The organism is Paraburkholderia sp. FT54, from assembly GCF_031585635.1.
In the GTDB taxonomy this organism is placed as follows: Bacteria; Pseudomonadota; Gammaproteobacteria; order Burkholderiales; family Burkholderiaceae; genus Paraburkholderia.
In genome coordinates this window covers 285,169-342,497 of the sequence record NZ_CP134195.1, presented here as the reverse complement: position 1 = coordinate 342,497, position 57,329 = coordinate 285,169, and the positions used below count along the sequence as shown (strand labels likewise).

Genomic DNA, 57,329 nt, shown 5'->3' with positions numbered 1-57,329 from the left:
CGGTCCGTGCCGATGCCTTCGATCTTCGCGCCCATCGAGACCAGCAGATGCGCGAGGTCACCCACTTCCGGCTCACGCGCCGCGTTTTCGATGACGGTTTCGCCTTCGGCCAGCACGGCTGCCATCAGCAGGTTTTCGGTGCCGGTCACGGTGATCATGTCGGTGACGATACGCGCGCCCTTCAGACGCTTCGCGCGGGCTTCGATGAAGCCGTGCTCGATCGTGATCTCGGCGCCCATGGCCTGCAGGCCCTTGATGTGCTGATCCACCGGACGCGCGCCGATCGCGCAGCCGCCCGGCAGCGAGACACGCGCGTGACCGAAGCGCGCGACCAGCGGGCCGAGCACGAGGATCGACGCGCGCATGGTCTTCACCATTTCGTACGGCGCGACGAGGTTATCGACCTTCGACGCGTTCAGCGACACACGACCGGCGCCGCTTTCGATCTGCACGCCCATCTGGCCGAGCAGCTTGAGCATCGTGCGCACGTCCTGCAAATCGGGCACGTTTTCCAGATGCACCGGCTCCGCGCTGAGCAGACTCGCGCACAGAATGGGCAACGCCGCATTCTTCGCACCCGAGACGACGACTTCACCCGACAGCGGGTAGCCACCTTCAATGACGAGTTTATCCATGCCTGTCAGTTCCTGATTGACCCGGACTTCGGCCGGGGCTGCTTTGACCGTGTTCGACGCGCCGCTACCCGCGTCGCGCCCTTCTTGTGTAATTCGCACTAAATTTCCAGATTACGCGTTCTGCCATTCGGCGGGCGTCAGCGTCTTCATGCTGAGCGCGTGGATTTCTTCGCGCATGCGGTCGCCGAGCGCCGCATACACGAGTTGATGGCGCTGGATCAGACGCTTGCCTTCGAAGCTCGGCGAAACGATGGTCGCAAAGAAATGCTGGCCGTCGCCTTCGACTTCGAGATGCTGGCAGGCAAGCCCAGCGGCGATGTATTGCTTGACCTGTTCGGGAGTCGGCAACATGAGAGAAGCTCCTGATCAGTGGCGCAGTTTGTAGCCGGAAGCGAGCATGCGCATCGCCACCACGGCCAGCACCACAAAGAAACCGGCAACGATCGCGAGGCTCACGAGCGGATTGACATCCGACATCCCGAAGAAACCGTAGCGAAAGCCGTCGATCATGTAGAAAAAGGGATTGAGCCGCGACACTTCGCGCCACACCGGCGGCAGCGTATGTGTGGAGTAGAACACGCCCGAGAGGAACGTGAGCGGCATGATCAGAAAGTTTTGAAATGCGGCAAGCTGATCGAATTTGTCTGCCCAGATGCCGGCGATCAAACCGAGCGTGCCGAGAATCGCCGCGCCGAAAATCGCGAACAGAATGATGTAGAGCGGCGCGCTGAAGCTGACCGGCACGAACCAGATCGTCACGATAAATACGCCGAAGCCGACCGCCAGCCCGCGCGCCACGGCCGCGAGCACATAGGCGGCGAACATCTCGTAGTGCGACAACGGCGGCAGCAGGACGAACACCAGATTGCCGGTGATCTTGGACTGGATCAGCGACGACGAACTGTTTGCAAAGGCATTTTGCAACACGCTCATCATCACGAGACCCGGAATCAGAAAACTCGTGTATTCGACGCCCGGATAAACCTGCACGTGACCGCGCAGGGCATGGCCGAAAATCGTCAGATACAGCAGCGCGGTGATGACCGGCGCCAGCACCGTCTGGAACGCCACCTTCCAGAAACGCAGAAGCTCTTTGTAAAACAGCGTACGGAAACCGCTCATGCAAGCCCCTCGATCACTTCCGGACCGTTCATCACCTGAACGAACACATCTTCGAGGTCGGCTTTGCGGACCTCGATTTCTTCGAATGTGCAGCCCGCTGCGCGGCACTGCGCGAGAATTGTTTCAACCTCGTCGTAGCTCGTTAGACGAAGCAGATGCTGGCGGCCATTGCCGTTGCCCGTGCCGCTGTCCACTTCGAGCGGACGCAGATCGGCCGGCAAGACGCCTTGTGAGAAACGCAGGAACAATTGCATGCCGGCAAAGCGTTGCAGCAGTGTGCTGGTGCGCTCGAGCGCCACGACTTCGCCGCGCCGCAGCATCGCGATGCGGTCGCACAGCGATTCGGCTTCTTCCAGATAGTGCGTGGTCAGCACGATGGTGTGGCCTTCGCGGTTCAGGCGCGCAATGAATTTCCACAGCGTTTGCCGCAATTCGACGTCGACGCCCGCGGTCGGTTCGTCGAGCACGATCACCGGCGGGCGGTGCACCAGCGCCTGCGCGACCAGCACGCGGCGCTTCATGCCACCCGACAGCGCGCGCATGTTGGCGTCGGCTTTGTCGGTGAGGTCGAGATTGGCCATGATCTCGTCGATCCACGCGTCGTTGTTGCGCAGCCCGTAGTAGCCGGACTGGAGGCGCAAGGTTTCGCGGACCGTGAAGAATGGGTCGAACACGAGTTCCTGCGGCACCACGCCGAGTGCGCGACGCGCGTCGCGGAAATCGCTGACGACGTCGTGGCCGCGCACTGCGATGCGGCCTTCGTCGGCGCGTGCGAGCCCGGCAAGAATGCTGATGAGCGTCGTCTTGCCCGCGCCGTTCGGACCAAGCAGTCCGAAGAACTCACCTTCTTCAACTGTAAGGCTGACGCCCTTGAGCGCCTGCAAATCCTTGTAGCGCTTCTTGACGTTACGAATTTCTATGGCTGACATGACTGTGGGCCGCGTGTGTCGCGGCGCCTAAAGGAGCCCTGAGGGGGCGCACAAATGCTGGAAGGAACGGAATTGGGGCCGGTTATGCGCCCCAAAAAACGTTTGATTATAGGGCAAAAATCTGTGGCCCTATCTCGGTAGGAGGTGTTGGAGGTGACGCTTCAGAGCGTCAATGTCGCGCCGAAAGGAGGGTATCGACGCCGTAAGCTTGTGCAAGACTGGCGAGACCAGCCGGCAGATTGACGATCTCGAACGCGGCGCCGCGTGCCTGGGCGGCGCGCTGCCACGCCAGCAGCACTGCCAGCGCGGACGAATCGAACTGCGCGAGCGGCGCGCAGTCCACGCCGGTCGCGCCCGCCGCGATACGTTGCAAACCCGCCGCGAGCGCGGCATTCGCGCTCGCGTGGGTCAGCGTCGCGCTGCTCTCGAAGCGGCTGGCGACGGGGCTCAGCACTTCGCTCACGACTGCTTGCCCGCGGCGAGTTGCTGGTTGCGCTGTGTGAGGAACTGGATCAGTCCGTCCACGCCCTTCTGCTGAATCTGCTCGTTGAACTGCTGCTGGTACGCCTGGATCAGCCATGCGCCGAGCACGTTGATGTCATAGACGCGCCAGCCCTGCGGCGTCTTGTACAGACGGTAGTCGAGTTCGATCGGCGAGCCGTTGTTCATCACCACCGAGCGCACCACGGTGTCGGTGTCGTCCGGGTTCATGCGGAACGGCTTGTACTGGATCTGCTGATCGCGCACCTGAGCCAGCGCGCCCGCGTACGTACGGATCAGCAGCATCTTGAACTGCTCCACCACCGCGTTTTGCTGCTCCGGCGTAGCGGTACGCCAGTTGCGGCCCATCGCCAGTTGCGTGGTACGGCGGAAATCCATATACGGCAGAATTTTTTCGTTGACCAGCTTGGTGATGTGCGAGATGTCGCCTTGCTGGATCGACTTGTCTGCACGAATTGCGTCGATCACCTGCTGGGTGACCGTCTTGATCATGCCGTCGGGCGAATTGGTGTCGACCGTTTGTGCCGATGCGCCGACACTGGCAAACGAGAACAGCGCGGCGAACAGCGGAATCAGGAAGAATTTTTTCATTTGGAGCCTTGCCTTAAAAATAGTGCAACCGTTTGAACCGACATTAGCACGCGAGTTCAGCAGCAATCCATGCGCAAACTGCGAGAGTCGTATCGATCTGTTACGGCCGCACGATCAATGCAATTTGAATGACGGAAAGTTGAAACGCGAGGGCGGAACCAGCTGACCGGCCGGGATCTGCGTCGTTTCCGGGCCGCCGTTCAGGTCGAGCGGCGGTGTTTCGGAACTGCCCGAAGCGGCCTCAGGCGCGGCAGCGGTGCCCGACGCCGCCTGCGGCGGCGTTGCCGCGGTCGCACCGGAAGCCGGCGCCGCCTTCGCGGCAGCAGCACCCTGCGTGCCCGCCGCGCCGGTCGCACCGGCCGTGCCGGTCACGGCGCCTGCCGGCGCACCCGCCGCGCCGCTGTCGACGTCGTCGTACTTCGGCAGCGGCGCTTCGTCGCCGTAGTTGGGCAGCGTCGCCGACTGCTTGCCATCCGACAGCAGATACTGACGGCGTTGCAAATACGCGCTACGCACGAACGAATATTTGTCGAGCGCGGCGCCTTCCAGCACATCACTCGCGTTCAGCAGATTCGCGCGCGTGTTGACGATATTCAGGCCGTACAGCGCCCAGCTCAGACCATCCGGATGAATATAGCTGAGCGGATTCACATAGTAATTGCCGATCGAGCCGACCGCGTCGCGCACGGTGCTCGGCCCGAACAACGGCAGCACGAGGTACGGGCCCGCCGGCACGCCGTAGTGGCCGAGCGTGAGGCCCAGGTCGTTGTCGTGCTTGGGCAGCTTGGCGAGCGTCGCCACGTCGAACAGACCGCCGACGCCGAACACCGTGTTGATCACGATCCGCATGATGTCTTCGACACCGTCGGTGATCTTCAATTGCAACAGATTATTCGCCGCGATGTAGACGTCGCCGATGTTCGAAAAGAAGTTCGTCACGCTGTCGCGCACCGGCTGCGGCGTGATGAATACGTAGCCCTTCGCGACCGGCTTGAGCGCGTATTGGTCGAGCTTGTCGTTGACGGTGAAGATGGTGCGGTTCAAACCTTCGAGCGGGTCGCCCTTGGTCGGCGTCTGCACCGTCGAACAGCCGGCGAGCAGCGCTGCGGCTACCGCCAGCTTACCGAGCTGGAAGGCGCGCGCGCCGCTGGTGCGTGTGATCTGCATTCTTGTTCTCCTTATTGCCCGGCCGCGCCGGAGGCGGGCAGGCTCGGCGCCGCCGGCGCAGTCACGGGCGCGGACGCGCCAGGCTTGGACGCACCCGAATCCGCGGCCTTGCTATACAGAAACTGTCCGATGAGGTTTTCCAGCACGATCGCCGATTGCGTCATGGAGATGGTGTCGCCCGCCTTGAGCATTTCGCTGTCGCCGCCGGGTTCGAGCCCGATGTATTGCTCGCCGAGCAGACCCGAGGTCAGGATCTTCGCCGAAGTGTCTTTCGGAAACTGGTACTGCTTGTCGAGGTCGATGGTGACGACGGCCTGGTACGAATTGCTGTCGAAGCCGATCGAATCGACGCGGCCAACCGTCACGCCCGCGCTCTTCACGGGTGCGCGCGCCTTCAGTCCGCCGATATTGTCAAACTTGAGCTTGACGGGATAGGTTGCCTGGAACGACAACGAGCTCATGTTGCCGGCCTTCAGCGCGAGAAACAGCAACGCCACGAAACCCAACACCACGAACAGGCCGACCCAGAAGTCGAGAGCAGCAGTCTTTTTCATCGTCATCCCAAAGTGAATCCGCCACGCCGCCGATACGCCCCGCCGCGCGCGTCCGGTGACGCGCCGCCGACGGAAAACGTGCAGCGCAGTCTTAGCTGAACATCAGTGCGGTCAGCAGAAAATCGAGGCCGAGCACCGCAAGCGACGCGTACACGACCGTCTTGGTCGTGGCGCGCGACACGCCTTCCGGCGTCGGCTTGGCTTCATAGCCTTGAAACAGCGCAACGAAGGTCACCGCGAGGCCGAACACCACGCTCTTGACGACCCCGGCGCCGACGTCGCGCCAGACATCGACTCCGCCTTGCATTTGCGACCAGAACGCGCCGGCGTCGACGCCGATCAGCAGCACGCCCACCACATACCCGCCGAACACGCCGACCGCGCTGAAAATCGCGGCGAGGATCGGCATCGAAATGATGCCCGCCCACAGTCGCGGCGCAACCACCACCTTGACCGGGTCGACGGCCATCATTTCCATCGCGGTGAGTTGCTCGCCCGCCTTCATCAAGCCGATCTCGGCGGTCAGCGAGGTGCCGGCGCGCCCGGCGAACAGCAGCGCGGTGACCACCGGGCCGAGTTCGCGCACGAGCGACAGCGCGACCAGCAGGCCGAGCGCCTGTTCGGAGCCGTACCGGTTCAGCGTGTAGTAGCCCTGCAGGCCGAGCACGAAGCCGACGAACAGACCCGACACGGCAATGATCACCAGCGAATAGTTACCTACGAAGTGGATCTGCTTCGTGACAAGACGTGGACGGCGCAACAACGGGAAAAACTCAAGCAGCAGCCGGAAGAAAAAACGCGTGGCGTAGCCGGCCGTGCCCAGCCCGTCGATCACCGAGCGGCCGATCGCGCTGATCATGACTGACCTCCGCCGATGCCGAAGTCCGCCGCGAGCGGCGTCTTGCTGGGGTAGTGAAATTTGAAGGGGCCGTCCGGCGCGCCGTCGATGAACTGGCGCACGGTGGGATCGGTCGACGCGCGCAGTTCGGCGGGCGTGCCTTCGGCGTGAACCCCGCCATTGGCGAGGAAGTAGACGTAATCGGCGATCGCGAACGATTCCGGCACGTCGTGCGTGACGAGGATCGAGGTGGCGCCGAGCGCCTGATTCAACGCGCGAATCAGGTTCGCGGTGATGCCGAGCGAGATCGGATCGAGGCCGGCGAACGGCTCGTCGTACATCATCAGTTCAGGATCCAGTGCGATGGCGCGCGCCAGCGCCACACGCCGCGCCATGCCGCCCGAAATCTCCGACGGCGCCAGGTCACGCGCGCCGCGCAGGCCAACCGCGTTGAGCTTCATCAACACGAGGTCGCGGATCAGTTCTTCGGGGAGGTCGGTGTGCTCGCGCAGCGCGAAGGCGACGTTTTCGAACACGGACATGTCGGTGAACAGCGCGCCGAACTGAAACAGCATGCCCATCTTGCGGCGCAGCGCGTACAGGCCGTCGCGCGTTTGCTGGCCGACGTCCTGGCCCTGGAACAGGATCTGGCCGCGCTGTGCGCGCACCAAGCCGCCGATCAGACGCAACACCGTGGTCTTGCCGCAGCCCGACCCACCCATGACCGCGACCACCTGGCCGCGCTGGAAGCGCAGATTCAGGTTCGACAGGACGAGCCGGTCGCCATAACCGAAGTCGACGTCGCGCAGCTCGAGTAAGGTCTCGGGAGAGGAAGACACGAAACGGACAGTCCTTTTACACGGAAGGCGAATTATAGGGCCATCGTGCAAAAGTTGCCTTGAGGCTGCCCCGTCCCTTGACTAAACGTGACGATTATTGCGTAAACGCTTGTTGCAGTGCAGAAACGGCGGCAGCGGGATCCATCGCTTCCGTCACCGCCCGCACCACAGCCGCGCAACCGACGCCCGTCGCCAGCACGTCGGGCAGCACTTGCAGATCGATCCCGCCGATCGCCACCAGCGGCACGACGCCGTCGAGCAGTCGCACGTAGCGGGCTAGCCGCCTGAGACCTTGCGGCGCGGTCGGCATGACCTTGGTGGTGGTCGGAAACACCGCGCCCAGTGCAATGTAGCTCGGCCGGAAATGCAGCGCTTTCAGAATCTCATAGAAACCGTGGGTCGACAGCCCGAGCCGGACGCCTCCCGCCGCGAGCGCGGCGAGGTCAGCCGTATGCACGTCTTCCTGACCGAGGTGGACGCCGTACGCGCCGGCTTCGAGCGCGGCTTGCCAGTGGTCGTTGATGAACACCTGGGCGTCGTGCTCACGGCCGGCAGCCACGCAGCGGGCGATTTCGCGCTTCAGTTCATCGGCGGGTTCGGCCGATTTGCGGCGCAACTGCACCGTCTTCACGCCGAAGCCCACCACTCGCTCGACCCATTCCGCCGTCGGCAGCACCGGATAGAGGCCCAGCCGGTCCGGGCAGCGCGCGAACGCCTGCGCGGGCGCATCGGGCAAGCCGGCGAGGCGCGGGAAATGGCCGAGGTCCGCGGGAAAGGCGTCGTCGGCGCGGGTTTCGTCGCCGTCGCGCCAGGCCAGAGCCAGCACCAGCGCGTCATGCGGGCCGAAACCGCAGTCGAGGAACGCCGCCAGCGCGGCAATCCAGTCTTCCGCCAGATGGCCTTCCAGGCGGTATTTTTCGCCGCCCAGATGCAGCGTGGCCTTGTCCTCGGCGGCTTCGATCACGCCGGCGCCCCGCACCAGCCAGCGCGCCACCTGCTCGCCATGCTGCTGCGCGTCGGCGATCACGATCAGGTCGCCGCCGTTCGGTTCGTCCGGCGCGGTCAGGCAGATACGCCATGGCGCATGCGTCGGCGGCCAGTCACCCAACCGGGCGCGGATGCGCTCGGCGGCTTCGGTGAGTTCATCGGCGGGCGGCCAGAACAGGTCGCGGTCCTTCAAGGTCAACGTCTGCGTCATGCGGCGCTCCCGTCTTGATGCCAGAACGGCATGCCGACCACCGGCGTGCTCGCGTGCGCGCTTTCGCGCTCGGCCATCGGCCCCGCCAGAAAAGCCTGGCGGCCCGCTTCGACACCCAGCGCGAAGGCACGCGCCATCGCATCGGGGTGGGTGGCCTGCGAAACGGCCGTGTTCAGCAGCACGCCGTCGAAACCCCATTCCATCACCTGCGCCGCGTGCGACGGCACGCCGAGTCCGGCGTCGACGATCAGGGGCACGTCCGGCAGCCGTTCGCGCAACACGCGCAGGCCGTACGGATTGATCACGCCCTTGCCGGTGCCGATCGGCGCGCCCCACGGCATCAGCGCTTCACAGCCGGCGTCCAGCAGACGGCGGCCGATCACCAGGTCTTCGGTGCAATACGGCAGCACCTTGAAGCCGTCCTTGACGAGTTGCGCGGCCGCTTCGATCAGGCCGACCGGGTCGGGCTGCAACGTGTAGTCGTCGCCGATCAGTTCGAGCTTGATCCACTCGGTGTCGAAGATTTCGCGCGCCATGTGCGCGGTCGTCACCGCCTCGCCAACGGTCAGGCAGCCGGCCGTGTTCGGCAGGAGCGGCACGCCGTGGCGCTTGAGCAGGTCGAAGAAACCGGTTTCCGCGCCGCCTTCGTTCATCTGCCGGCGCAGCGCGACGGTCACCATGCCGGGCCGCGCGGCGTCGATGGAATCGGACAGCGATTGCAGCGACGGATAGCGCGAGGTGCCGAGCAGCACGCGGCTCGCGAAGGTCTGGCCGTACAGCGTGAGCGCGTCGGCGGTCTGGGGGGAAGTCATTGGCATAGTCCTGTTTGTCTCCGGCAATCCGGCGTTGCGGCAATGCGTGGCGGGCGCTCAGCCGCCGGCCACGGGTTGCACGACATCGAGCTTGTCGCCCGCCCGCAGCGCGCGCGCCGCATGCTGGGTGCGCGCCACGAAGTCGCCGTTCAGCGCCACCGCGAACGGCGGACGCGCGCCGAACGCGGTGAGCGCGTCGGCGACAGTCGCGCCTTCGGGCAACGACAACGGCTTCTGATTGATATGAATGTCCATGGTGTTCGAATACGTTTCAGTCGATGGCGAAAGCGGTATGGCGTGCAGCGATAGATCGCGCAACGCTCATGCCGGCTCCCGCGCGGAATCCAGTTGAAAGAGCTCGCTCCAGCGCGCATCGCGCTGCCAGTCGGCGAAAGCATCGGCGTCGCCGATGCGGCCGTCGAGCAGCGCCGCGGCGAAGCGCACGGCTTCGTCGGCGACTTCGGGCACGATCATGTAGCCGTGCCGGTACAGGCCGTTCACGCGCAGTGTCTGCGCGCCGTCCCACAGCAAGGCCGGACGGTGGTCCGGCAAAGTTGGGCGGCACTGCGAATTCAGTTCGAGAATGCGTGCCTCGCCGAAGCCGGGATGCACGGAAAAGGCCGCGCTCAGCAGTTCGAGCGCCGAGCGCACGCTGACCGGCGACATGTCCTCGCCTTCCACTTCGGTGGCGCCGATCACGTAGAGATCGTCCTGCTTCGGCGCGATGTAGAGCGGGTAGCGCGGATGCAGCAGCCGCACCGGCCGCGTCAGTTTGATACCGGGCGCATGCACGCGCGCGACTTCGCCACGAATGCCGCGCAACGTGGGCAGCACGGGCTTCGCGCCGAGACCGCGGCAGTCGATCGTGATGCGGGCGGGCGGCAGCGCGCGATCGTCGATAGCAGTGTTCCAGTGCGTTTCGACACCGCGTTGCGCGAGGCCCGCGGCCAGCGCGGTGAGCACCTGGCGGTTATCCAGTTGCCCTTCACGCGGCAACAGCCAACCCTGATTGAAGCGTCCCGCCAAAGCAGGCTCGGCGGCGCCTAGCTGCGCGCCCGCGAGCGTGACGAAACCGCCGTCCAGCAACTCAGCCGGTGCATTCGAGCGCACCCGGCGCTCGAACAGCGGTGCTTCGGTGCGGTCGGCGTGATGCCAGACGACCAGCGTGCCATTGCGCTGAAAGAACACCGGCTCGGGCAACTCGGCCAGTACTTGCGGCCACGTATCGAGCGAACTCGCGCCGAGGCGCGTGATCAGCAACTCGGCGCTGGCGGCTTCCGCGAGCGGCGCCAGCATGGCTGCGGCGACCCACGCGGCGGATTGCGAACCGGCCGCATCGCCACGATCATAAAGCGCCACGCGATGCCCCTGACCAGCGAGACCCCACGCCACAAGCCGCCCGCACAGGCCACCGCCGAGCACGGCGAAATCGGGTTGTGCAGGACGCGTCATCGCGCACACTCCGTTTCAGGATGGCAAGCAAAGTTAAAGCAGCACGGCGCGCCAACGACGGCGGCGTGACGAAGAGCAAGACACATATCTGAAGAATAGGCGGTCATCGAGTCCTTTCCGTACGGCCAACAAAACGCACGTACCCAGGACGAAACCGGCGGGTGAGGCCGGCCGGGCAATGCGCGTTCCAATGACGGACGCCGCCCGGCGGGGAATGGAAGACTGGCTGCTTCCGGAAACTTCCCGCGCCGGTATTACCCGGATCGGGTGCAAAGGGTGTCTCTCAGCCTCGCCGCTGCGCCATGAAAATCATGCCGCCTGTGCGCGAAGCACCCCTGTTTCGTCGAAGGTCATTAGACCATAAAAGGCGCGGCGCCCGCAAACCAGCGGCTGGCCGCGTCGCGTGATTTGATCCGGCACCATCTTTCGCTTTATGGATGCGGCCAAAGGCGGCGCTCTGGCACAATGCCAGCACAGGATGCCGCGCGAACGCGGCGCGGGCGGCACGCCGTCGCGCCATGTTCGCAACGGCACGGGCGCAGGGCCTCGCGGCGCAAATTAATTTTCGCTTAAGGGCTGCACGCCAGAATCTGACGCTCGCCCGGGCGTGCGTTGGTCGAGCACGACGCCCGGGCATGTACCGCAAACCCGCCGCAGGGCAGCCCGCCGACGGGCCTGCCTCAATGGGTCAGCCCCGAATGGGGCAGCACTACTTCAGGATGCTCATGACACCGAATACCTCTGCCAGCCCCGTGCTGCCGCCGGACGAAAAAGTCTCCGCCTGGAGTCTGATCAAACCCTATTGGGTCTCCGAAGAACGAAACACGGCCTGGGGCCTGCTCGTCGCGATCATCGTGATGAATCTGCTCGTCGTGTGGATCAACGTGCGCCTGAACCGCTGGAGCGCCGACTTCTACAACGCACTGCAAACCAAGAACGTGCATGACTTCCCCCACCTGCTAATGGTGTTCTCGGGGCTCGCGTTCGGCTTCATCATTCTCGCGGTGTACGGCCGTTACCTGCGCCAGATGCTCGGCTTCCGCTGGCGCCAGTGGCTGACCACGCGCTATCTGAACGAGTGGCTGAAGGACAGCGCGTTCTACCGGATCGAACGCGACCGCCTCGCCGACAACCCCGACCAGCGGATCAGCGACGACCTGCAATCATTCGCCACCAGCACCCTCTCGCTGACGCTCGACCTGCTGTCCACCGTCGTCACGCTGGTGTCGTTCATCACGATCCTGTGGTCGCTCGCCGGCGCGTTGACCATCTCGCTCGGCGGCATGCCGATCGAGATTCCCGGCTACATGGTGTGGGCCGCGGCGCTCTACGCCGTGGTCGGTTCGCTGATCATCCAGAAAGTCGGCCATCCGCTCGTGCCGATCAACTACCAGGCGCAGAAAGTCGAGGCGGATTTCCGTTTCGGCCTGATCCGCCTGCGTGAAAACGCCGAGCAGATCGCTTTCTACAACGGCATGGACACCGAGAAGAAGAATGCGCACTCGCTGTTCGGCCGCATCCGCGACAACTGGTGGCAGGTGATGAAGTACACCAAGCGGCTCACCTTCGTGCTGAGCTTCTATGGCCAGATCGCGATCATCTTCCCGCTGGTGGTCGCCGCACCGCGTTACTTCGCCGGCGCCTTCACGTTCGGCGTGCTGATGCAGATCTCCAGCGCATTCGGCACCGTCAGCGATTCGTTCTCGTGGTTCATCAACAGTTACGGCACCTTGGTCGAATGGCGCGCCACCGTGAACCGGTTGCGTGAATTCAAGCGTGTCGTGCACGCGCCGCGTCTGAAGGAATCGGTCTCGCCGGCTACCGCGCATGGCGGCATCAATCTGCATTTCGTCGACGAGGACAAGCTCTCCACCGACGGCCTCAAACTCGCCCTGCCCAACGGCAACCCGTTGTCGCGCATTCGCGATGTCGCGATTGCGCCGGGCTCGCGCTGGCTGGTACGCGGCCCGTCGGGTTCGGGCAAGAGCACGCTGATGCGCGCCCTCGCCGGCTTGTGGCCGTTCGGCGACGGCTCGATCGACGCCCCGGTCAACGCGCGCATGATGTTCATCCCGCAGGTCAGCTATATGCCGATCGGCACGCTCAAAGCGGCGCTCGCCTACCCGTCGCCCGTCGACACCTACACGGACGACGAATGCCGCGAAGCGCTCGTCGTTTGCCATCTGTCGGAATACGCGGACCGTCTGCAGGAATCGGGACACTGGACCCGCATTCTCTCGCCGGGCGAGCAACAGCGCCTCGCCGCCGCGCGCGTGCTGCTGCACAAGCCGGACTATCTGTTCCTCGACGAAGCGACCAGCGCGCTCGACGCGGAAAACGAGGCACGTCTCTATCGTCTCTTCACTGAGCGACTGCCGAAGGCCGCGATTGTGAGCGTCGCGCATCGCGAGTCGCTGGCTGCGTTCCACGACGAAACGCTCGAGGTGGAGCGCTCGGGCGAAGCGGTCGCGGCATGAGCAGCATGAGCGACGTGGACGCGCTGAACGACGCCGGCAGCGCCGGATTCGAGCGCGTCGTGCTGATCACCGGCGCGGGTTCCGGCATCGGCGCCGCGCTGGCCCGGCGCATCGCCGCGCCACGCTCGGCCTTGATGTTGCACGCACGCGGCGCCGATCAGGAAGCGCGTGAACGGCTCGCGCAAGTCGCCGTCGATTGCAGCGCAAACGGCGCACGCTGCGCAACGGTGTTCGGCGATCTTGCCGAACGCGGCGCCGCGGAACATGTGATCCATCAAACGCTGGCGAGCTTCGGTGCACTCGATCAACTCGTCGCCAACGCCGGGCACGCGCAGCGCCAAACGCTGAATGCGCTCGATCCCGACGCGCTCGGCGCAGCCTTCGCCGCGATGCCAGCCGCGTTCGCAGCGCTCGTCAAACGCGCGACGCCCGCGCTGGAAACCTCCAGGCGCGGCCGCGTAGTCGCGCTCAGTTCGTTCGTCGCGCACCGCTATCGCGCGGACGCGCCGTTTGCCGCGACGGCTGCGGCGAAAGCGGCGCTCGAGTCGCTGGCGAAAACCGCGGCCACCGAACTTGCGCCGCACGGCGTGACGGTCAATTGTGTGGCGCCCGGCTATACCCGTAAAGATCGCGGGCCGAGTGTCGATAATGCACAGGTGTGGACTCGCGCCGCCGAAGCGACGCCGCTCGGCCATGTCGCCGAACCCGCGGATGTCGCCGCGCTTATCGCGTTCCTGCTTTCCGACGAAGCGCGTCATATCACCGGCCAGGTGATTCATGTAGACGGTGGTCTCACGCTTGGTTGAGTGACTGGCGAACCGCGCCACACCGGCCGTACCGGCCACGGGCGCGGTTGTTCAGCCGCAACACTCGCTCACGCCGCACCGCTTCACCCAGCCACGCCAGATCGCAACGGCCCGCGCCGCATCCCTTCGTGGTCCCAGGCAATACACCGCAACATCCCGAAACACGCGAGAACAGTTCGAAAGCATTTGCGAAGCGGGCAAGCTGTTCCGCGCTTTGGAAATGCCTCCCAGCGGCGACGATAGCCGTGCGGGCCGCAAAACGTCCTGCCCACGTCATTCACCGCTACTGGATACTCCGCCCATGTCATTCGATCGCCGCTCCCATCCTTTGACCCAGCGCCTCGCGCTGGCTCTCGGCACCGCGCTGCTCGTCACGAGCGCCGCGCATGCAGCACAAGCGACCCAGGCTAACCTGGCCAACGAGCCGGCCGACGTTTGCCCCGCGCTCAAACACATCGTCGACGCCGCTGATTTCCGGCAATTGCCGACTCTGGCCGCAGCGCAACTGCCGGGCATCTCGACCGCCGACGACTGCCACGCCACCACGCACGCGTACGATTGTCACTGGCACGCGCATTGGCAAGCCGACGGCGTCGTCAACGATCCGCTCGAGGAATTCGGCGCCGATATCGCTGCCTGCTTCCCGAACGTCGTGCACGACGTCAACACACCGGCGCGCCAGCATTTCATCGTCACCACCGCCGGGCGTCGCGTGAGCGTCACGGCAAGCGTGCAAGGGCAAACCGAACTCCGCCTGCGCGTCACGCGCTAATCGGGAACGTGATCGCAGCTATCCGCTGTGATTCGCTGTAATTCACCGCATCCACTGACTCGCGACCGGGCACCGCCTCATGATCTTCATGCCGAGCATGCGCGCTTATGCTTTCACGCGGGCCCCACGGGCCGCGTGGGTCACGTTGCGGCGTCCTTGCGCGTGGCTCGCCGTTTCCGCTGTGCTGGCGGTCGGCCTGAATGGCTGCGCATGGACGCTGATCCAGGCCGCCGACGCCACCGGCTCCGTGATTCAGGCGGGCTACGCGATCGCCGCGAATTATTCGACGCCGACTTTCGTCAATGGCCGGCCGGCCGACGTGCACAACGTCTGCATCGAAGTGAACCAGAACGTGTCGGTCGGCGATTTCGTGCCGGCGCTGCAACTCGCGCTCGACCGGCGCGGCATTCGTTCGGACGTCTACAATCCGGGCACCTCGCCGGCCGGCTGCGAGGCGCGCCTCGTCTACAACGCCGCAATCGATTACGGCCGTCGCTCGTTCAGCGACGAAACGATCCAGTATCTGTCGATCATCGACCTGACGCTGATTCAGAACGGCCGCATTCTCGTGACGGCCCGCTATCAGACCGGCGGCCTGAACACCGACCGTTTCTCTTCGGCGTCGACCAAGCTCAATGGCCTGATCGAGCGGATGGTGGCCAATCGAACCGACTTTGCGCGCCGGCCGCTGCAGACCATTCAGACCTCCCAGGCGAACTAGCGGCGCGGGCTGCCTGCTTTCTCTTACACGAGAAAGGATTCGAAAGCGTTACGCCCTTTGCTGCGCACGCGCCGTTCTCTAAGATGACCTGAATGAACCAATCCATTCTCGTCGTCGACGACGACCCCGTCGTACGTGAGCTCGTCAGCGGCTATCTGCAAGGGCGCGGCTTCAAGGTGGACACGCTCGAGCACGGCATGGCGCTGCAGCGTCGCTTGCAGGACGAACGTCCTGCCCTGATCGTGCTCGACATCATGATGCCGGAGCTCGACGGCATCAGCGCGCTGCGCGCCCTGCGGGTGGCCGGCGACGACATTCCCGTGATTCTGCTGACCGCGCGCTCCGATCCGATCGACCGCGTGATCGGCCTCGAACTCGGCGCGGACGATTATCTCGGCAAACCCTTCGAACCGAGCGAACTGGTCGCGCGGATTCGCACCGTACTGCGCCGTCGCGGCACGATTGCGCCGAGCGCACCGGAGCAGCGCGCGCCGTACCGCTTCGGCCGTTTCGAAGTGAATTTTCCGGCGCGCGAACTACGCCGTGACGGCGAGCGCATCACGTTGCGTTCAAGTGAATTCGCCATGCTCAAGGTCTTCGTCGGCCACGCGATGACCGTACTCACGCGCGCGCAGTTGCTGGAGAAACTGCACGGCAATAGCGAGCCGCATCGCAATCGCAGCCTGGATGTGTCGATCTGGCGTTTGCGCCGGCTGATCGAAGTGGATCCGTCCGAGCCGCGCTATGTGCAAACCGTGTGGGGACGCGGCTACGTGTTCGTGCCGGACGGTGAAATCGGCGCAGCGGAACGCAGCGCGTAACGCGTGCATGAAGTGCGATGGATATCCCGCTTCATGCCTCTCCTGCGTCCCAGCTATGCAACGCGTCGCCGGCTCAGAACGTCAGCACGCTCATGAACATTCTCTGCAGCCAGCCCATCGTCGTGGAGTCGGACACCATGCCCACGCCGGCCTGTTCGATGCGCGCGTTCGCGACCTTGCTCGACGCCACGTAGTTGCCCGCTTCGATATCCTTGGGGTTGACGATGCCCGACAGTCGAAGCCGGTCGCGGTTGCCGCTCATCGCAATCACCTTCTCGCCCGACACCACGAGGTTGCCAGTCGACATCGTGCCGATCACGGTGACAGCCAGCGTGCCGCTCATGCCGCTCACGTCGGTGAGACTGCCCTGTCCTTTGTATTCGGTGCTCGCCGAGCCGATGTTGAACAGTCGCGCGAGCCGCGCGGCGGCGTTGGTGGATTGATCGGCGGCGGCGGCGGTAATGCTGCTCGAACGGCTCGCTGCGGCGGTCGCGCTGTTGTTGCCGCTATACGATTCCGAAAGACGGATCGTCAGCACGTCGCCGATATGTTGGGCGCGCGGTGTTTCGTACAGCAGCAGCGGCGTGCCGGCCTGATAGATCGCGCCTTGTGTGTTGACGTTCAGCGGCGCCGAGGCGAGCGGCGGCGCCATCGGCGTATCGACGATCGAGTTTTGCTGGTGGCTCGCGCATGCCGCAAGGCAAGCGGCCGCACCCAGTGCGACAGTCAGACGTAGCGCAGTCATGCATGCTCCTTGTTCGAAACGGCCCCCACGGGCACAGTCATGGGCGCGCTCATTGGGCCACTCATTGGGCCACTCATTGGCCACACTCAGTGCCGCTCATCAGCCCGCCTCCGCGCCGCTTGCCTGCCATTGCCGCACGACCGACTTCACCCACGCATCCGAGCCCTTCAGCAGATAGGTGAGCGTGCCGTTGCGCGTGCCCGGCAGAAAGCACAACGTGATCGAACTCACCGCGTTTTCCCAGACATACGTGGGCATCGCGCCTGTCGCCGACGCGTTCCGCGTCGCGAGACGCGGCGGCCCATAGCGGTCCGCGAGCGCGTCGCGCAAGTCCTCGGCGGTGATCTCGTCGATCACGAAAGAAATCTCGTATAGATGCAGCGCGCTTTGCCCGTCCACGCGCGCAAAACGCAGCACGTGCTCCAGCGCGGGCGCACCATCGACCACCGCTTGCGACACCGCCCAGCCGTTGTCCGCGCGATGCGCCCAGCGGCAGGCCACCGTCAGACTGTCGTGCGACTTGAGCCGCATGCCGAGCGCGCCCGCCTGCACATCCGTTTCGCAGACCGGCACGCTGCCGGGCGGCGTCGCCCGCACGGTCGAGCCTGCGCGGAATTCGTCGAGCGTGATGCCGAGCGCCACGCCACGGAACGCGAACGGCGCGTCTTGCGAGCGCCGCCGCGCATCGGTGGCTGAGTCCTTCGACGCGGCGCTCGCCGCGCTGGCGTCGCGCGCGGGCGGTTGCGCTTGAGCGCTCGACGCGAACACGCCGCCCAGCAACGCCAGCCCGCAGGCAATCCGTTTGAGTGTCATGATTCAGTCGATCGCGGATGAACACATATCGAACGGCGAGGCCGCGGCATGGCCGACGACCGGGATGATTTTCAGCGTGGCCGAAGTCAGCCGGCACGGTAGCGCGGCAACGGCGCAGCCACCCAAAGGCAGCAGCGCCGCGCCGAGCGTCAACCACGCGACGACACGCATGAAGCGGTGAAGAATTCTCGGGGTCGACACATGGGCCTCGATACGTCAGGCTGTCGTGTTGACGTGATGCCCGACGAGCCCGGCGGGCAGCGACGGCTGCGCCTGAGTGGCGGACTCCCGTGCCGGCGTGGCGGCGCCCGGGTTGTTGGCGGTTGCAGGCCTTTCTGCCGGCGGCGTCGGCGCCAGAGAAGAAAAGCGGGTGGAAGAGAGATTGCTGTGAACGGTCATGATAAGCCTCGCATGGCGCTAGGTTTCGATTTCACGCCGCCTGCCGTAGGCCCAAGGCGTTAGGCTGTTTTCGGCATGCGGCGCAACGTACTGCACGACGAATCATCTCGCCCGCCACGCAGTACCGATGCATGAAGGAAAGCGCGCTTTCCGGCGGTTCTTACCACCCGTTCCTATGCGTTGCGGCCAGTTCCAAATAGGCGCAAATTGTTTCTTCGGAGGGAGGTTGGCGGTGCGAAACGAATTCGGCACCGCTCGCGCACGGCGCGAGGCAGGGCGCCGCTGAAATATGCCGGGAGCCTTGCGTGACGGGCCTGACAAGCGAGTCGCCCAAGGCGGCGCGGCATGACGTAAGCATTGGTAAGAAAACAGTCGGCCGCGCGTCATGCGCGCCAGTCTAAAATTTCGCCATGAATCCACAGGTCCTCATCGTCGACGACGATCCGGTCGTACGCGATCTACTTTGCAAGTTTCTGCAATCGAACGGCTTCGACGCGTCCGTGCTGCACGACGGCACGCATCTCCAGCGCCGGCTCGAACGCGAACGGCCGTCCGTCGTCGTGCTCGACATCATGATGCCGAACACCGACGGCTTGCGCGCGCTTACCGCGCTGCGCGCCGCCGGCGACGACATTCCGGTGATCTTCGTGACGGCGCGCGGCACGGTGGCCGACCGCATCGTCGGGCTCTCGCTCGGCGCCGACGACTACCTGACCAAGCCGTTCGATCCGCGCGAATTGCTCGCCCGCATCCATACGGTGCTGCGCCGGCGCGGACCGTCCACCACGAGCGCGCCGGAAGCCCGCAAGCCGTATCGCTTCGGCCCGTTCGAGCTCGACTTCGCCACGCGTTCGCTGTGCCGCGACAGCTCGAAGCTGCCGTTGCGCGACAGTGAGTTCGCGCTCCTGAAAATCTTCGTCAACAATCCGTACAAGGTCCTGTCGCGCGTGCTGATTCACGATCTCGTGCATCGCGACAATCTCGCCTTCCGCGACCGCAGCCTCGACGTGCCGATCTGGCGCCTGCGCCGCGTGATCGAAGACGACCCGTCGAATCCCTGCTACGTGCAGACGGTGCGCGGCAAAGGCTACGTCTTCGTGCCCGACGCCGACGGCACGCCCTTCGCCGACGAGGCCGCCTCAAGCGCATGAAAAATCCGCTGAACACGCTGTTCGGCAGAATGGCGTTACTCTCGGCGGCGGTGTTGTTCGCAATTCAGGCCGGCTGGTTCGTGCTGGTGGTGATGCAGCCGCCGCGTCATGAAATCGACGGCTTCGCGCGCGGCATCTTGTTGGTGCTGCAGGCCGTCAACGGCGAGCCGATGAAAGGCGCCGCGCTCGCGCCCGCCATGCGCGTGCATCTCGTGCCCACCTGGAACATGCCGGCGAGCGTGCATCTGCACAAGCCGACGCAGCGTCCGCTGGAAGAACTGAGCCGGCATTTGCGCGAGAACCTGCCGCCCGGCACGCAGATCGCCGTCGACGATCTGCGCCCGCCGCAGCTATGGGTGCTGTTTCCCGGCAAGTCGAACTGGGTCGTGGTGCCGGTCGACGTGCCGCCGCGCCCGCGCTTTCTGATCGAATCGATTTCGATGCTGCTCGCCGCGTTGATCCTCTCGCTGTTCGCGGTCTGGCAGATGCAGCGGCCGCTTTCGCGCGTCGCCGACGCCGCGCGCGCGTTCGGCTCGGGCGGCCGTCCGGAACCGGTGACGGTGCAAGGCCCGCGCGAACTGCGCGATCTGATCGGTTCGTTCAACGACATGATGCGGCGCCTGAACGAAGCCGGCGACGACCAGGCCGTGATGCTGGCCGGCGTCGCGCACGATCTGAAGGCGCCGCTCACGCGCCTGAAGTTGCGCGCGAGCGTGCTGGTCGCGGAAAACGAACGCGCCGGTCTGATCCGCGATGTCGACTCGCTCACCAACATCGTCCAGCAGTTTCTCGAATTCGCGGGCCAGTCCGCCGACGCCGGGCCGCCGGTCGAAGTCGACGACTTCTTGCAGGAACAGTTCTCCGCCAGCGACAGCACCGAAACACCGCTCTTCACGCTCGATCTGCGCGCCGGTTCGTCGTTCAAGCTTCCGCGCACGCTGCTCGACCGGCTGGTCACGAACCTCGTCGATAACGCGCTCGAACACGGCGCGCCGCCGGTGGACATCAGCACTGCGCGCAGCGACGGCCAGTGGGTGATCAGCGTGCGTGACCACGGCCCCGGTATTCCCGACGAGCGCATCGCGGCTGCGATGAAGCCGTTCGTGCGGCTCGACGCCGCACGTGGCGGCGAAGGCCATTGCGGCCTCGGCCTTGCGATCGTCCCACGACTCGCACACGATCGCGGCGGGCGCTGCCACGTGCGCAATCACGCACAGGGCGGTTTGGAAGTGCGGATCGAATTGCCGGTTGCACCGGCGCTGACATGAGAGAAGCTGGCCGGGCTCAGGCTCGCGCTTACGCGCCCTTACCGGATGAACTATCGCAAGCGCGGCGGCTTTATAGTCGCTCCCGGCAACCTCGATGCCGCCCTTCTCCGTCCGCCCACTCATTTGGGGCGGACTTTTTTTTGCCCGCTTTTGTCCCCGCATTGAACGCGCGGCTCGCGGCGTTGACGGCTCAGACCACGAGGCGGCTGTGCAAGGTGTCGATGATCGTCTGCGAGACGCCGAGGCCCTGCGTCAGATAGCTCACCATCGTGCCGTAGCTCGCCTGCACCTGGTCGAACCCGGCCTGCAGATAGTTTTCCTGAACGTTCATCAACGGCACTTCGGCCGACACGGCGGCATCGCCGTCCTGCGCGCGCAGCGCATCGGTTTGCGCATTGATCGACGGCGCCAGATAGACGTTGCTCAGCAAATAGTCCTGCATGATGACGTCGAGCGGAACGTTCGCAATGCTGAGCAGAAGCGCCGAGACCCAGCCCGCGCGGTCCTTGCCCGCGTTGGAGTGAAAGAGTTGCGCGCCGGGTCCGTCGGCGAGCCTCGTCAGCAGCGCGCCATAGGCGGCGCGCTGGGCGGCGCCGGTGACGTAGCCGCGCGCCTGCGCCTCCATGTACACGACGGCGGCGGCCGCCGAGTCGAAAGCCGGCGGGACGAAGTCCGTGATGCCGAGCACATTGAGCGTCTGGGTAGTCGCGCCACCCGGCAAGATATCGGCGGTGCGCGCGATTTCACCGGGCGTGCGCAGATCGTAGACCGAGGCAATGCCGAGCCGGTCGATCGTGGCCTGGTCGGCGGCGTTGAGCGTCAAGGCGTTCGCGCGATAGAACGCGCCACGGCGCATCTGTTTGCCGTCGACGGTCGGATAACCCGCGGCCGCTCCCGCCAGATCGCGGAAGTTGTCGACCGACGCAAGGCGCGGCGTGGCCGGCTGATCGGAGCTGAGGTCGCCGCCGCCGCACGCGGACAGCAGCGAACTGCCGATGCCGGAGACCAGCAGAACGCTGGCCGAGCGCATCAGAAAGGTCCGGCGCGATGCCAGCGGCGCCTGGCCTGAAGGCTGGCTTGCCCGCGGGAACTTGCTCGCGGAGCGACGGGATGGCGAGCAGGTTTTTGCGGTAGCGGGCATTCGGCGTGGCTGGCGCTTGCGTGAGTGGATGAGTCGCAGCAGCGGCGCTGCGAGCGCAGTTTAACCATGCTCCATATCGTTTGGGTTACACGGTAGTAGTTGGTAAGGAAAAACACCTTCGCGCGCGTCGCCCCAACAGCGCTATCGCCAGCCTGGCCCCGGCGTTGGCCTCTCCTTCGCCTGATTTCCGCGGCGTTTCATCTGTTATCGGCTTCTTACCGCTGCCTGCCATTTTTGACCACTACTGGCCCCACGACGCCCCCTCCCCGTAGAATACAAACACCCCACATTCGAGCCGACAGCAGGCCAACAAGTCCTGGAGACCACAACAAAACATGCCTTCTCTCCAATGGTTCACCGAACTGACACAACGCGAACGCCGCACCCTGTACGCCGGCTTTGGCGGCTACGCAGTCGATGCCTTCGACTTCATGATTTACTCCTTCCTCATTCCGACGCTGATCGCGACATGGGGCATGACCAAAAGCGAAGCCGGCATGATCGCCACCAGTTCGCTGATCTCGTCGGCGGTGGGCGGCTGGCTTGCCGGCATTCTCGCCGACCGCTATGGGCGCATTCGCGTACTGCAGTGGACCATCGCCACGTTCGCGCTCTTCACGTTTCTGTCCGGCTTCACGCACTCGTTCTGGCAGCTGCTCACCACGCGCACGCTGCAGGGCATCGGCTTCGGCGGTGAATGGTCGGTGGTGACGATCATGATGGCCGAGACCATTCGCTCACCTCAGCATCGCGCGAAAGCGGTGGGCACCGTGCAAAGCAGCTGGTCGTTCGGCTGGGCGGCTGCGGCGATCATTTACTGGGCTTTCTTCGCGCTGCTGCCGGAACAATACGCATGGCGCGCCTGCTTCTGGATCGGGCTGCTGCCCGCGGCATGGATCATCTACATTCGCCGCAACGTGAGCGATCCGGATATCTTTCTCGAAACGCGCCGGGCCCGCGAGAGCGGTTTCGACACCTCGCATTTCATGCAGATCTTCTCGGCCGCTCACCTCAAAACCACCTTGCTCGGCAGCGCGCTGTGCACCGGCATGCTCGGCGGCTATTACGCGATCACCACCTGGCTGCCGACCTATCTGAAGACCGTGCGGCATCTGTCGGTGTTCAACACCAGTGGTTATCTGATCGTGCTGATCGTCGGCTCGTTCACCGGGTATATCGTCGGCGCGATTCTATGCGACAGGATCGGCCGGCGCGCGTCGTTCGTGCTGTTCGCGATCGGCTCTTTCGTGCTCGGCATGTTCTACACCATGCTGCCGATTACCGACGGCATGATGCTCGCGCTCGGCTTTCCGCTCGGCATCGTGGTGCAAGGGATTTTCGCGGGCGTGGGCGCGTATCTGTCGGAGCTCTACCCCAACGCCATACGCGGCTCCGGGCAAGGGTTCTGCTATAACCTCGGGCGCGGACTCGGCTCGTTCTTTCCGATTCTGGTGGGTACACTGTCGCAAACCATGACGCTGGTGAAGGCGATGGGTATCGTGGCCGGCTCGGGCTATCTGCTCGTGATCGTCGCCGCGCTGTGTCTGCCCGAAACCAAGGGCAAGGTACTCGGCGCGACTCGCCCTGCCACTTGAATCCGCAGTACACATACATGAAAACGATTGTTCTGGGCGGCGGCGTCATCGGCGTCGCCACGGCCTTTTACCTGCGCCAGCAGGGCTGTGAAGTCACCGTGATCGAGCGCGAGCCGGATGTCGCGCTCTCCACCAGTTTCGGCAACGCGGGCGTGATCGCGCCGGGCTATGTGACGCCCTGGGCCGCGCCCGGCATGCCGGCGAAGATTCTCAAGTACCTGTTCAAACCGGCCTCGCCGCTGATCTTTCGCCCGACCTTCGATCCGGCTCAGTGGCGCTGGATCGCGCGCTGGCTGCACGAATGCGATCTCGAACGGTTTCGCGTCAACAAGCAGCGCATGCAGCGCATTGCTTATTACAGCCGCGACTGTCTGCACGAATTCCGCGGCCGCCATCCATTCGACTACGGCCGCAGCCAGGGCTATCTGCAGTTGTTCCGCAGCGAGTACGACGTCGAACTCGCGCAGCCGGCGCTCGCCGTGCTGCGCGATGCCGGCATCGCGCATCGGGAAGTCAGCGCGGCGCAGTGCGTCGAGATCGAGCCGGGCTTGCGCTGGGCGCGTCAGGCGCCGCTCTCGGGTCTCTATCTCCCCGACGACGAAGCCGGCGATTGCGCGCGCTTCACCCGCGAACTGCGCGCAATCTGCGAGCGCAACGGCGTGCGCTTTCGTTTCGACACGCGCGTCACGTCGCTCGATGTGCAAGGCGGCGCGCTGCGCGCGGTGCGGATCGAGAGCGAACGCGGCGCCGAGACGTTGTACGCGGATGCCGTGGTGGTGGCGCTGGGCATCGACAGTGCGGCGCTGCTCGCGCGGCTCGACGTGAAGGTGCCGCTTTATCCGGTGAAAGGCTATTCGGCGACCCTGCCCGTCACCGATGAAGAAAAAGCGCCGCTTGCCGCGCTGATGGACGAATCGCTGAAAACGGCGATCACCCGTTTCGGCAACAACCTGCGCGTGGCCGGCACCGCGGAACTGGGTAATCGCCAGACCACCTTGCGCGAACAAGCCCTGCAAACGCTGATGAAAGTGCTGAGCGACTGGTTCCCACATGCGGCCAATCCCACGTCCGCGCATTTCTGGGTAGGCCGCCGTCCCATGACGCCCGACGGCGCGCCGCTGCTCGGTCCGTCCGGCGTGGAGAAACTGTGGTTGAACCTCGGGCACGGTTCGACGGGGTGGGCGATGTCGATGGGTTCGGGGCGCGTGGTCGCGGACCTGATCACGCACCGCAAGCCGGAGATCGATCTCGATGGACTGACGTTGGCGCGGTATCGCAAGTCGCGGACGTAGGAACACACAAGGCGCTGCGTCGCGTTGAAACTAGAAAGCCGGGTCGCCCTCTCAGGTGCCCGGCTTTGTTTTTTTACCGCGTGGATGCGCCGCTGACGCGGCACATTGTCGTCTCCACCTCTTCCTGCAAGCAGTAGCCGGTTTCCGCGCCTCAGCGCGAAAACCGGCCGGAGACGTTAACGCGGCAGTTCCGAATGACCCATCAGGAACGCGTCGACCGAGCGCGCGCACTGACGGCCTTCGCGAATCGCCCACACCACGAGCGATTGACCGCGACGCATGTCGCCGGCGGTGAACACCTTGTCCACCGACGTGTAATACGCCTTGTCGCCTTCGGTCGACGCCCGCACGTTGCCGCGATTGTCCTTGTCGACGCCGAACGCTTCGAGCACCGGCGACACCGGCTGCGTGAAGCCCATCGCGAGCAGCACCAGATCGGCCTTCATTTCGAATTCGGAGCCCGGCACTTCCTGCATCTTGCCGTCCTTCCATTCGACGCGCGCCGCGATCAGCTTCTCGACCTTGCCGTTCTTGCCTTCCAGGCGCTTGGTCGCGACCGCCCAATCACGCGAGCAGCCCTCGTCATGCGACGACGACGTGCGCAGCTTGATCGGCCAGTAAGGCCACACGAGCGGCTTGTTCTCTTCTTCCGGCGGCTGCGGCAGCAATTCGAATTGCGTGACGCTCTTCGCGCCATGACGATTCGACGTGCCCACGCAGTCCGAACCCGTATCGCCGCCGCCGATCACGACGACATGCTTGCCCTTCGCGAGCAGCTGGTTCGCGACCTTGTCGCCCGCATTGACCTTGTTCTGTTGCGGCAGGAATTCCATCGCGTAGTGGATGCCTTCCAGCTCACGGCCCGGCACCGGCAGATCGCGCGGCGTTTCCGAACCGCCCGCGATCACGACCGCGTCGAACTGCTCTTTCAGTTCGGCCGGCGTGATGGTTTCTTTCGCCGTGTTGCCGATATGCGCCGGCAGCGAATCCGCCTTACCGATGAACACGCCCGCGCGGAACGTCACGCCCTCGGCTTCCATCTGGCGCATGCGGCGATCGATCAGCCACTTCTCCAGCTTGAAGTCGGGAATGCCATAACGCAGCAAACCACCAATGCGATCGTTCTTTTCGTACACGGTGACATCGTGCCCCGCGCGCGCGAGTTGCTGCGCGACGGCCAAACCAGCGGGGCCGGAACCGACCACGGCGACCTTCTTGCCGGTCTTGTGCTTCGGCGGCTGCGGTGCAACCCAGCCTTCGGCCCATGCCTTGTCGATGATCGCGTGCTCGATCGACTTGATGCCGACCGGGTCGTCATTGATGCCGAGCGTGCACGCCGCTTCGCACGGCGCCGGGCAGATGCGGCCCGTGAACTCGGGGAAGTTGTTCGTCGAGTGCAGCACTTCGATCGCGTTCTTCCAGTCCTGATGGAACACCAGGTCGTTGAAGTCCGGGATGATGTTGTTCACCGGGCAGCCGTTGTTGCAGAACGGAATGCCGCAGTCCATGCAACGCGCGCCTTGAATCTTCGCTTCGTCGTCGCTCAGTGCGGCGACGAATTCCTTGTAGTGCTTCACACGCGTGAGCGGAGCTTCGTACACCTCGTGACGGCGTTCGAACTCGAGAAAACCGGTTGCCTTGCCCATGTGGTTCTCTTCTCTATCTGTATCAGGTGGGGTGATCTACACCCGCCGCGCGGCACCGTGGAACGGTCGCACGCGGCGGGTACGGCTAAAGGTGACGTCTTGCTGATGAACAACGTTGCGGATCAGGCGGCGAGCACTTCCTTGTTCGCCTTCTTCGCTGCCATTTCGCCCAGCGCGCGCTTGTATTCGGTCGGGAACACCTTCACGAATTGACGGCGCGACGCGTCCCAGTTTTCGAGCAGCGCCTTGGCGCGCGGCGAACCCGTGAACTGGAAGTGACGCTCGATGAGTCCCTTGAGCAGCGCTTCGTCGGTCGTGCCGGTGTGCCACAGGCCCTTGTCGACCGTGCGCTCCTGTTCGGCCTGCTGCAAGACCGGGTCGAGCGCGACCATCGACTTGTTGCACTTGCCCGCGAACGTGTTGTCCGGGTCGTACACGTAAGCGATGCCGCCCGACATGCCGGCCGCGAAGTTACGGCCCGTTTCGCCGAGCACGACCACCGTGCCGCCCGTCATGTATTCGCAACCGTGGTCGCCCGTGCCTTCGACAACCGCCGTTGCACCCGAGTTACGCACGCAGAAACGCTCGCCTGCCACGCCGCGGAAGAATGCTTCGCCTTCGATCGCGCCATACATCACCGTATTGCCGCAGATGATGTTCTCTTCCGACTTGCCGCGGAAATCGTTGGTCGGACGGATGATGATGCGACCGCCCGAGAGGCCCTTGCCGACGTAGTCGTTGCCGTCGCCGACCAGATCCAGCGTGATGCCCTTCGCGAGGAACGCGCCGAAGCTCTGGCCCGCCGTGCCCTTCAACTGGATGTGGATCGTGTCGTCGGGCAGGCCGTCGTGGCCGTACTTCTTCGCAATCGTGCCGGACAGCATCGCGCCGACCGTACGGTTCACGTTGCGCACCGGCTGGATGAACGAGACGTGCTCGCCCTTCTCGATCGCCGCCTTCGCCTTCTCGATCAGCGTGTGGTCGAGCGCCTTGTCCAGACCGTGGTCCTGCACGTCGACATGCTTGCGTGCGACTTCAGCCGGGACTTGCGGCAGATAGAACACGCGCGAGAAGTCGAGACCCTTCGCCTTCCAGTGCTCGATGCCCTTCTTCATATCGAGCAGTTCAGCGTGGCCGATCAGGTCGTCGAACTTGCGGATACCGAGTTGCGCCATGATTTCGCGCGCTTCTTCCGCAACGAAGAAGAAGAAGTTCACGACGTGTTCCGGCTGGCCCTGGAACTTCGCACGCAGCACCGGATCTTGCGTCGCGACGCCGACCGGACAGGTGTTCAGATGGCACTTGCGCATCATGATGCAGCCTTCGACGACGAGCGGCGCCGTCGCGAAACCGAACTCGTCCGCGCCGAGCAGCGCGCCGATCACGACGTCGCGGCCGGTCTTCATCTGACCGTCGGCCTGCACGCGGATACGGCCGCGCAACTGATTGAGCACCAGCGTTTGCTGCGTTTCGGCGAGACCCAGTTCCCACGGCGTGCCGGCATGCTTGAGCGACGACAGTGGCGAAGCGCCCGTGCCGCCGTCCGTACCGGCGATCACGACGTGATCCGCCTTGGCCTTCGCCACGCCTGCGGCCACCGTGCCGACGCCCGATTCCGACACCAGCTTCACCGAGATGCTGGCCGCCGAGTTCGCGTTCTTGAGATCGTGAATCAGTTGCGCCAGGTCTTCGATCGAGTAAATGTCGTGATGCGGCGGCGGCGAAATCAGGCCGACGCCCGGCACCGAGTAACGCAGCTTGCCGATGTAATCCGACACCTTGTGGCCCGGCAGTTGACCGCCTTCGCCCGGCTTCGCGCCTTGCGCCATCTTGATCTGGATCTGATCAGCCGACGACAGGTACTCCGCCGTCACGCCGAAGCGGCCGGAAGCAACCTGCTTGATGCGCGAGCGCAGCGAATCACCGTCCTTCAGCGGAATGTCGACGATCACTTCTTCGCCGATCACGGACTTCATGGTGTCGCCGTTCTTGATCGGGATGCCGCGCAGTTCGTTGCGATAGCGGTTCGAGTCCTCGCCGCCTTCGCCCGTGTTCGACTTGCCGCCGATGCGATTCATCGCGACAGCCAGCGTGGCGTGGGCTTCGGTCGAGATCGAGCCCAGCGACATCGCGCCGGTGGCGAAACGCTTGACGATTTCCTTCGCCGATTCGACTTCGTCGAGCGGGATCGCCTTGGTCGGATCGAACTTGAATTCGAACAGGCCGCGGAACGTCATGTGACGCTTGGTCTGATCGTTGATCAGATGCGCGTATTCCTTGTACGTCTGATACGAGTTGCTGCGCGCCGAGTGCTGCAGCTTGGCGATCGCATCCGGCGTCCACATGTGTTCTTCGCCGCGCACGCGGTAGGCGTATTCGCCGCCCGCGTCGAGCATGGTCGCGAGGACCGGGTTGTCGCCGAACGCGTCGCGATGCAGACGGATCGCTTCTTCCGCGACGTCGAAGAGGCCAATGCCGCCCACCTTCGACGACGTGCCCTTGAAGTACTTCTGCACCAGATCTTCAGCGAGACCGACGGCTTCGAAAATCTGCGCGCCGGTGTATGACATATAGGTCGAAATGCCCATCTTGGACATGACCTTTTGCAGACCCTTGCCGACCGCCTTCGTGAAGTTGTAGACCGCCTTCTCCGGCGACAGGTCGCCCTTCAGGCCGGCAGCGAGCTGGCCGAGCGTTTCCATCGCGAGGTACGGGTGCACGGCTTCCGCGCCGTAGCCCGCGAGCAGCGCGAAATGATGCGTTTCACGCGCCGAGCCGGTTTCCACGACCAGGCCGGCGCTCGTGCGCAGACCGTGCTGCACGAGATGCGTGTGGATTGCGGCGGTAGCCAGTAGCGCCGGAATCGCGACGTTGTCGCGGTCGGTCTTGCGGTCCGACACGATCAGCATGTTGTAGCCGGACTTGACCGCATCCACGGCTTCCGCGCACAGCGAGGCGAGGCGCGCTTCGATGCCTTCCTTGCCCCACGCCACCGGATAGCAGATGTTCAGTTCATACGAGCTGAACTTGCCGCCTGTGTACTGATCGATCGCGCGGATCTTCGCGATGTCCTTGAAGTCGAGCACCGGCTGCGACACTTCGAGACGCATCGGCGGGTTGATGTTGTTCGTGTCCAGCAGGTTCGGCTTCGGACCGACGAACGACACCAGCGACATCACCATGTTTTCGCGGATCGGGTCGATCGGCGGGTTCGTCACTTGCGCGAACAGCTGCTTGAAGTAGTGGTAGAGCGTCTTGTTCTTGTTGGACATGACCGCCAGCGGCGAGTCGTTGCCCATCGAACCGACGGCTTCTTCGCCGGCTTGCGCCATCGGCGCCATCAGGAACTTGAGGTCTTCCTGCGTGTAGCCGAAAGCCTGCTGACGATCCAGCAGAGCGGCGGCTTCACGGCGTTCCGTCGCGACGTCTTCGGCCTTCGGCTCGATTTCGTCGAGCTTGATGCGCACGGCGTCGATCCAGCTCTTGTACGGCTTGGCGTTCGCGAGGTTGTCCTTCAGTTCCTTGTCGTCGATGATGCGGCCGTGTTCCATGTCGATCAGGAACATCTTGCCCGGCTGCAGACGCCACTTCTTGACGATCTTCGACTCCGGAATCGGCAGCGTGCCGGCTTCCGACGCCATGATCACCAGGTCGTCGTCCGTGACGATGTAGCGCGCCGGACGCAGACCGTTACGGTCGAGCGTCGCGCCGATCTGACGGCCGTCGGTGAAGGCGATCGCGGCGGGGCCGTCCCACGGCTCCATCATCGCGGCGTGGTATTCGTAGAACGCGCGGCGGTTGTCGTCCATCAGCGTGTGCTGTTCCCAGGCTTCCGGAATCATCATCATCATGGCGTGGACAAGCGGGTAGCCGGCCATCACCAGCAGTTCGAGACAGTTGTCGAACGAGGCGGTGTCCGATTGGCCCGGATAGATCAGCGGCCACAGTTTCGGCAGATCGTCGCCGAGCACGTGCGACGCGATCGCGCCGGTACGGGCGTTCAGCCAGTTGACGTTGCCCTTGACCGTGTTGATTTCGCCGTTGTGGGCGATCATGCGATACGGGTGAGCCAGTTCCCACGCCGGGAACGTGTTGGTCGAGAAGCGTTGGTGAACCAGCGCCAGCGCCGAGACGGTGCGGTCGTCCTGCAGGTCGCGGTAATACACGCCGACCTGGCCGGCCAGCAGCAGGCCCTTGTAGACGACCGTGCGTGCCGAGCACGACGGCACGAAGTATTCCTTGCCGTGCTTCAGCTTGAGCGCCTGAATGCGGTGGCTCGCGGTCTTGCGGATGATGTACAGCTTCCGCTCGAGCGCGTCCGTCACCATGATGTCCTTGCCGCGGCCGATGAAAATCTGGCGGATCAGCGGCTCGCTCGCCTTGACGGTGGGCGAAATCGGCATGGTGTGGTCGACTGGCACGTCGCGCCAGCCCAGCACGACCTGGCCTTCGGCCTTCACCGTGCGTTCCAGTTCCTGTTCGCAGGCGAGACGCGACGCGTGTTCCTTCGGCAGGAAGACCATGCCGACGCCGTATTCGCCGTGCGGCGGCAACACCACACCCTGCTTGGCCATTTCCTCACGGTAAAAGCCGTCCGGAATCTGGATCAGGATGCCCGCGCCGTCGCCCATCAGCGGATCGGCGCCGACGGCGCCCCGGTGGTCCAGGTTCTCAAGAATCTTCAAGCCCTGCTCGATGATCTCGTGGCTTTTCTTGCCCTTGATGTGAGCGACGAAGCCGACGCCGCAGGCGTCGTGCTCGTTCTGCGGGTCGTACAGACCTTGCGCGGCGGGAACCGGGTGAATCGGTTGCTGGTGGTCGTTCATGGGGACACCGTCTGTGAGGGGCCGGACAGGCCGTTAAACCGTTTTTCTATTGCCGCAGTGCGATTGACGACCGCGACGGCGCGCTCAACGCTGGATGCTACGCGTATCAAAAAACGCCGGAATTCGGAATATACGCGACGAATCAATGGAATAGCAAATAAAACATGGTGTTTGAACCCCAATTATCAAGTTGGTGCATCGCGATGCAATTTTATTGGTGCCATATCAAAATCGTGCAAAAGAAAACGGCATGCGAAGATGCCGTTTCGATGCAGCCCTTTGATGCGAAACGCTTTATTGCTGTTGCGGCGTCTCGCGCACCTTGCGCGGCCGCCCGCGCGGCAGCGGCGACACACGCCGGTTGGCAGCGCGCGCCGCCCACTCGCGGTACGTATCGCTGCCCAACACCCAGCCCTTCAGGGTGGCCTGCTGGAGCTGGCTGGCTTCGCGTTCGTCGAGCGGCTGCTCGCACAGTTCGCGGTACGCGCGCTGCCTCTCGAACGGCGTATTGCCGAGCGACCAGTACAGCGGGTGGTCGGTAATCAGACTGTCGAGCGTCAGGCCGATGTGATGGCGATAGCTCGACCAGCGGTAGTCTTCCGGCGCGCTCACGAGCCCGGCGCGCACCGGACACATCTCGACGACGCGGCTTGCCAGCAGAAAGTAGCGCTCGCCTTCGATCACCGTGGCCCTGTAGCGGCCTTCCCACAATGTGCCTCGGCGCGCGTAGCGCCTGTTAAAGTGCGCCACGTAACGGCGCCCGACCGCCTGCATCGCCTTCGGCAGACTCGACTCCTCGGTCGGCGTGACGAGCAGTTGCACCGCGCCAGGCATCAACGCGTAGGCGTGGATGGATAAATGATGGTCGCGCGAAGCCGCTTTCAAACAATCAATGAAGAGCTCGTAGTCCTGGTCGTCGACGAATGCGGGCTGCTGATCGAGCCCGCGGAGGATGACGTGTTGCGGCTGGTCAGGGACATAGAGACGTGCAAGCCGTGCCATGCTGGAGTATCCAATAGTCGCGTTGGTACATACCCGAAGGTCCGAAGAACTGCACGCGCCCAAGGTTCGGCGCGGCGCGGCAGAGCCAGAAACCGCGCGGAGCTTAGGGAGAAAGCTCTAGCCGCCGCGTATGGTTTGTTTCAAACGTTGTAGTCATAATGAGCGGGCCTTTTTTGGAGGAGCACATATGAAATTAAAACAGGCCGTAACGGGGATCGCGGCGCTAGCCTGCATGACAACGGCAGCGCATGCGCAATCGGCCGGTAGCTTTTTCGTCACATCAGGCTGGTTCCATCTTGCGCCTCAATCGAGCAGCCAACCGTTGAAAGTGACAAGCATTGGCGGCAGCCCGACCAACATCACCGAAGCCAACACCGGCGCAACACTCGGTTCAGCCGATACCCTCGGCTTCACTGCCGGCTACTTCATCACCGACCACATCGCAACCGAATTCGCGATTGGCATCCCGCCTTCATTCGACCTCGAAGGTTCAGGCAGCCTCGCCCAATTCGGCAAGCTCGGCCAGGCAAAACAGTGGAGCCCGACTCTGCTGTTCAAGTACTACTTCAACGCCCCGACTGCCACGTTCCGCCCATATCTTGGCATTGGTGTGAGCCGCATCTGGTTCACCGACGAAAAGATCACCAACAGCGCATTCGAGGCAAACGTACTGCATGGTCCGACCAGCGTCTCTACGGATAGTTCGTGGGAGCCGGTGTTTAATGCCGGTTTCACCTATGCCTTCAACCAGCACTGGTTCGCGGGCTTTTCCGTTTCGTACCTGCCGCTCAGCACGACCGCCAAGCTGAACACTGCGGCGAACACGCCAGTCGGCACGCTGAACGTGCAATCGCAAACCAAGATCAAGCTGAACCCGATCGTTACCTACGTCAACATCGGTTACCGTTTCTAACGCTTCGAGAAAATTAGGGGCCGTAGAGTTAGGGTAGTCGAATTTTCGTGGCTTGGACAACGCCGTCATGCATCCAATGACGGCGTTTTTATTTTCCTGTGCGCTTCGCGGAGGCCGGTTCAGGGCTCATGAAGCCACGCGCCGGCCAGCCGTCAGCGTTTGTAAATTTGACCCGGAATCGCGCGAGGCAGTGCAATATCTGCTGATAAATGTGCGGCCGAGCCACGGCGGATGGGGCTCGCGGGGTTTGGCACCGAAGTTGCGTTCGCATGGTGTTTCCCACGTCGCGACGTGAATCTGCGTCTTTGTGACAACGCGTGGGACCCTTTCACTTCATCGACGGAGCGACCATGACTGCACTTCCGAATACGCGAGACGCCCTCGGCGAATCCTGGACCAGCACCAGCCGCCGTGCGCGGCGTATCGCTCGCCATAGCCGCCATGCGGCCGAAGATATCGCAGGCGAACTGCGCACGCTAATGTCGGAACTTGAATCCACGCTGGCGGATGGCACCCAGGCGGACGCGGTGGCATTGCGCAGCAAACTTCGCAAGCAACTCGAGGTAGCGCGCTCTCGCTTGAACGATACGCGCGAAGCCGTACGTGAACGCGCCCAAGTGGCGGTCGCCGATGCCGACGATTACGTGCATGAGAATCCGTGGCAGACGATTGCGATCGTCGGCGGCGTCGCGTTGATCGCGGGCGCGTTGTTCGCGTCGCGGTTGCGCTAATCACAGGCGCGCCGGCGCGGGACGCGCCGGCGGACCAGCGGTTGCTGCAAGTGCTTTGAACCGACGCCTCCCACCGGCGCCGGTTCGCCGGCCGTCAGGGCCGGCGCGCCCTCGGGCCGCGCCGCTCAGTTGTCGTCGATCACAAACAGCCGCTGGTATTCCTTGACCGCATAGCGATCCGTCATGCCCGCGATGTAGTGGGCGATCAGACGCGGTTGCTGGGTTGCGTCCGTCGATTGATAGCCCGGCGGCAAGAGCCGCGGATCGTCAGTGAACGCGTCGAACAGACCGGCGACGACACGCCTCGCCTTGTTGGCCATGCGCATCACGCGGTAATGACGATACAGATTCTTGAACAGAAAGCGCTTGAGTGCCGCGGCCTGCGCGGCAGTCGCGTCGCTATGCGCGACGAGCGCGGGCGATAGGCGCACAGCGTCCAGCGACGCCGGCGCGTGGCGGTCCAGATTCAGCTTGGTCGTATCGATCAGATCGACGATAAGCGTGTTGATGATGCGGCGCACCGTTTCGTGAATGAGCCTGCGCCCTTCGATCCGCGGAAAGTCGCTGCGCGCCGCCTCGTAGTGCACCTGCCACAACTCCACTTCGGAGAGCTGCTCCACAGTGAGCAGGCCCGAACGCAAACCGTCGTCGACATCGTGGTTGTTGTACGCGATCTCGTCGGCAACGTTCGCGATCTGCGCCTCGATGGACGGTTGCCGCCCTTCGAGAAAGCGCTCGCCCAAGGCCCCGAGCCGCCGCGCGTTCTCGCGCGAGCAGTGCTTCAAAATCCCCTCACGCGTTTCGAAGCAGAGGTTCAGGCCGTTGAACGCGCCGTAGTGCTCCTCCAGATCGTCGACGACCGCCAGGCTTTGCAGATTGTGCTCGAAGCCGCCATGCTCGCGCATGCATTCATTGAGCGCGTCCTGCCCGGCATGGCCGAAAGGCGTATGGCCCAGGTCGTGAGCGAGCGATATGGCTTCGACGAGGTCTTCGTTCACCCGCAGATTACGCGCGACCGACCGCGCGATCTGCGCGACCTCCAGACTGTGAGTCAGACGCGTGCGAAACAGGTCGCCCTCGTGGTTCACGAACACCTGAGTCTTGTACTCGAGCCGGCGGAATGCCGTCGAATGGACGATGCGGTCGCGGTCTCGCTGAAATTCTGTGCGCGCGCTGGGGGCGGCTTCCGGATAGCGGCGGCCGCGCGACTGCGCGGAATGCGCCGCGTACGGCGCGAGGTGCGCTTCGAGTGCGTCCTGCGAAGGCACACCGATCGTCGCCGCGCCTGCCGCCGGTTCATGCTTTACATCGTCGCTGCGCCTGTCAGTCACCGGGTTCTCCGAAACATGGGCGGCGCCTCGTGACGCTGGTGCGTGCTGCGTTGCTGGATGCCCGCGAGACTCAGACGGCGGCGGCCAGCGTGGCGTGCACCTCGGCGTCGGGCGCCTGGGTGATCAGCGTCTCACCGAAACGCTTCAGCAGAATGAATTTGATCGCGCCGGCTTCCGCCTTCTTGTCGACCCGCATGAGTTCGACATAGCGCGCGTCACCGAGCGCGGGCGCCCGGGTCGGCAAATGCGCGGCGACGATCACGTCGACCAGACGCTTGCGCGCCGCTTCGTCGAGATAGCCCATGCGCACGGACAGATCCGCCGCCATCACCATCCCGCAGCCGACCGCCTCGCCGTGCAGCCATTCGCCGTAGCCGAGGCCGGCTTCGATCGCATGGCCGAAGGTGTGGCCGAAATTGAGGATGGCGCGCAGGCCGCCTTCGCGCTCATCCTGCGCGACCACCGACGCCTTGATTTCGCACGACCGCTTGACTGCCTCGGCCAGTGCTTCGGGTTCGCAGCGGTTCAACGCTTCAATATTGGCTTCGATCCAGTTGAAGAAACCCACGTCGGCGATGGCACCGGTCTTGATCACTTCGGCGACGCCAGCCGCCAGTTCACGCGCCGGCAGCGTGCGCAGCGCGCCGATATCGGCAATCACGGCCTGCGGCTGGTAGAACGCGCCGATCATGTTCTTGCCGAGCGGGTGATTGATGCCCGTCTTGCCGCCCACCGACGAATCGACCTGCGACAGCAACGTGGTCGGCACCTGAATGAAGGGCACGCCGCGCATGTAGCAGGCGGCCGCAAAACCCGTCATGTCACCGATCACGCCGCCGCCCAATGCGATCAGGGTAGTCTTGCGATCGGCCTTGGCGCCGAGCAGCGCGTCGAAAATCAGGTTCAGGGTTTCGAGGTTCTTGTACGCCTCGCCGTCCGGCAACACGACCGTGGACACCTGTTTGCCGAGCGGCGCCAGCGCGGCGCGCAGCTTGTCGCCGTACAGCGGGTCGACGGTCGTATTGGTGACGATGGTGACCGAGCTGCCGGCGATATGCGGCGCGAACAGCGCGGTCTGGCCGATCAGATCGGCACCGATATGGATGGGGTAGGCGCGTTCGCCCAGTTCGACGTTGACGGTAATCATACGGTCCATTATGACGCAGGATGTTTGGCGACGCCGGCCATCTCGAGCTGCATCAGAACCATGTTGACGAGTCCGTTGACCGAGGGCCGGCCGGTTTCGATCACGAAGTGCGCGCATTCCCGGTACAACGGGTCGCGCACTTCGTAGAGTGCTTCGAGGCGCGCTTTGGGGTCTTCGGTCTGCAAAAGCGGGCGATTTTTGTCGCGCCGGGTGCGCAGCCACAGGTCGTGCGGATTGGCGCGCAGATAGATCACCACCCCGCGATTTTGCAGCGCCTCACGGTTTTCCGGCAGCAGTATCGCGCCGCCGCCCGTCGCGAGCACGATATTGTCGCGCCCGGTGAGATCGGAAATCACGCTCGCTTCGCGCTCGCGAAAGCCCGCCTCGCCCTCCAGCTCGAAGATCACCGGGATGCGCGCGCCCGTGCGCGCCTCGATTTCATGGTCGGAATCGAAGAACGGGCGATCGAGACGGCGCGCAATGGCCCGGCCCACGGTGGTTTTTCCTGCCCCCATGAGCCCTACAAAAAATACATTGGCGTGTGCGTCCCGCGCTTGCAACGGTGTCCTCTGGCTAATCCGGTATGGTTCGTGCCGCAGCTTACTGGCAAAGCGGCTGCCTTGTCGAGCCTGCGCGCCGCTCGAGAGCGCCTCCAGCCCTGTCGCTGCGCGCCCGGCTCCCCGGAGGGAAAGAAAACCTGGAGGGCCAGCCCTCGTTTTCTCGCAAGCGGCGGCAGCATGCCCCTAATTTGTCTGAACGACGCGCGGCGTGATAAAGACAGCCAGTTCGCTGCGCTGGTCGCGATGGGCCCGATGGCGGAACAGCGCACCTAAAACCGGTATTTTGCCCAGGAGCGGCACCCGCGTCACATCGTCCCGGTCGTCGGTCGCGTAAATTCCGCCGATCGACACCGTACCACCATCCTCGACTTCGACGCGCGTTTGCACGTGTTTGGTGTTGATCGCGGGCCCGGCGTCGGTCTGTTCGCCGACGCTGTCCTTGGCGACGTCGAGGTCGAGCACTACCCGGCCGTCCGGCATGATCTGCGGCTCAACCTCCAGTTTGAGCGTGGCGCGGCGAAACTGCACGCCCGACACGCCCTGCCCCACTTTCGCCTGATACGGCAGCTCGGTGCCCTGCTCGACGACCGCTTTCATCCGGTCGGCCGTGACCACGCGCGGACTCGAGACGATTTCGCCGCGCCCCTGCGCTTCGAGCGCGCTCAGCTCGATGTTCAGCAGCCGCGTCGCGCCGGCGGCGAACAGGGTCAGGCCGGCGGTCGCGGCGTCGAAGCCGGAGATCGGGCGTGCCGACAGATCGTAGCCGGCGGAGGTCAATCCTTTCGCGGTGTCGTCGGCGTTCGTGCCCGCCATGGACAGCTTCACGCCGAGATTGCGCGAAAAACCATGCTCGCCCTCGACGATACGCGCTTCGATCAGCACCTGCCGCGTCGGCCGATCAACCGAGGCGAGCAGCGCCGCAATCTGCACGAGGCGCCCTTCCAGGTCGGTCACGAACAGCAGATTGGTGCGCGGATCGGCCGTCGCGGCACCGCGCTTCGACAGTACGCGCTGGGCGCCCGAACCGGTCAGCAGACGCCTGACGTCCTCGGCATGCGCGTAGTGCAGTTCGAACGTGCGGCTGGCAAGCGGCTCGAGTTCGGCGGCCCGGGCGTGCGCTTCGAAGCGCTGCCGCTCGCGCGCGGCCAGATCCGCAATCGGCGCAACCCAGATCACGTTGCCGTGTCGCTCCATCGCCAGGCCGTTGACGTCGAGCAAGGTGTCGAACGCGGTGCGCCACGGCACCTTGTCGAGCCGTAGCGAGACGGCGCCGCGCACTCTCTCGCTCGCAACGATGTTCAATCCGGTGAATCCGGCGAACGCGTTGAGGACGGCGCCGAGTTCCGCACGCTGGAAATGCAGCGAGATCGGTTTGTCGTCGGGGGCGAGGCCCGCGTCGGCGGCACTGCGCGGCGTGTTGCTCAGACGCGCGAGCGGCGGCAGCGGCACGGGTGGACCTTCGAGCGCGACGGCGTCGGTGGCATCGCCGCGCGCCGCAGCGGCGGATTGCCTTCGCAGCGGGACGGCGCCGTCGGCGTCAGCATCGGCGGGAGCCGGAGCGGCAGATTGCCTTCGCAACGGCAGCGAGCCGTCGACGCCGTCGGCGGCGGGTTCGTCCGCGCGAGTATTGGCCGCCGTCGCGCTCGCGCGCAATACTTCTGGATCGTCCGCGGAATCTCGGCGAAACGGATTGGGCACTTCAGTGGAGACGTCGCGCGACAGCGGCGGCGCGCCGTATGGGGCATCGCGCGGCGAAACCGCGTCGTCGAACGGCATGTAGGCTGGCAGCGGCGGCAGCGGCGGCGTCGATGGCGTCGAAGCCTGCGCGATACCACCGCTCAGCGTCATGCCGACATACAGGCCAAGACACACTTTCAGGCGAAGAGACGCACGCGTATCGACACTCGAAGATGCAATCGGGAATGGCTCAACCAGTCTCATCAGGAAGCCTCCGTCAGCGCCAGCATGCGCGTCGCGCCGTCCTTCGCGAGCGTAATGCCGGACGCATCCAGCTTCGTGACTCGCTCGGCTCCAATCCGCTGTCCGGATCCGACGGTCGTCACACCGTCCGGTGTATCGAGCAGCGCGAGCCCACGCGTGCGATCGCGCAGCAATCCGACCAGACGAAGCTGCGAGACATCGGACAGAGCGCCGGCAGCCTGCATCTGCGTCTGCGAAAACGGATCGAAGAAGACAATGTTTTCATCGTCGTCCGAATCGAGGCTGTCGTCGGCGAAAGCGTCCGCGGAGCTTGTCGATGGCGCCGGCCGCAGCGCGTCGAACACGTGCAGCGTGGCGCTCACCGACAGCGCCGCAGCATCCCGCTTGACGGCCACATCGACGGGCACGATCAGCACCGGCAGTTCGGACAGTCCGCGCAGAAACGCCATCAGGTGAATGAAATCCGTGCGCGCGATCAGTTGCAGCGGACGCATGCTTTCAACGCCCGCGCCGTTGACCGCGCCGGGTTCCACCGCCAGCAACGCGACGCTATTTTGCGCAGCCAGTTCGGAGACGATGCGCACGTCGTCGGCGGAACTCCACGGCCCGGATGAACGCGCGGCCGACGCAGCAACCGGCACGGCGGCAGCCTCACGGCGCAGCGCGGGCAATTGCGCAAGCGAACGCCGCGCATTGGCAAGACGCAGGCTACCGGCTTCCAACGCCGCCCGGCTCGCTTCGACACCACCGAGATCGGCCACAACCCAGCCGTGCGCGCCAAGGCTGAACACCAGTGCGGCAATCAGCAAGGCGACAAGCCAGCGGCGGCGCCGGCTCCATGCATCGAGCGGCACACGCATGCGTTTCATCCAATGGGGTAGAGAAAGCCGCGCGCTTGCCGCGCCGCCGAACTCGACAAAGGTCGTACTCATTTCGCACCTCTTGATTGTTCAGACTTCACAGGACGCTGCGCCGTGGACCCGGCCGGACGGGCCGCTTTTTGCGCCGGCTCGTTCCAGCGCAGATGCGCACCGAATTCGACCGGACCACCGATGCTCGCCTCCGTAGCCATGCCACCGCGTGAAGCCGAGCGATGCAGGTCGCTCACCTCCGCCCCCTTCACGCCGCGGATCGCACTCAGACGCTTGAGCCACTCGGCCGAGGCGAGATGTCCACGCGATGTCGCCTGCAACTCGGTCTCGTCCACACGCTGGCGCAACTGCTGCAACACCACGCCGTCGCCCGGCTCGAAGCTCAACGCATCGAGCAAGTCGCGTAGATGCGTGAGCGGTTCGGACAGGCTCTTTGAGCGCGCCGCGTTCCGGCGCTGTTCGTCGCGCGAGCTCAGCAGTGCCGCGTGCTCCGCGAGCGGCGCTGATAGTTGCGTGAGCGTGTGTTCGATCGACACGCGCTGCGCATCGAAGCGCGCCCTTTCGATTGCCTGCCAGCCGGCCAATGCGAAGACGGCGACGCAACCGGCGCAGACCGCGGCAATCCATTCGAGTACGCGTCGCTGGCGCGCGAGCCGCGCATTGCGTTGCCGGTAAGGCAGCAGATTGAAACCGCCGAGCCACGATCGCGCGAAGCGTGTGCCGCGTACCGTTGCTCGACTGTCGGAGGCGGCCGCGTGCAACAGGCCGCCCGTCATTCGAGCACTCCACGCAATGCAAGCCCGAACGCGACCGCGCCGGACGGCTCGTGCAACAGCGAATCGTCCAGCGGTCGAACGAGGCCGCCCAGCGCCGCGCATTCGAATGGCAGCACCGTGCAGCTCAACACGTCCGCGATATCCGCGGTCGAGAAACCGACGCCGTCGAGCAGATCGACCTCGCCGCACACCAACGCGCAGTCGAGTTCCGGACCGTGCGCCAGGTCGCGCAATGCATCGGCAAGATCAGTGTGCTCCGGTGCCGGATAGCGCATCTCGCGGGCGATGATGTCGTCAACGATCCGCCAGCCGTACACGCCATCCGTACCGATCCACAACGCGACATACGGCTCGTGCGGATCGAGTTCGTAACTCGCCGCGTAGCGCATGGCGCGCAATGCGGCATGCGGCTCACCGTCGATGGCGGTGAGCGAGATGCCGGCAAGCGCCGCGCATTCGATTCGCGCTTCGAGATGTTGCCGCGCGGTGGCGGCAATGGTGATGGAGCGGACCGGCGAATACGCTTCGTCGACATACCAGTCGACGGCGAGAGCATGTCGCTCCAGGCCGGCAATGCGCTCGACCTCGTTCATCACCGCCGGCTCCAGTTCAGCCAGCTGATGGCCGCCGTCTTCCGAACAACCGCTCTGCGCGGCAAGCCGCGCGAGCGGCACGGTAGTGGTCATGGTGGCCGATGCGGGCAACGCCATCGAGCATCGCAAGGCATGTGTCGCACACGCGTGCGGCAGTCCGGCGAATGCGTCGCGCAACGCACGCGCCACCGCGTGACGGTCGGCGATCTCGCTGCCGGCCATTGCGCCGGCAACAAGTGGCACGGTGCTCACGTATTCGATATGCAGCGCGCCGGGTGAGCGCACGCGCTGACTCAGCACGATCAGACGCACGGTCTGCGAACCGACATCGATCCCTGCAGCAAAACGCTGCGCACCGGGTTGCACTGCCTGAAGCCAAGATCTTTTCAATGCCATAGCGTCCTCCCTCTGACTCACGCGACGAACCATTCGACCGCGAGTGATGAGGAGCAATTGTGCGTAGCCGCGCCGCCGCGCGACACTCAGCCAAACGGCTAACGTTGAGCAGCGCACGTCCTGTACGCCATCAAAGGGACTACAGTGAAGTCATTCCCGCGCGGCGCGCAGACCTGGCAAGAAGTGTCCGTAAGCATGCCGAAAGCTGAACAGCGAGGCGGCTATAATCGCGGGACTGTTTTTTGGTGCCCATATGCAATCCACGTCTCCTACGTCCCCGCCGCCCGCGCCGAAAAAGCGCAAACGCCCGTTGTGGCTGAAGCTCATCCTCGGCTTCGTGGGTCTGATCGTCGCAGGCGTTCTGTGCGTCTTGCTGGTGCTCGGCTATGCGCTCGTCGTCGCCACGCCCAATCTGCCGTCGCTCGATGCGTTGACCGACTACCGGCCGAAGGTTCCGCTGCGAATCTATACGGCCGATCATGTGCTGATCGGCGAGTTCGGCGAAGAACGGCGGGACATCGTCCATATTCAGGACGTGCCCGATCATCTGAAGAAGGCGATCCTCGCCATTGAAGACGCGCGGTTCTACGATCACGGCGGCGTCGACCTCACAGGCATTGCGCGCGCGGGCTTCGTCGCGCTGACCAATGGCCACGCCACGCAGGGCGCAAGCACGATCACCATGCAGGTTGCGCGCAACTTCTTCCTTTCGAGCGAGAAGACCTATACGCGCAAGATCTACGAGATGCTGCTGGCGTACAAGATCGAGTCGAAGCTGTCCAAAGATCAGATTCTTGAGGTGTACATGAATCAGATCTATCTCGGTCAGCGCGCCTATGGTTTCGCGAGCGCGGCGCGTGTGTACTTCGGCAAGGATCTGAAGGATCTGACGCTGGCGGAATCGGCCATGCTGGCCGGCCTGCCGAAGGCGCCGTCCGCTTATAACCCGGTCGTCAATCCGAAGCGTGCGAAGGTGCGTCAGGAATACATCCTGCAGCGCATGTACGAGCTGCACTACATCACCCAGGAACAGTACGACGAAGCGAGCAAACAGCCTCTCGTGGTCAAGGGCGCGGGCAAGGAGTTCAGCGTGCACGCCGAATACGTCGCGGAAATGGTGCGTCAGATGATGTACGCGCAGTACCGCGAGGAAGCCTATACGCGCGGTCTGAACGTGGTGACTACGATCGATTCCGCCGATCAGGACGTCGCTTACCGGGCGCTGCGCAAAGGTCTGATGGACTACGAACGGCGCCACGGTTATCGCGGCCCGGAGGCATTCATCGATCTGCCGTCCGACGCCGACGACCGCGAACAGGCCATCGACGACGCGCTGCTCGAACACCCGGACAACGGCGAGATCATCGCCGCCGTGGTTACCGCGGCAAGTCCGAAGCAGGTGCGGGCCGCCTTTATCGACGGCAATGTCGCGACGATCCAGGGTGACGGCCTGCGCTTCGCGCAGTTCGCGCTTGGTCCGCGCGCGCAGCCGAATCAACGTGTGCGACCCGGTGCGATCATCCGCCTCGTCAAGAGCGACGACGGCAACTGGACGATCACGCAATTGCCGCAAGTGGAAGGCGCGTTCGTTTCGGTGATCCCGCAAGATGGCGCGATCCGCGCGCTGGTCGGCGGCTTCGACTTCAACAAGAACAAGTTCAATCACGTCACTCAGGCGTGGCGTCAGCCGGGGTCGAGCTTCAAGCCGTTCATCTATTCGGCTTCGCTCGAAAAGGGACTCGGACCGGCAACTGTAATCAACGACGCGCCGCTTTTCTTCAGCGCGGCCGAAACCGGCGGCCAGGCGTGGGAGCCGAAGAACTACGGCGGCGGCTTCGACGGCCCGATGACCATGCGCACCGCGCTGCAGCGCTCGAAGAACCTGGTGTCGATTCGTATCCTGAACCAGATCGGCACGAAGTACGCGCAGCAGTACATCACGCGCTTCGGCTTCGACGCGGATCGTCACCCGGCCTATCTGCCGATGGCGTTGGGCGCCGGTCTCGTCACGCCGTTGCAGATGGCGGGCGCGTTCTCGGTGTTCGCCAACGGCGGCTATCGGATCAACCCGTATCTGATCGCCGAAGTCACGGATCAGCGCGGCATGGTGGTCGCGCACGCGCAACCGCTGGTGGCCGCGCAAAGCGCGCCGCACGCAATCGAGCCGCGCAACGCCTACGTGATGAACAGCCTGCTGCAAAGCGTGGCGCAACGCGGCACGGGCGCGAAGACCAACGCGTTGAAACGCACTGATCTTGCCGGCAAGACGGGCACGACCAACGATTCGCGCGACGCGTGGTTCGCCGGTTATCAGCACACGCTCATGGCCATCGCATGGATCGGCTACGACAACCCGCGCAGTCTCGGCGACAAGGAAACCGGCGGCGGCCTCGCGTTGCCTGTGTGGGTCGAATACATGGGACGCGCGCTCAAGGGCGTGCCGGAGTACAAGATGCCGAAACCCGATGACGTCACGGAAATCGGCTCAGAGCTTTATTTCGACGACTTCACGCCGGGAAATGGTTTCGTTGCCACGGTCGGCGTCAGTCAGGCGACACTGGATGCCCAGTCGAGTGCTGCGTCGGCAGCGGCACCTGAGCAGGTCGGCGAACAGGAGAAGCAAGACATCATGAATCTCTTCCGCGGACACTGACGCACGCGCGTATACAGTCGAGTAGAAAAGCAAAATGGCCGCGCTCAATGCGCGGCCATTTGCTTTGTGCGATCAGGCCGAATCGATTCGGCCGCTTTGCCAGCGTTCGCCCTTGATCAACGGACTTACGCTTCGAAGTGAACCGGCTCGCCGGCCTGCTGCGTCGCGTACTCCGACAACGCGGCGAAAAACTCCGTGCCGCTGCGGGTGTCGCGCCATTCACCGTCGACGAAACGGAAGTGAAAACCGCCCGCTTTCGCAGCGATCCAGATCTCGCTCATGGGCGGCTGAAGGTTGACGATGATCTTCGTGCGGTTCTCGAATTCGAGGGTCAGGACGTTGCCGCTGCGCTCCAGTTCGATGTCGGCGTCCGTGTCGTCGAGCGCGCGTTCGATGGCGGCTAGCGCGGCTTCCGCGCGGGTCAGGTATTCACTATCGGACATGCTAAACTCCATCGATTATTTATTCAGGGACAGTCATGCGAGTCGTCACTCGGATGCGCGCGGCGGCGCCCGGCCGCGCGATTGTAGCGGTTTTAGCCATTCTCGCAGGTTGTGCACTTGCCGGCTGCGGACAACGCGGTTCGCTCTATTTGCCCACCGTGCCGCCGCTACCGGCCAAGCCGATCGATCGCACGCAAACACCGGACGTCGCGCAACCCGCCTCGGCCACATCCACCGACATGAGCACCGTTCCGGACACTTCCGGCACACCGCTTTCGTTGGCGCCGGAAAACGAACTCGCCGCGCCGCCCGCCTCCGCTGCATCCGCTACGGCGGCTCCGCTGCCTGCTTCCGCCGCCACACCCGTTCAATAAGACTTTCGCATGACTCGATCCGCATTTGACTACGTCGATGGCGTGCTGCACGCCGAAGGCGTGTCCGCCGTCTCCCTCGCCGAGCAGTTCGGCACGCCGCTGTACGTGTATTCGCGCGCCGCGCTCACCGAGGCATGGAACGCCTACGCGGGCGCTTGCGCAGGCCGTCGCGCGAGCGTGCACGTTGCCGTGAAGGCCAATAGCAATCTCGCGGTGCTGAACGTATTCGCGCGACTCGGCGCCGGCTTCGACATCGTGTCGGGCGGCGAACTGGCGCGTGTGCTGGCCGCCGGCGGCAAGGCGGAGAACACTGTGTTTTCCGGCGTCGGCAAGAACGCGGACGAAATGCGCGACGCGCTCGCGGCCGGCGTGAAATGCTTCAACGTCGAATCGATTCCCGAGCTCGATCGCCTGAATGCAGTTGCCGCTGGAATGGGCAAGAAGGCGCCTGTTTCGCTGCGCGTGAATCCGGACGTCGACGCGAAGACGCACCCGTATATTTCCACCGGCCTGAAGTCGAACAAGTTCGGCGTCGCGTTCGAAGACGCGCGCGGCACGTATCAGGCGGCTGCGGCCATGGCGAATCTCGAGGTGGTCGGCATCGACTGCCATATTGGCTCGCAGATCACCGAAGTCGCGCCCTATCTGGACGCAGTCGACAAGGTTCTGGAACTGGTCGAGCAGATCGAACAGGACGGCGTGAAGATTCGTCACATCGACGTGGGCGGCGGTCTCGGCATCACGTACGACGACGAAACGCCGCCGGAAATCGGGGAGTTCGTGCGCACCGTGCTCGATCGAATCGAAGCGCGCGGTCACGGCCAGCGTGAAGTGTATTTCGAGCCGGGCCGTTCGCTGGTCGGCAATGCGGGCGTGCTGCTCACGCGCGTCGAGTTTCTGAAGCCGGGTGCGGAAAAGAATTTCGCCATCGTCGACGCGGCCATGACCGATCTCGCGCGCCCCGCCATGTATGAGGCGTATCACGCAATCGATCCAGTCGTGAAGCGCGACGTGCCGGCTCACGTGTACGACGTGGTCGGTCCGGTTTGCGAGAGCGGCGACTGGCTCGGACGCGAACGTCTGCTGGCAGTCGAACCGGGTGATTTACTGGCGATCCGTTCAGCCGGCGCGTATGGCTTTGTGATGAGCTCCAACTACAACACACGTCCGCGCGCCGCGGAGGTGATGGTTGATGGTACACAGGTGCATGTGGTTCGCGCACGCGAAGAGGTGAAGCAACTGTTTGCGGGCGAAACGATTTTGCCCGCGTAACCTTCAATACTTGCGCCGACATCAAAAAAAGGCGATGCCAATGCGGCATCGCCTTTTTCTGCTTACGCGATCGCCGTGCGCGAGCTACACCTTCGCGGCGTCGGTCAACGTGTTTTCGACATCCTGTCACGCACCCATACCATCAAACGCCAACCCAGCAACGCCACCATGATGGCGCCGTAAATCTTCGGCAGGATCAGATCGTGTTTGCCTGCCTTCATCCACCAGAAGTGCAGGATCGCGAGCGCGCCGATCGCATAGATGGCCCGATGCAACATCTGCCAGCGGCGCCCGAGCTTGCGCACCATCGCGCGTGGCGACGTCACGGCCAATGCGATCAACAGCACGAACGCCGCGAAGCCCACCGTGATGAACGGCCGCTTGCCGATGTCCTTGATGATCTCGGCGACATCGAACCATTTGTCGAACCACAGGTAAGTGGTGAAATGCAGCGTCGCGTAAAAGAACGCATAAAGCCCGAGCATCCGGCGAAAACGCACGAATGCCGCGACGCCGGTAAGTCGGCGCAACGGCGTCACGGCCAGCGTGATGCAGAGAAAGACGAGCGTCCAGAGACCCGTCGAGCGCGTGATGAACTCGATCGGATTTGCGCCGAGCCGCTCCGTGAAGCCGAACAACACGATGCGCGCGAGCGGATACCAGGCCGCGATAAACACGACAATCTTGACCGGCACGATCCAGCGCGCGCCGGCTGCGGAGCGCTTCGGCACAGTCGCCGACGCAGACGCCTGCGTCCGCGGAACCTTGCGTTCGGTCTGTGTAGCGGATTGCGTATCGGAAGCCATGTTCGCGCCGCTCAAAAATTCTTCTTCAGGTCCATGCCCTGATAAAGCGACGCGACCTGATCGCCGTAGCCGTTGAACATCAGCGTCTTGCGCTTGGGCGTGAAGAAACCGTCTTCGCCGATGCGTCGCTCAGTCGCCTGGCTCCAGCGCGGATGATCGACGTTCGGATTCACGTTCGAGTAAAACCCATATTCGTTCGATGCGTACGTGTTCCAACTGGTCGGCGGCTGCTTGTCGAGGAAGCGGATCTTCACCAGCGACTTCGCGCTCTTGAAGCCATATTTCCACGGCACCACAACGCGCACCGGCGCGCCGTTCTGATTGGGCAGCACCTGACCATAGAGACCCATTGTCAGCAACGTCAGCGGATTCATCGCTTCGTCCATGCGCAGCCCTTCGGAGTACGGCCAATCGAGCACGGGCGTCGACAGTCCGGGCATTTGCGACGGATCGGCCAGCGTGATGAATTGCACGTATTTGGCGTTGCCGGTCGGCTGCACGCGCTTGATCAGTTCCGCGAGCGGCACGCCGATCCACGGAATCACCATCGACCATCCTTCGACGCAGCGCATTCTGTACACGCGTTCCTCGAGCGGCGCGAGCTTGAGCAATTCGTCGATGTCGTACACTTTCGGATTCTTGATCTCGCCCTCGACGCTCACCTTCCACGGATGCGGCCGCAGCGTCCCGGCGTTGTGCGCGGGATCGGCCTTGTCGGTGCCGAACTCGTAGTAGTTGTTGTACGTCGTGATGTCCTTGTATGGCGTGATCTTGTCGAGCGCGACGAACCTGGCGTTGGTCTTCGCCGCCAGCTTTTGCGCCTTCGGGTCCGGCGACGTGTACGCCGCCAGCGCCTCGCCGTTCACCCCGATCAGACCGCCGAGCGCCACCGCGCCGGCCGCCTGCAACACGCGCCGCCGGTTCTGAAAAATACGTTGCGGCGTGATTTCGCTGCGCGCAATGTCGTCGCCACTGAGTTGAATTCTGTCGCTACGCTTGATCCACATCGTGCTGCTCCTTGGCGGCCCATCAGTCTGTGCATCTTAAAGGGCCATATTGATGATCGCTCGTCCGTTCACCATCTGTAGGTACTAGGAGGGTGAACACTCCGGATGCGGCCAATATTCCATTGACCATAAAAAAACCGCCGGTGCGGAGCACACGGCGGTCTTGAGTCGGTTCAGCGCGGCAGATCTTACAGCTTGCCGTAACTATGCAGGCCTGACAGGAACATGTTGACGCCGAGGAAGGCGAAGGTCGTTACCAGCAGGCCGGTCAGCGCCCACCATGCCGCGACCGCACCACGCAGGCCCTTCATCAGGCGCATATGCAGCCACGCCGCATAGTTCAGCCATACGATCAGCGCCCATGTTTCCTTCGGATCCCAGCTCCAGTAGCCGCCCCAGGCTTCAGCGGCCCACAGCGCGCCGAGAATCGTGGCGATCGTGAAGAACGCGAAGCCGACGGCGATCGACTTGTACATCACGTCGTCGAGCACTTCGAGCGCCGGCAGGCGATCGGCCAGCACGCCGCGCTCTTTCGCCAGATACGCCACACCCACCATGGCCGACAGCGCGAAGCTGCCGTAGCCGATGAAGTTGGCCGGCACGTGGATCTTCATCCACCAGCTTTGCAGCGCCGGGACCAGCGGCTGGATCTGCTGCGCGTCGCGCGCGACCGAGTACCACATCAGAAAGCCAACCGCCGCGCTGATCACCAGCAGCACGAACGCGCCGAGCGCGCGGGTGTTGTAGTGCTGCTCGTAGTACAGATAGAAGAGCGCGGTGATAAGGCTGAACAGCACGAACACTTCGTACAGGTTCGAGATAGGAATATGGCCGACATCCGCGCCGATCAGGTACGACTCGTACCAGCGCACCATCAGGCCGACGAAGCCCATCAGCACCGCTGCCCACGTCATTTTCGAGCCGATCGCGGCGCCGGTCGGCGAACGCGACAGCAGGCCGATCCAGTAGAACACGGTGGCGAACACGAAGAGCGCGCTCATCCACAGAATCGCGGACTGGCTCGACAGGAAATACTTGAGGAAGAACGCGTTATCCGCGCGGCTGAGATCGCCGTGGTAGATCTGGATGGCCAGCAGCGACAGCGCCGCGATGCCCACCATCAGCGGACGCACCGGTTTCCAGCGCCAGCCGAGCACCACGAAAACCGGCACGGCGCAACAGAGCACCAGCTTGTCGTAGTAATTCATGAACGGGTGATAGCGCGACAGCGCGAACCCGGCGCCCGCGACCATCGCGAGGGCAAACAGCCAGTCGAAGACGCCGAGCCGCTTCAGGAACGGCCGCTCGTCGTACTCGCCGATGTTGAGTGACTCGCCTGCCAGCACCTTTTGGGGCCGCGAGGAGGGAGCCTGGGATACCTGAGTCAAGTCCATGATCTTACCGGGTCGAATCTTGTGAGCTTGCGGACGGCGCGCCGGCGTTGCCGGATTTATCGGAGGCGCCGGCGGCGTCGGGTGCTTCAACGAGTTTGGCGCCCAGCGCGGCGCCTGCCGCGTCGCGCGTCTGGACAAACTCTTTCTCGAAGTCGAGCGTTTTGCGCGCGCTCGACATCGCCATCACGACATTCGTGCCGTGCTCGGTGTCTTTGAGCCAGAACCAGAGGCGCCGTTCGCGGACGTAGAACATCGAAAAGATGCCCAACACGAGGAGCAGGCTGCCAAGATACACGACTTTTTTGCCCGGCGCGCGCGTCAACTGAAATACCGAAGCTTGCACCTGCTTGAATGAGTCAAGCTGCAAATAGACAGGCGATCCATACAAAAAGCTGTCGGACATCGCGTTGATCGAGCTCTGGATGAAGCGGCTGGCGTCCGCACTCGCCGCCGCCTCGGGCTCGCCGAGCTGCTGGCGGGACAACTGGTACAGATCCCATGTGGCGCCCTCCAGCATGCGCAGCAGCAGGCTGGCGGCCTTTTCCTGCTCGCCTTTCGGCACCGAATGGTCGATAAAACCGGCAATGGCCTGGAAGCCGCCGACCGGCTGACCGTTCGGCATCTTGATGCCGTTATCCGCGCCCGCAAAAAGGGTCAGCACGCGCAGCGCGCTTTCTTCCAGATGTTGTTGCAGTTCGGCATTCGAGCCGGGCACCGAACGCAGCGCGAAACGGTGCGCGGCCGAGGCGCGCATGGCCGGATCTTCGAGCGTGGCGCGCAGGTTCATCCATTCCTTGACGGTGCCGCCGCTGTCGGCGGGAATGCGCAGGTAGCGGAACGGATCGTCCGGATTCACGCGCATGCCGGCGAGGAACATCTTTTCGCCGGAAACATCGACCGGCAGCATGTAGTTGTTGTATTCGCGCGCCTGGCCGTCCTTGTCGCGCACCTTGTATTGCACCGACGGGCCGACGTTGTGCAGATCGAGCGGCTTCGAGGTCTTCGCGCCGGAGCCGAGCCGTTCGTCGAACGCTTCTTTCAGCGTGCGGTGCGCCGCGACGCCGCGGGCGTCGGTCTGGCCGCTGCCGTTCTGGATGTTTTCGACGTTGATGGCGCGGAAATCGGTGAATTCGACCGTCTGGCCGTCGGCGAGCGGCGTGGCCGTGCTCAACGGCGCATTGCCGCCGATCGTGCCGCCGAACGGCGCGGTCTTCGCGCTTGAGCCGCTCATCGGGTAAGCCGTCATCTGCATTTGCGAGCCGCCGTCCTGGAAGCTCGACTGGTAGATCGACACACCGTCGTAAGTGAACGGCTTGTTCACTTCGACTCGCGCCGGCACGCGCGCGCCCGTCTTGTGATCCACCACCACGATGTCGCTTGCGAACAGCTTCGGCATGCCCGTCGAGTAGTAATCGACGATGAACTTGTTCAACTCGATTGAAAACGGCAGATCCTGGATGAGCGAGCCGTCTGGCTGGTTCAGGATCGCTGTGGACACATGCTGGCCTTCCGGCACCCAGGCGTAGCCGCGGAACGTCGGATTGGATTGCGACAGGCGATGGTCCGGCGTGATGTCGTTGATCACCGTGTTGGCGCGGATCGGCGACTTGTCGAACAGCCACATTTGCAGCTTGATCGGCAGATTGCTGTCGAGCAAGCCGCCGAGGCAGATCACCACGATCGCAAGGTGAGCGGAGATATAGCCGAACTTGGTCAGCGCGCCGCGCTTGGCGGCGATCAGGGTGGCGCCTTCGGACTCACGCGTGACGAACTTGTAGCCGAGCTTCGCCGAGAGCCTGGCGAGCAACGCCGCCGTCTGCGCGCGGGAGCCATGCACCGCGAATTCGCCCTTGTGATGGAAGGCGCGCAGGCTGCCTTCGCGGACCTTGTCCTTCCAGCTCTTGGCGTCGGCGACCATTTTCGGCGCATTGCGGATCACGCACAGCGACACCGACACCATCAGGAAGCCGAGAATCAGCATGAACCACCACGAGCTGTACACCGTGTACAGGCTCAGCGAGCGGAAGATATCCGCCCAGAAGGGGCCGAACTGGTTGACGTAGTTGGGATAGGGATCGTCCTGCGTGAGGACGGTGCCGATGATGCTGGCGATCGACAGAATCACGAGCAACGAAATGGCAAAACGCATCGAACTCAAAACTTCGACGACGCTGCGCATGACGCGATTGCCCGACTTCGACTGCAAACCCGACGTGGTGACGCTCATTCATACTCCGACTGAACAGCAAAAAAGGGTGAAGGGCTGTCGTAGGCACGACGCCCTCACCCTTTTCTTGTTTTGTACCGGCCTCGCCGGGCCGGTTGCACTTGCGCGCGAGCTTCCTAGTGCAAGCCCGCGATGTAATCGGCTACAGCCTTGATCTCGCTGTCCGACAAACGCGTTGCGATCGCATGCATCGCCTCGTTGTTATTACGTGCGCCAGGACCTTGCGTGAACGCGGTCAACTGCGCCACCGTGTATTCTGCCCACTGCCCCGACAGCCGCGGATACTGCGACGGAATCCCTTGACCGGTCGGCCCGTGGCAGCTCGCACACGCCGGTACGCCCTTGTCGGCGATCCCACCACGATAGATCTTCTGGCCGAGCGGCACGGTGTCCTTGTTGTGCGCGTAGCCGGGCTTCGGAGTCTGCGCCGCGAAATAGGCCGCGACGTTGACCATGTCCTGATCGGACAGCGCCGCCGCCATGCCCGCCATGATCGCATTGTTGCGCGCTGGCTGCTTGGCGCCCGGCTGGGTCTTGAAGTCCTTGAGTTGCTTGACGAGATACTCAGGGTGCTGGCCCGCCAGCTTCGGGTACGCGCCGCCGGCGCTGTTGCCGTCTGCCCCGTGACATGACGCGCACACCTGCACCGCGATTGCCTGCCCCCGATTGACGTCCGGCTTTGCCGGATCTGCTGCTCGTGCCTGAATTGCCAAACCTGAAAGACCTGCCGCTACATGAAGCACCATCAGAGTCTTGCTCAGTCGATTCATTCGCACACCCTGTCTCGTCTTGTGGGATTTTTAGAGAGCCCCCAAACCTGGCGCCTCGCGCCAGGCCCCCCTAAGGGGCAAGAAAACTTGGGACGGCCCAGCGTTTTCTTGAAGGTTTTGCAAAGTACGACGGCGACCGAGTGACCGCCAGGAGCCGCCAAGGCACGTGGGCTGGCCCCCTCAGGTTTTCAGTAAACCATCGTATTGTACAATAACTCGCTAATCGCTAAGACGCCAGTCGGGCTTGACCCGTCCCCACTCCGGGTTCCCCGGCGTCTCGAATCCTGGCCTGATCATGTCCTTCCTGCTCCACCAATCCCGCTTTTTCACGACCGTCAATCACCTGCGTGATCTGCCGGCCACTTCGCAACCTGAGATTGCCTTTGCGGGACGCTCGAACGCGGGCAAGTCGACGGCCATCAATATTCTGTGCAATCAGAAACAGTTGGCCTTCGCCAGTAAGACGCCTGGACGCACGCAGCACATCAATTATTTTTCGGTCGGCAAGGCGGACGAGCCGACCGCGCATCTGGTCGACCTGCCGGGCTACGGCTACGCGGAAGTGCCGGGCGCGGCCAAGGCGCACTGGGAAGCGCTGCTGTCAACCTACCTGCAATCGCGCTCGCAATTGCGCGGCATGATCCTGATGATGGACTCGCGCCGCCCGCTGACCGATCTGGACCGCCGCATGATCGAATGGTTCGCCCCGACTGGCAAGCCGATCCACACGCTCTTGACCAAGTGCGACAAATTGACGCGCCAGGAAAGCGTAAACGCGTTGCGAGCGACGCAGAAAGGCCTGGCCGAGTATCGCACCGCCGGCTACCGCGGCGAACTGACCGCGCAGCTGTTCTCGGCGCTCAAGCGTGTCGGTATCGACGAAGCGCACGAGCTGATCGAAAGCTGGCTGATCCCCGACGTGAAGGACGAAACGGACGCCGCGCAGTAAGCGAGGCCAACCCCGCCGGATTGGGCAAAAGCGCCATTTCCGGCCGCCCATAAAAAAACCCGCCGCTTTAACGGCGGGTCAAACAGCCTAATCGAAAAAACGACAGGCACCCGCTCAGGGAGGAGAAGCGGGGAGGTCAGCGCAAGGCGCCTTGCTCGATCGGTATGATATACCATTGTCTCGAAAAGTTTCCGGCAGCGCTGGCAGGCGTTACTTGTCCACTCCACACATCCACGTTTCTTCGGTTCGTTATGAGCTTCTATCCGCACTACCGTCCGCGCCGCATGCGCCGTGACGACTTCTCGCGCCGTCTGATGCGGGAAAACATCCTCACCACCAACGATCTGATTTATCCCGTCTTTGTCGTCGAAGGCACCAACGTGCGGCAAGCCGTGCCGTCCATGCCGGGCGTCGAGCGCGTGTCGGTCGATCTGCTGATGGGCGTGGCTGAACAATGTGTCGAACTGGGCGTGCCGGTGCTGTCGCTGTTTCCGGCGATCGAGCCGTCGCTGAAAACGCCCGATGGCCGCGAAGCGACCAACCCGGCCGGTTTGATCCCGCGCGCGGTTCGCGAGCTAAAAAAGAACTTCCCCGAGCTGGGCGTGCTCACCGACGTGGCGCTCGACCCCTACACGAGCCACGGCCAGGACGGCGTGCTCGACGAAGCCGGTTATGTCATCAACGACGAGACCGTCGAGATTCTGGTCGAACAGGCACGTGCGCAGGCTGAAGCAGGCGTGGACATTGTCGCGCCTTCAGACATGATGGACGGCCGCATCGGCGCGATCCGCGAAATGCTCGAGAGCGAAGGCCTTATCCACACGCGCATCATGGCGTATGCGGCCAAGTTCGCGTCGGCGTTTTACGGCCCTTTCCGCGATGCCGTCGGCTCGGCCACGAACCTCGGCAAGAGCAACAAGATGACCTACCAGATGGACCCGGCCAATTCGAATGAAGCGCTGCGCGAAGTGCAAGCGGACATCAACGAAGGCGCGGACATGGTGATGGTCAAGCCGGGCATGCCGTATCTGGATATCGTGCGGCGCGTGAAGGATGAGTTCCAGTTCCCGACCTACGTGTATCAGGTGAGCGGCGAGTACGCGATGCTGAAGGCGGCCGCGCAGAACGGCTGGCTCGATCACGACAAGGCGATGATGGAGTCTCTGCTGGCGTTCAAGCGGGCCGGCGCGGACGGCGTGCTGACCTATTTCGCATTGGAAGCCGCGCGGATTTTGCGCTCGCAAAATTAACTCGACGAGACACCTTTCGGGGCGGCTTGGGCGTTGCAATGAACGGAGGACGACTTGCGGGTCGTGCCTCCGTTTTTATTTGGGGGCACTTGTGGCTGCGCGCGTCTTGGTTTTTGCGAAGTTGCGGTCTGGCCGCATCTGACCGCTCGCTAGTCTGCTTCGACCACAACCGCCCTGCGCCCGACATTCAGTTCCCGACGCTGCGTTTCGCGTTCGATCTCGAGCTTTGCGTACGTTGCGGGCTGAGCTCGGATCAGATCCGTGATCTGCTTGAGCGATATCGCGGTGGCCGACCGGCCGTCGATCGTCGTAATGGGGTCGCCGTGTGACGCCCCTCCGACTTCGTTCCGGTCCACTCGACCGCGCGATATGCGATGCGCGCTTGTGCCGCCGCGCATGGCTTGCTGCACAAGCCAGCACGCCACACGCCACGACGGACCACCCGTTACCCGTTACGCCCCAGGCGCGCTCGCCCGATCCAGACTGCGCAAGAATTTATCCGCCGACTCGTAGCCGACGACGCGCAGCACTTCCTTGCCACTCCGATCGAAAAAGATGATCCCCGGCGGTCCGAACAGGCTGAAGCGCTTGAGCAGCGCTTGATCGTCGGCGTTGTTCGCGGTCACGTCGGCGCGCAGCAGGTTCATCTGCTTCAACTTCGTCTGCACGCGCGGGTCGCTGAAGGTCAATTTCTCCATCTCCTTACAGCTGACGCACCAGTCCGCGTAGAAATCGAGCATGGCGGGCTGTGCAGCCGTTTTGACGACCTGGTCGAGCTCATTCGATGAGCGCACCGGTGCGAACGTCAGATCACCCTGCGGCACGCTGCTCGGCTCATTCGATGCATTTGCGACACCCGCTTCTCCGCCGCGCGCCGCCAACACGGCAAGCGGGCGCAGCGGGTCGGATGACCCCGCCGCCAGTCCGACCAGCAGGACCGCCGCCCAGATGGCCAGCGCAGCGCCGATGCCTCGGCCAAGCCGGCGCCACACGGAAGCCTCCGCCGCGAGTGCCGAGAACAAGCCGAGGGAGGCCGCGGCGATCAACAACCATAGCGCGCTCAAAAGCATTGTCGCAGTCGCGCCGAGGACCGGCCAGACGATCCACAGCGCGGCCGCGAGCAGGAAGACGCCGAAGAACACCTTGACGCCGTCCATCCACGCGCCAGCGCGCGGCAGCAGCGTGCCCGCGCCAAGACCGAGGATCAGCAGCGGCACGCCTAAGCCGAGTCCCATCGAGAACAGCGCCGCACCACCCAACACCGCGTCGCCCGTATGCGCGATGAATGCCAGCACCGCGAAAAGCGGTGCGGTCATACAAGCGCCGACCACCAGCGCCGACAGCGCGCCCATCGCGGCAACAGCTGCAAACTTGCCACCGGAGCGCCTCGTCGACGCCCGTGAGACACCGTCCTGCCAGCGCTGCGGCAGCGCGATGTCGAAGCCTGCGATCAGGGTTAGCGCGAAAATGGCCAGCAGTACGCCAAAAGCGCCAAGCACCCACGGGTTTTGCAGCCACGCGCCGAGACTTTGCCCGACCAGCGCGGCGGCGACGCCGAGCGCGGTGTACACGAGCGCCATGCCGATCACATAGGCCAGCGACAGCGCGAATCCGCGGGTACGCGTCACTCGCGCGCCTTCGCCGATGATGATCGCCGAAAGAATCGGAATCATCGGATACGAGCAGGGGAGCAGACTGAGCACGGCGCCGGCGACGAAATAAAGTCCGACGATCGCGAAGAAACCGCCGCCTTGCAGCAGCGACTGAGCGTAGTCTGCGCTCGTGACGCGCTCATACCACGAGCTATCCACCGTATGGGCGGATTGTTTCGATATTTCCGCGCCAGCGGGGGCCACGGCGCTTCCAGCCGGTTGCAGAGCCACGCCGCTCACGTGATACACGCGCTCCATCGGCGGATAGCAGATGCCGGCGTCGGCACAACCCTGCGACGTCACCGCCAGATCGAACGGCCCGGCCGCCTGTTTAACGGGAATCCGGATGGTCAGCTCGTTCCGGTACGTCTCGACGTTCTTGTTGAAGGTCTGATCGAACTTGACGTGACCAGCCGGCAATTGCGGCTCGCCAATCGTGGTCGTGCCGTTGCGCGTCGCGAAGGCGAAGCGCTCGCGGTACATGTAGTAGCCGTCCGCTATTTGGTAGGTTACGTCGACTTCGCCGGGCTTCTCCGTCGCGCTGAATTTGAACGCGACCGCAGGATCCAGGAAATCGTCCGCCGCGCGGGCGAGCGTGCCGAACTGCGCGAAGAACAGGCAGCCAAGCAGGAAGAATACGGTGCGCAGCGCAGTGCGTGCGCGCCGGTCGAGACCGTTAAACATGGAGAGGACGTTGGGTTTCAGCAGTGATCCATTGGCCGTACGCGGCCGACGCCGTCGCTTGCCACGAAAGGATTTCCGGCGTGTCGTAGGGATGGTGAACCTGAATGTACTGCTCGAGCTCGAGCGCGCGTGCCGCGCTGGTCTTGAATAGCAGCTGGATCTCCTGCGTGTTTTCGATCGCGCCCCGCCAGTGATAGCTGGAATGCACGGCGCCTAGCTGGGTGACGCAGGCGCATAGCCGCCCGGCCAAGGCATCCGCAGCGAGCTTCTGAGCCACGGTCGCATCGGGCACCGTCGTCAGAATCAAGGTCACGTTCACGCTCACAGATGGCTCCGACAAGGCACGATTGAGGTGCCGATATCGTATCACCTAGCATTGTCCGCCCGCAGACGGCTCTGCAGCAGTCGTGCGGCAGTTGACCGCGGCCACCGCGTTCTGATGCGCGTGTTTGGCGCTACAAACAAAAAAGCCAGG

At 63.8% G+C, this 57,329-nt stretch carries 53 protein-coding genes and 1 riboswitch (1 of these 54 running past the window's edge); of the genes, 16 read left to right on the top strand and 37 right to left on the bottom strand.

The genetic code is table 11. The features are described 5' to 3' along the window. The 14 genes from murA to RI103_RS01570 all read right to left on the bottom strand — a co-directional run. Positions 1-728, bottom strand: partial view of a UDP-N-acetylglucosamine 1-carboxyvinyltransferase gene (gene murA / locus RI103_RS01635; RefSeq protein ID WP_409076971.1) — the 5' portion only. 628 nt of this gene lie to the left of the window's left edge; the window shows 728 of its 1,356 coding nt (coding positions 1-728); the start codon lies at positions 726-728; its stop codon lies off the left edge, out of view. 18 nt (positions 729-746) lie between these two features. Beyond that, positions 747-986, bottom strand: coding sequence for a BolA family protein (locus tag RI103_RS01630; protein ID WP_006052280.1), 240 nt, complete (start codon positions 984-986; stop codon positions 747-749). Between the two features lie 15 nt (positions 987-1,001). After that, positions 1,002-1,757, bottom strand: a complete 756-nt coding sequence (locus tag RI103_RS01625) for an ABC transporter permease (protein ID WP_310813717.1) — start codon at positions 1,755-1,757, stop codon at positions 1,002-1,004. Then, complete coding sequence (locus RI103_RS01620; RefSeq protein WP_310813716.1) at positions 1,754-2,686, bottom strand: ABC transporter ATP-binding protein; 933 nt, start codon at positions 2,684-2,686, stop codon at positions 1,754-1,756. The genes RI103_RS01625 and RI103_RS01620 overlap by 4 nt, the downstream gene beginning before the upstream one ends. Positions 2,687-2,855: 169 nt before the next feature. Then, positions 2,856-3,149 (bottom strand): STAS domain-containing protein, encoded by a 294-nt coding sequence (locus tag RI103_RS01615; RefSeq protein WP_310813715.1) that lies wholly within the window; start codon positions 3,147-3,149, stop codon positions 2,856-2,858. Continuing rightward, complete coding sequence (locus RI103_RS01610) at positions 3,146-3,778, bottom strand: ABC transporter substrate-binding protein (protein ID WP_310813714.1); 633 nt, start codon at positions 3,776-3,778, stop codon at positions 3,146-3,148. Before RI103_RS01610 ends, RI103_RS01615 begins: the two co-directional genes overlap by 4 nt. 114 nt (positions 3,779-3,892) lie before the next feature. Continuing rightward, positions 3,893-4,945 carry a VacJ family lipoprotein gene (locus RI103_RS01605; RefSeq protein ID WP_310813713.1) on the bottom strand — a complete coding sequence of 351 codons (1,053 nt, stop codon included), beginning with the start codon at positions 4,943-4,945 and terminating at the stop codon, positions 3,893-3,895. An 11-nt stretch (positions 4,946-4,956) separates the two neighbouring features. Next, positions 4,957-5,499 carry an outer membrane lipid asymmetry maintenance protein MlaD gene (gene mlaD, locus RI103_RS01600; protein WP_310813712.1) on the bottom strand — a complete coding sequence of 181 codons (543 nt, stop codon included), beginning with the start codon at positions 5,497-5,499 and terminating at the stop codon, positions 4,957-4,959. A 91-nt stretch (positions 5,500-5,590) separates the two neighbouring features. Continuing rightward, positions 5,591-6,358, bottom strand: coding sequence for a lipid asymmetry maintenance ABC transporter permease subunit MlaE (gene mlaE, locus RI103_RS01595; RefSeq protein WP_132376738.1), 768 nt, complete (start codon positions 6,356-6,358; stop codon positions 5,591-5,593). After that, entirely contained in the window at positions 6,355-7,176 is an 822-nt protein-coding gene (locus tag RI103_RS01590; protein WP_310813711.1) for an ABC transporter ATP-binding protein, read from the bottom strand. The genes mlaE and RI103_RS01590 overlap by 4 nt, the downstream gene beginning before the upstream one ends. A 94-nt stretch (positions 7,177-7,270) precedes the next feature. Next, the gene (gene thiE, locus RI103_RS01585) at positions 7,271-8,374 is read right to left on the bottom strand and encodes a thiamine phosphate synthase (protein ID WP_310813710.1); all 1,104 of its coding nucleotides are present in this window, start codon (positions 8,372-8,374) and stop codon (positions 7,271-7,273) included. Continuing rightward, positions 8,371-9,186 (bottom strand): thiazole synthase, encoded by an 816-nt coding sequence (locus tag RI103_RS01580; protein ID WP_310813709.1) that lies wholly within the window; start codon positions 9,184-9,186, stop codon positions 8,371-8,373. The genes thiE and RI103_RS01580 overlap by 4 nt, the downstream gene beginning before the upstream one ends. 57 nt (positions 9,187-9,243) lie before the next feature. Next, a complete protein-coding gene (thiS, locus tag RI103_RS01575) occupies positions 9,244-9,441 on the bottom strand; it encodes a sulfur carrier protein ThiS (RefSeq protein ID WP_310813708.1) in 198 nt (65 codons plus the stop codon). Between the two features lie 66 nt (positions 9,442-9,507). Next, complete coding sequence (locus RI103_RS01570; RefSeq protein ID WP_310813707.1) at positions 9,508-10,638, bottom strand: FAD-dependent oxidoreductase; 1,131 nt, start codon at positions 10,636-10,638, stop codon at positions 9,508-9,510. 223 nt (positions 10,639-10,861) lie between these two features. Further along, positions 10,862-10,985, bottom strand: a riboswitch (TPP riboswitch). 378 nt (positions 10,986-11,363) lie between these two features. Between RI103_RS01570 and RI103_RS01565 the strand changes: the two genes are divergently transcribed. From RI103_RS01565 to RI103_RS01545, 5 genes are all read left to right on the top strand, one after another. Next, positions 11,364-13,115, top strand: coding sequence for an ABC transporter ATP-binding protein/permease (locus RI103_RS01565; RefSeq protein WP_310813706.1), 1,752 nt, complete (start codon positions 11,364-11,366; stop codon positions 13,113-13,115). A gap of 5 nt (positions 13,116-13,120) precedes the next feature. Next, positions 13,121-13,921 carry an SDR family NAD(P)-dependent oxidoreductase gene (locus RI103_RS01560; protein ID WP_409076961.1) on the top strand — a complete coding sequence of 267 codons (801 nt, stop codon included), beginning with the start codon at positions 13,121-13,123 and terminating at the stop codon, positions 13,919-13,921. Between the two features lie 301 nt (positions 13,922-14,222). Beyond that, entirely contained in the window at positions 14,223-14,693 is a 471-nt protein-coding gene (locus RI103_RS01555) for a hypothetical protein (protein WP_310813704.1), read from the top strand. 79 nt (positions 14,694-14,772) lie between these two features. Continuing rightward, positions 14,773-15,414 (top strand): hypothetical protein, encoded by a 642-nt coding sequence (locus RI103_RS01550; protein WP_310813703.1) that lies wholly within the window; start codon positions 14,773-14,775, stop codon positions 15,412-15,414. 92 nt (positions 15,415-15,506) lie between these two features. Further along, the gene (locus RI103_RS01545) at positions 15,507-16,235 is read left to right on the top strand and encodes a response regulator (RefSeq protein WP_310813702.1); all 729 of its coding nucleotides are present in this window, start codon (positions 15,507-15,509) and stop codon (positions 16,233-16,235) included. 73 nt (positions 16,236-16,308) lie between these two features. Here RI103_RS01545 and RI103_RS01540 read toward each other — a convergent pair whose 3' ends face one another. The 4 genes from RI103_RS01540 to RI103_RS01525 form a co-directional block, all read right to left on the bottom strand. After that, a complete protein-coding gene (locus tag RI103_RS01540) occupies positions 16,309-16,980 on the bottom strand; it encodes a flagellar basal body L-ring protein FlgH (RefSeq protein WP_310813701.1) in 672 nt (223 codons plus the stop codon). A 99-nt stretch (positions 16,981-17,079) separates the two neighbouring features. Next, a complete protein-coding gene (locus RI103_RS01535) occupies positions 17,080-17,793 on the bottom strand; it encodes a hypothetical protein (protein WP_310813700.1) in 714 nt (237 codons plus the stop codon). 3 nt (positions 17,794-17,796) lie between these two features. Then, on the bottom strand, positions 17,797-17,964 hold the full coding sequence (locus RI103_RS01530; protein WP_308706150.1) for a DUF6726 family protein: 168 nt from the start codon (positions 17,962-17,964) through the stop codon (positions 17,797-17,799). A gap of 45 nt (positions 17,965-18,009) precedes the next feature. Further along, a complete protein-coding gene (locus RI103_RS01525; protein ID WP_310813699.1) occupies positions 18,010-18,192 on the bottom strand; it encodes a hypothetical protein in 183 nt (60 codons plus the stop codon). A gap of 410 nt (positions 18,193-18,602) precedes the next feature. Between RI103_RS01525 and RI103_RS01520 the strand changes: the two genes are divergently transcribed. Continuing rightward, positions 18,603-19,343 carry a response regulator gene (locus tag RI103_RS01520; protein ID WP_011490018.1) on the top strand — a complete coding sequence of 247 codons (741 nt, stop codon included), beginning with the start codon at positions 18,603-18,605 and terminating at the stop codon, positions 19,341-19,343. After that, a complete protein-coding gene (locus tag RI103_RS01515; protein ID WP_310813698.1) occupies positions 19,340-20,611 on the top strand; it encodes an ATP-binding protein in 1,272 nt (423 codons plus the stop codon). The genes RI103_RS01520 and RI103_RS01515 overlap by 4 nt, the downstream gene beginning before the upstream one ends. A gap of 190 nt (positions 20,612-20,801) precedes the next feature. On the opposite strand, the gene RI103_RS01510 is transcribed toward RI103_RS01515, so the two are convergent. Next, a complete protein-coding gene (locus RI103_RS01510) occupies positions 20,802-21,752 on the bottom strand; it encodes a tyrosine-protein phosphatase (RefSeq protein WP_310813697.1) in 951 nt (316 codons plus the stop codon). A 335-nt stretch (positions 21,753-22,087) separates the two neighbouring features. Here RI103_RS01510 and RI103_RS01505 point away from each other — a divergent pair, with 335 nt between their 5' ends. Further along, positions 22,088-23,347 carry an MFS transporter gene (locus tag RI103_RS01505; RefSeq protein ID WP_310813696.1) on the top strand — a complete coding sequence of 420 codons (1,260 nt, stop codon included), beginning with the start codon at positions 22,088-22,090 and terminating at the stop codon, positions 23,345-23,347. A 17-nt stretch (positions 23,348-23,364) separates the two neighbouring features. Further along, complete coding sequence (locus RI103_RS01500; protein WP_310813695.1) at positions 23,365-24,639, top strand: D-amino acid dehydrogenase; 1,275 nt, start codon at positions 23,365-23,367, stop codon at positions 24,637-24,639. A gap of 176 nt (positions 24,640-24,815) precedes the next feature. Here RI103_RS01500 and RI103_RS01495 read toward each other — a convergent pair whose 3' ends face one another. The 3 genes from RI103_RS01495 to RI103_RS01485 all read right to left on the bottom strand — a co-directional run bounded on the left by RI103_RS01495 (position 24,816) and on the right by RI103_RS01485 (position 32,113). Continuing rightward, a complete protein-coding gene (locus RI103_RS01495; RefSeq protein WP_310813694.1) occupies positions 24,816-26,285 on the bottom strand; it encodes a glutamate synthase subunit beta in 1,470 nt (489 codons plus the stop codon). A gap of 122 nt (positions 26,286-26,407) precedes the next feature. Next, complete coding sequence (locus RI103_RS01490) at positions 26,408-31,111, bottom strand: glutamate synthase-related protein (protein ID WP_310813693.1); 4,704 nt, start codon at positions 31,109-31,111, stop codon at positions 26,408-26,410. A gap of 294 nt (positions 31,112-31,405) precedes the next feature. Beyond that, entirely contained in the window at positions 31,406-32,113 is a 708-nt protein-coding gene (locus RI103_RS01485) for a transposase (protein ID WP_007180173.1), read from the bottom strand. Positions 32,114-32,300: 187 nt separating this feature from the next. On the opposite strand from RI103_RS01485, the gene RI103_RS01480 reads away from it, so the two are divergent. Next, on the top strand, positions 32,301-33,026 hold the full coding sequence (locus tag RI103_RS01480) for an OmpW family outer membrane protein (RefSeq protein WP_310815152.1): 726 nt from the start codon (positions 32,301-32,303) through the stop codon (positions 33,024-33,026). Between the two features lie 350 nt (positions 33,027-33,376). Further along, entirely contained in the window at positions 33,377-33,757 is a 381-nt protein-coding gene (locus RI103_RS01475; RefSeq protein ID WP_310813692.1) for a DUF883 family protein, read from the top strand. 125 nt (positions 33,758-33,882) lie between these two features. Here RI103_RS01475 and RI103_RS01470 read toward each other — a convergent pair whose 3' ends face one another. The 7 genes from RI103_RS01470 to pilM form a co-directional block, all read right to left on the bottom strand. Further along, entirely contained in the window at positions 33,883-35,088 is a 1,206-nt protein-coding gene (locus RI103_RS01470) for a deoxyguanosinetriphosphate triphosphohydrolase (RefSeq protein WP_409076960.1), read from the bottom strand. Between the two features lie 70 nt (positions 35,089-35,158). Next, positions 35,159-36,244: a 3-dehydroquinate synthase gene (gene aroB, locus RI103_RS01465; RefSeq protein ID WP_310813691.1), complete on the bottom strand. Its 1,086-nt coding sequence runs from the start codon at positions 36,242-36,244 to the stop codon at positions 35,159-35,161. Then, positions 36,244-36,795: a shikimate kinase gene (locus tag RI103_RS01460; RefSeq protein ID WP_310813690.1), complete on the bottom strand. Its 552-nt coding sequence runs from the start codon at positions 36,793-36,795 to the stop codon at positions 36,244-36,246. Before RI103_RS01460 ends, aroB begins: the two co-directional genes overlap by 1 nt. Before the next feature lie 183 nt (positions 36,796-36,978). Then, positions 36,979-38,736, bottom strand: coding sequence for a type IV pilus secretin PilQ (locus RI103_RS01455; RefSeq protein ID WP_310813689.1), 1,758 nt, complete (start codon positions 38,734-38,736; stop codon positions 36,979-36,981). Continuing rightward, entirely contained in the window at positions 38,736-39,668 is a 933-nt protein-coding gene (locus tag RI103_RS01450) for a hypothetical protein (RefSeq protein ID WP_310813688.1), read from the bottom strand. The genes RI103_RS01455 and RI103_RS01450 overlap by 1 nt, the downstream gene beginning before the upstream one ends. Next, positions 39,665-40,384, bottom strand: a complete 720-nt coding sequence (locus RI103_RS01445; protein WP_310813687.1) for a fimbrial assembly protein — start codon at positions 40,382-40,384, stop codon at positions 39,665-39,667. Before RI103_RS01445 ends, RI103_RS01450 begins: the two co-directional genes overlap by 4 nt. After that, on the bottom strand, positions 40,381-41,373 hold the full coding sequence (pilM, locus tag RI103_RS01440; RefSeq protein ID WP_310813686.1) for a pilus assembly protein PilM: 993 nt from the start codon (positions 41,371-41,373) through the stop codon (positions 40,381-40,383). Before pilM ends, RI103_RS01445 begins: the two co-directional genes overlap by 4 nt. A 253-nt stretch (positions 41,374-41,626) precedes the next feature. Here pilM and RI103_RS01435 point away from each other — a divergent pair, with 253 nt between their 5' ends. Then, positions 41,627-44,026, top strand: a complete 2,400-nt coding sequence (locus RI103_RS01435; protein WP_310813685.1) for a penicillin-binding protein 1A — start codon at positions 41,627-41,629, stop codon at positions 44,024-44,026. Between the two features lie 125 nt (positions 44,027-44,151). On the opposite strand, the gene cyaY is transcribed toward RI103_RS01435, so the two are convergent. Next, on the bottom strand, positions 44,152-44,469 hold the full coding sequence (gene cyaY, locus RI103_RS01430) for an iron donor protein CyaY (protein WP_310813684.1): 318 nt from the start codon (positions 44,467-44,469) through the stop codon (positions 44,152-44,154). Positions 44,470-44,504: 35 nt separating this feature from the next. Between cyaY and lptM the strand changes: the two genes are divergently transcribed. Further along, entirely contained in the window at positions 44,505-44,843 is a 339-nt protein-coding gene (lptM, locus tag RI103_RS01425; protein ID WP_310813683.1) for an LPS translocon maturation chaperone LptM, read from the top strand. A gap of 9 nt (positions 44,844-44,852) precedes the next feature. Next, on the top strand, positions 44,853-46,115 hold the full coding sequence (gene lysA, locus RI103_RS01420) for a diaminopimelate decarboxylase (protein ID WP_310813682.1): 1,263 nt from the start codon (positions 44,853-44,855) through the stop codon (positions 46,113-46,115). 104 nt (positions 46,116-46,219) lie between these two features. Here lysA and msrQ read toward each other — a convergent pair whose 3' ends face one another. From msrQ to RI103_RS01395, 5 genes are all read right to left on the bottom strand, one after another. Continuing rightward, positions 46,220-46,921 carry a protein-methionine-sulfoxide reductase heme-binding subunit MsrQ gene (gene msrQ, locus RI103_RS01415; protein WP_310813681.1) on the bottom strand — a complete coding sequence of 234 codons (702 nt, stop codon included), beginning with the start codon at positions 46,919-46,921 and terminating at the stop codon, positions 46,220-46,222. Positions 46,922-46,932: 11 nt separating this feature from the next. Beyond that, a complete protein-coding gene (msrP, locus tag RI103_RS01410) occupies positions 46,933-47,928 on the bottom strand; it encodes a protein-methionine-sulfoxide reductase catalytic subunit MsrP (protein WP_310813680.1) in 996 nt (331 codons plus the stop codon). A 188-nt stretch (positions 47,929-48,116) separates the two neighbouring features. Beyond that, positions 48,117-49,322, bottom strand: a complete 1,206-nt coding sequence (gene ccsB, locus RI103_RS01405) for a c-type cytochrome biogenesis protein CcsB (RefSeq protein ID WP_310813679.1) — start codon at positions 49,320-49,322, stop codon at positions 48,117-48,119. A 4-nt stretch (positions 49,323-49,326) separates the two neighbouring features. Continuing rightward, positions 49,327-51,549 (bottom strand): cytochrome c biogenesis protein ResB, encoded by a 2,223-nt coding sequence (locus RI103_RS01400; RefSeq protein ID WP_310813678.1) that lies wholly within the window; start codon positions 51,547-51,549, stop codon positions 49,327-49,329. Between the two features lie 116 nt (positions 51,550-51,665). Further along, positions 51,666-52,319, bottom strand: coding sequence for a c-type cytochrome (locus RI103_RS01395; protein WP_310813677.1), 654 nt, complete (start codon positions 52,317-52,319; stop codon positions 51,666-51,668). 295 nt (positions 52,320-52,614) lie between these two features. On the opposite strand from RI103_RS01395, the gene yihA reads away from it, so the two are divergent. Further along, positions 52,615-53,268, top strand: coding sequence for a ribosome biogenesis GTP-binding protein YihA/YsxC (gene yihA / locus RI103_RS01390; protein ID WP_310813676.1), 654 nt, complete (start codon positions 52,615-52,617; stop codon positions 53,266-53,268). 251 nt (positions 53,269-53,519) lie between these two features. Then, positions 53,520-54,518, top strand: coding sequence for a porphobilinogen synthase (hemB, locus tag RI103_RS01385; RefSeq protein WP_310813675.1), 999 nt, complete (start codon positions 53,520-53,522; stop codon positions 54,516-54,518). Between the two features lie 452 nt (positions 54,519-54,970). On the opposite strand, the gene dsbD is transcribed toward hemB, so the two are convergent. Both dsbD and cutA read right to left on the bottom strand, forming a co-directional pair. Then, the gene (gene dsbD, locus RI103_RS01380; protein ID WP_310813674.1) at positions 54,971-56,854 is read right to left on the bottom strand and encodes a protein-disulfide reductase DsbD; all 1,884 of its coding nucleotides are present in this window, start codon (positions 56,852-56,854) and stop codon (positions 54,971-54,973) included. Beyond that, positions 56,847-57,179, bottom strand: coding sequence for a divalent-cation tolerance protein CutA (gene cutA / locus RI103_RS01375; protein WP_409076959.1), 333 nt, complete (start codon positions 57,177-57,179; stop codon positions 56,847-56,849). Before cutA ends, dsbD begins: the two co-directional genes overlap by 8 nt. Positions 57,180-57,329 lie beyond the last annotated feature (150 nt).

Coding starts and splice junctions, on each gene's coding strand:
- msrQ (WP_310813681.1), bottom strand. CDS start 46,921: ATGGCTTCCGATACGCAATCCGCTACACAGACCGAACGCAAGGTTCCG.
- thiE (WP_310813710.1), bottom strand. CDS start 8,374: ATGACGCAGACGTTGACCTTGAAGGACCGCGACCTGTTCTGGCCGCCC.
- RI103_RS01510 (WP_310813697.1), bottom strand. CDS start 21,752: ATGCCCGCTACCGCAAAAACCTGCTCGCCATCCCGTCGCTCCGCGAGC.
- RI103_RS01455 (WP_310813689.1), bottom strand. CDS start 38,736: ATGAGACTGGTTGAGCCATTCCCGATTGCATCTTCGAGTGTCGATACG.
- RI103_RS01480 (WP_310815152.1), top strand. CDS start 32,301: ATGAAATTAAAACAGGCCGTAACGGGGATCGCGGCGCTAGCCTGCATG.
- RI103_RS01620 (WP_310813716.1), bottom strand. CDS start 2,686: ATGTCAGCCATAGAAATTCGTAACGTCAAGAAGCGCTACAAGGATTTG.
- RI103_RS01525 (WP_310813699.1), bottom strand. CDS start 18,192: ATGACCGTTCACAGCAATCTCTCTTCCACCCGCTTTTCTTCTCTGGCG.
- RI103_RS01535 (WP_310813700.1), bottom strand. CDS start 17,793: ATGACACTCAAACGGATTGCCTGCGGGCTGGCGTTGCTGGGCGGCGTG.
- RI103_RS01610 (WP_310813714.1), bottom strand. CDS start 3,778: ATGAAAAAATTCTTCCTGATTCCGCTGTTCGCCGCGCTGTTCTCGTTT.
- RI103_RS01530 (WP_308706150.1), bottom strand. CDS start 17,964: ATGCGTGTCGTCGCGTGGTTGACGCTCGGCGCGGCGCTGCTGCCTTTG.
- RI103_RS01435 (WP_310813685.1), top strand. CDS start 41,627: ATGCAATCCACGTCTCCTACGTCCCCGCCGCCCGCGCCGAAAAAGCGC.
- RI103_RS01520 (WP_011490018.1), top strand. CDS start 18,603: ATGAATCCACAGGTCCTCATCGTCGACGACGATCCGGTCGTACGCGAT.
- RI103_RS01560 (WP_409076961.1), top strand. CDS start 13,121: ATGAGCGACGTGGACGCGCTGAACGACGCCGGCAGCGCCGGATTCGAG.
- RI103_RS01630 (WP_006052280.1), bottom strand. CDS start 986: ATGTTGCCGACTCCCGAACAGGTCAAGCAATACATCGCCGCTGGGCTT.
- yihA (WP_310813676.1), top strand. CDS start 52,615: ATGTCCTTCCTGCTCCACCAATCCCGCTTTTTCACGACCGTCAATCAC.
- msrP (WP_310813680.1), bottom strand. CDS start 47,928: ATGTGGATCAAGCGTAGCGACAGAATTCAACTCAGTGGCGACGACATT.
- RI103_RS01445 (WP_310813687.1), bottom strand. CDS start 40,384: ATGACGGGCGGCCTGTTGCACGCGGCCGCCTCCGACAGTCGAGCAACG.
- RI103_RS01400 (WP_310813678.1), bottom strand. CDS start 51,549: ATGAGCGTCACCACGTCGGGTTTGCAGTCGAAGTCGGGCAATCGCGTC.
- RI103_RS01485 (WP_007180173.1), bottom strand. CDS start 32,113: ATGGCACGGCTTGCACGTCTCTATGTCCCTGACCAGCCGCAACACGTC.
- RI103_RS01555 (WP_310813704.1), top strand. CDS start 14,223: ATGTCATTCGATCGCCGCTCCCATCCTTTGACCCAGCGCCTCGCGCTG.
- mlaD (WP_310813712.1), bottom strand. CDS start 5,499: ATGAAAAAGACTGCTGCTCTCGACTTCTGGGTCGGCCTGTTCGTGGTG.
- RI103_RS01625 (WP_310813717.1), bottom strand. CDS start 1,757: ATGAGCGGTTTCCGTACGCTGTTTTACAAAGAGCTTCTGCGTTTCTGG.
- mlaE (WP_132376738.1), bottom strand. CDS start 6,358: ATGATCAGCGCGATCGGCCGCTCGGTGATCGACGGGCTGGGCACGGCC.
- RI103_RS01490 (WP_310813693.1), bottom strand. CDS start 31,111: ATGAACGACCACCAGCAACCGATTCACCCGGTTCCCGCCGCGCAAGGT.
- thiS (WP_310813708.1), bottom strand. CDS start 9,441: ATGGACATTCATATCAATCAGAAGCCGTTGTCGTTGCCCGAAGGCGCG.
- RI103_RS01570 (WP_310813707.1), bottom strand. CDS start 10,638: ATGACGCGTCCTGCACAACCCGATTTCGCCGTGCTCGGCGGTGGCCTG.
- pilM (WP_310813686.1), bottom strand. CDS start 41,373: ATGGCATTGAAAAGATCTTGGCTTCAGGCAGTGCAACCCGGTGCGCAG.
- RI103_RS01495 (WP_310813694.1), bottom strand. CDS start 26,285: ATGGGCAAGGCAACCGGTTTTCTCGAGTTCGAACGCCGTCACGAGGTG.
- RI103_RS01515 (WP_310813698.1), top strand. CDS start 19,340: ATGAAAAATCCGCTGAACACGCTGTTCGGCAGAATGGCGTTACTCTCG.
- RI103_RS01475 (WP_310813692.1), top strand. CDS start 33,377: ATGACTGCACTTCCGAATACGCGAGACGCCCTCGGCGAATCCTGGACC.
- RI103_RS01505 (WP_310813696.1), top strand. CDS start 22,088: ATGCCTTCTCTCCAATGGTTCACCGAACTGACACAACGCGAACGCCGC.
- RI103_RS01450 (WP_310813688.1), bottom strand. CDS start 39,668: ATGAGTACGACCTTTGTCGAGTTCGGCGGCGCGGCAAGCGCGCGGCTT.
- lysA (WP_310813682.1), top strand. CDS start 44,853: ATGACTCGATCCGCATTTGACTACGTCGATGGCGTGCTGCACGCCGAA.
- aroB (WP_310813691.1), bottom strand. CDS start 36,244: ATGGACCGTATGATTACCGTCAACGTCGAACTGGGCGAACGCGCCTAC.
- RI103_RS01545 (WP_310813702.1), top strand. CDS start 15,507: ATGAACCAATCCATTCTCGTCGTCGACGACGACCCCGTCGTACGTGAG.
- lptM (WP_310813683.1), top strand. CDS start 44,505: ATGCGAGTCGTCACTCGGATGCGCGCGGCGGCGCCCGGCCGCGCGATT.
- ccsB (WP_310813679.1), bottom strand. CDS start 49,322: ATGGACTTGACTCAGGTATCCCAGGCTCCCTCCTCGCGGCCCCAAAAG.
- hemB (WP_310813675.1), top strand. CDS start 53,520: ATGAGCTTCTATCCGCACTACCGTCCGCGCCGCATGCGCCGTGACGAC.
- dsbD (WP_310813674.1), bottom strand. CDS start 56,854: ATGTTTAACGGTCTCGACCGGCGCGCACGCACTGCGCTGCGCACCGTA.
- RI103_RS01395 (WP_310813677.1), bottom strand. CDS start 52,319: ATGAATCGACTGAGCAAGACTCTGATGGTGCTTCATGTAGCGGCAGGT.
- RI103_RS01500 (WP_310813695.1), top strand. CDS start 23,365: ATGAAAACGATTGTTCTGGGCGGCGGCGTCATCGGCGTCGCCACGGCC.
- RI103_RS01550 (WP_310813703.1), top strand. CDS start 14,773: ATGATCTTCATGCCGAGCATGCGCGCTTATGCTTTCACGCGGGCCCCA.
- RI103_RS01565 (WP_310813706.1), top strand. CDS start 11,364: ATGACACCGAATACCTCTGCCAGCCCCGTGCTGCCGCCGGACGAAAAA.
- RI103_RS01605 (WP_310813713.1), bottom strand. CDS start 4,945: ATGCAGATCACACGCACCAGCGGCGCGCGCGCCTTCCAGCTCGGTAAG.
- cyaY (WP_310813684.1), bottom strand. CDS start 44,469: ATGTCCGATAGTGAATACCTGACCCGCGCGGAAGCCGCGCTAGCCGCC.
- RI103_RS01580 (WP_310813709.1), bottom strand. CDS start 9,186: ATGACTTCCCCCCAGACCGCCGACGCGCTCACGCTGTACGGCCAGACC.
- RI103_RS01540 (WP_310813701.1), bottom strand. CDS start 16,980: ATGACTGCGCTACGTCTGACTGTCGCACTGGGTGCGGCCGCTTGCCTT.